Below are 57,671 nucleotides of genomic sequence, written 5' to 3'. Positions count from 1 at the left end.
GCATTCTACAGCATTCCCATTCCAATACAACCCCCTTTTTCACTTTTTTTATTTTTCTTCTATCAAGCGATGGTTATTTAATCAAAAATTACTTTTTTTTATCATATTTGCCTAATTAGAAAGCATTGCGAGCATCAAAAATACTGTTATCATTGATTTACTATTTTTCTTCATTTGCTTTTTGTATAAAAAGTACTGGGATTACTTATGCAAGATAAAAAAATTATTTGGTTGGCACTATGCTCAATTGGCTTATTCTCCAGCCTCAGCCATGCAGCGGATAGCAATACAAATGCAACCAATGAAGACCTTTCTATAAAGACAGATGAAACATTTTCAAATTCTAGTTCTATTAAAGATCTAAAAAACATTAAAGTTAAAAATTTTAAAGTGAATGCAAACGCAGCACAGCCAGATGATATTAAAGATCCTTTACAACCATTAAACCGAAAAATATTTGCATTTAACGATGCATTAGATAGAACAATTGTTCGACCTGTCGCAGTTCAGTATCAAACTAAAATTCCAGTTGATGTTCGTGAGTCTCATCACCAGTTTCGCACAAACCTAGGGGAGCCATGGAACGCGGTAAACCAAACTATTCAAGGACGCCCTTTACGTGCACTTAAAACATTAGGTCGTTTTACATTTAACACCCTAACTACATTAGGTCTTGCTGATCCTGCTCGTAGAGTTGGTTTAGATAGTGAAAAAGAAACCTTTGGTACAACGCTTGGTTATTATGGTGTGCCATCTGGTCCTTATTTAGTCTTACCTGTTTTTGGACCAAGTACTGTGCGTGATGGTTTTGGTTTAGCTGTTGATACTTTTGGCCGCCCACAAAACTATTTAAATCACAACAGCATATATTGGACTGATCAAGCTCTTCGCGGTATCAGTGCTCGAGCACAACTACTTGACCTTGAAGGTATTTTACAAGGTGATAAATACGCAGCAATACGTGATATCTATTTACAGCGTCAAAACTTTATTATTGCTGAGAAGAAAGGTTTAGATGCAGATGGTATCAACTTTATTGATGACGTTTCTGATGATGATCAAGATGATTCATTAAACAGTCAATAACGGATTTAACAATGATGGAGAGTATTAACTTTTTCTAGTATTTCTCCATCTTATTGTTATAGTACTTTTATATTCTTTTACTGGCTCATACACACTTTAATATGTATTTCATTCAACCCACACGTGACATCCCTCAATTAGATTATGTACTTGAGACGCTTCCTAGTGTGCAAATGATTCGTATAGAAGATATCTCTTTGTATGATCCAACTATTATTGCAATTGCTGATATTCAAGATTATTTAACCCATCAATGGTCTTTACCTACAATTGTTCTAGCATTTGATTCTGAAGGAATTGCTTTAGCACAAGCTTGGGAAATGGGTGCTTTAGCAGGTTGGCTATGGAATAATTTACCTAGCAATCCTCAAAATGCACTTTCAAAAATTGATGCGCAATATAAACGAAATCAAGATAGTCGCGACCTACCTTCCGCTGCAGAATTACAAAAACGCTTACTTCCCAACCCTATCGAACTCACAAATTATAAAGTTGAAACCTTATTTCAACCTTCAGCTTATTTATCTGGTGATTGGTTCGATTATTGGAAAATTAGTGATAAAGAATTAATGTTCTATTTAGCTGATGTTTCAGGACATGGTGTCACAAGTAGCCTACTCACTTCATGGATGGCAGCTTTTCATGGTCGCTCAAAATCGCCTAGAGAGTTAATCAAAAAATTAAACGGTATGCTTGTTCAAGAGAACATTGAAAAGCATATTACGATGATCAGCGGTATTTTAAATCTAGAAACACATCAACTTCGTTGGTCTAGTGCAGGTCACTATCCTCCCGCCATTATTTTTGAACCCAATCAAACACCAATTGTTTTAAATACAAGTAGCTTTCCATTGGGACTTACTGAAGACCTTGAAGTTGAAGAATTTGAATGCACGCTAAATAAACAAGCACGCTTTATTATTTGTTCTGATGGCGCACTTGAACCTTTCGATGGTGGTTTAAGCGAACAATTTGAACAATTAGTCTTCCATTTAAAAAATCAGTCATTTCAAGCACCTGAACATGTGGCAGATGATATTGCCATCCTCAGTTTAAAGCGAATAAATTAACTTTATTTTCAATAACTTAAAAACATAGCATAGCAGATAAGACCGTTTAATACTTGAGTCTATAGATTGGCTATGGGATAATTTTCTATCCTTCTCTGCAAATGGCATTTATATGTCAACAGGTCATGTTGAATACGCAAGCTTGGATGGAACGCATATATTTAAGCTTATTGGCGAAGTGCGTGCCCAATCTTGCATCAGTTTAGACAAACTTCTTAGTAAAATTGAACAGCAACAAAATGTAGTCGGCGCTATCGTAGATATGACGCAAACAACATTTATTGATAGTACAGTTTTAGGAATTTTAGCGAAATTAGGCTTAAAGCTTAAACAAGCTCATAATATTCAAGCTGTAATGCTCTCTACAAATCCAGATATTACAACCTTAGCCAACAGTATGGGCTTGGGTCAGGTTTTTGTGATTTTAAATTACTGTGGTGATCCTTCTGTATGCACTCTTGCATTAATGGAAGAACATATTACGCATAGCGCAATGCTCACTACAGTTTTAGATGCTCACAAAACATTAATGAAGTTAAATCAAAGTAACGAAAATATGTTCGAACCTTTGGTTAAACAGCTTCAAAAAGAACAAGACAATCTAGAGCAAACGTCTAACCAAAACGTTTAATCTAATTTTTGGTATCTCCCCCATGACTTTACTTTCTGTTGCACAAATGAACTCCCAAAATGACATTGAAGCAAACTTCACTGTTATTGAATCATTAATTCAACAAAGTAAAGCAGATGGTGCTGAACTCATTGTATTTCCTGAAAACTTCATTTGTTTTGCTGCAGGTAAACAACGTGATACGGCTGAACAATTCTTAAGTATTCAAGCACGTCTTGAGAACTTAGCGCATCAATATCAAATTTGGATTATTGCAGGCACTCTCCCATGCCCATTTCGTCCAAATGGTAGCGTTATTTCAGATGGTCGTGTAAGAACGTCGAGCTTATGTATAAGCCCTGAAAGAACTGAAGCTCGCTATGACAAAATTCATTTATTTGATGTACAAGTAAGTGATGCCGTTGGTGGATATCAAGAATCTAAAAACTTTGAACCAGGAACAGAAGTTGTTGTTGCAAAAACACCGTTTGGCAACATCGGCTTAATGGTTTGCTATGACTTACGCTTTCCTGAGCTAGCGCTCATGCTTCGGAACCAAGGTGCAAATATTTTAACTGCACCAGCTGCTTTTACCTACACAACAGGTGAAATGCACTGGCAACTGTTATTACAAGCACGTGCAATGGATAGTCAATGTCAAGTTTTAGGTGCAGCTCAACAGGGTTGGCACGGCGAGAAACGTCAAACTTGGGGGCATACAGCTGCAACCAATTCTCGCGGGAAAATTCTAGCGAGTGTTGAAAATGAAGGAGCTCAGCTTATTACCGTTCCCTTCGACTTAGCTGAACAACAAGTGATTCGTGACTCTATGCCACTCATGAATCATCGCGTTTTAATTAATTACTAATATATCGTCTTTCAGAACAATATCATTTTAAATACAAGCAAGCTTATATTATAATAATGATTCTTATTTACATCCATCTCCTATTATTATGCTAAAAAACGCCATCGTTAGTACATTCCTTATTTGTATGTCATCAACAGTATTTGCAGAACTCACTATTTCAAAAAATGTTCGCCCACAAATACAGTCTTTAGTGAATCCAAATATTCCACGTTTAGAAATACCACCTACACCAAATAACATGAGTCTTCCTTCATTCGGACAAGGGGTTATTGGTTGGGGCACAGGACCTGATGGTGCTGAAAAGAGATTAAACAACATCACCAAAGAAGACGTTCAAAAACTTAAAAGCCAAGATGTTTCATTAGAAATGATACAAACATGGCAGAAATTTTATGAAAATGAAACTCGTCGTAACGCAGGCAACCCGACAGCACCATTTCGTGCACAATTAATGAGTAAAATTATCGAACTTTGGTAAAGTAAAGCTAGTGCGTTCAAAATCAGTAGCACGTGCTACTGATTTTTTATTTGCGTGCTTTAAATAAGCACTCTTTTCAAATTGTGTTATAAATTTATATTTACTAATTTGTAACTATTTAAACATCTTATGCTTGTTTCCATAATAATATTGAAATAATTAAATTTACATATACGTTAAGATATATAGTAACAATACGTCTGTTTAGTACCTAGGAAGAAGAAGGATATTGAATTGTCAGAAAATAATACTTTTTTAAAATCTAATCCTCATGACATTCAGTGGTGGGGAGAAAAAGAATTCGAACTCAATATTCCTCAAGCATGGCAATTTGGCTCTCTACTTTTTCGTATTACTCGTGGCATGCAGGAGTGGCGCTTGGAATACCATCGCCCTCAAGTTCAATATGACTATGAGCAAGTGTGGCATAAAATTGAAGATCCAAATTTTGGATTTCCTCAACCGCTTGAAATTGAACGCTACATGTTTAGGAAAACTGAAAGTAAATTACAATTACTACCACGCCTTGCAAATCGATCAGTCGTAATTAAACCTATTGACCCGATTTACATTCCTGCTGGTCAACGTGGAACCTTATATATTAGTACACCTTTATGGCTATCAGGCTTTATTGAAGGTCACAAAGAGCCAATATTCGACTTACCTATTATTTTACCTAAAGATACTTGGTTTGGCCCTAACCCTCGTACTGGGGAAATTTGTTATGCCACAGCCGTCGATGGTAGAACAGAGTTAAAACAACTTACACGTCGTGCATTTCGTGCCGTTACACCTATTGAATTTCATAATACAAGTAATCAGCAACTTCGTTTTGATCGAATGAGCGTCCCTGTTCCTGCTTTACCTTTATTTTATAGTGAAACAACAGATCGCTTATGGACTTCTCAAATTAAAGTCATTCATGAAGGTTTAGATAGACCTCCTCGAATTCGCTTAGAAAATAGAACACCACCACTTGCTGGCGAAGTTACCTATCTTCATCCACCACGTGAGCCTGCTGGTATGTTATTTAATATGTTTGAATCATTTTTCTAAGGGGGTAACATGGCAGATAATCAAATTACAAAAGATGTTACCCAAACGATCACAGGTATATTTACCAATATTAATACAGATCGTTTAACTGAAATTTTAGTCGCAATTATTTTATGTTTTATTGGCTTTTTAATTGCACGTTTTATTTCAAACACCTTTATTCGTACTATCGGATCTCGTTTTAACGCACATCAACGTCTTATTTGGCGTCGAGGGATTTTCTACTTCATTTTCTTGTTATTCTTTATGACAAGTCTAAAAGAAGCAGGATTTAAACTTAGTGTATTCTTGGGTGCAGCAGGTATTTTAACGGTTGCACTGGGTTTTGCGTCACAAACATCTGCATCTAACTTAATTAGTGGTATTTTCTTGATTGGCGAAGGCTCCTTTGAAATTGGAGATACCATTCAAATTACACTTATCCGTGGACATACCATTGAAGGTGAAGTAATTTCGATTGATTTGCTATCAGTAAAACTTCTTACACAAGATAATATTTATGTCCGTTTGCCAAACGAGCAACTTATTCGAGCCCCTGTACAAAACTTATCTAAGTTTCCCATACGGCGAATCCCGATTACGCTTGCTATTAATTTCCACGAAGACATCATTAAAGTACGTGAAGTTTTATTGGATGTTGCAAATAAATATCACTTGGTACTTACCGATCCAAAGCCTGCGGTTACCGTAACGGCTTTCCGTGAATCATCAATTGAGTTACTTTTTGCCGTTTGGTGCCAGCAAGAAAACTTCTTAAAAGTTCGAGATGAAATGCAAGAACGTATTCGAAATGGTTTCCTTTCAAATCAAATCGAAATACCTGTTCCTAAAATGGGCTTTGTTGACCACCCTCTTCGCCCATTAACACAAGAAGATATCGATCAATATGCAAATGAGAAAGAAGTTAAACGAGAACCTGACTTAAAATAATTCTTTCAAAAATAAAATCCCTCCAATGTGAGGGATTTTTTATCTATTTATATTAATTCCACAAACTCACATATTTTATCTTGTATAGATCTTCGATAATCTAGCGTTAAAATCATGTTTCTGCGATAACTTCAAAAATCACGTACAATAACACCGTTATTTGGATAAGGACTTTATCAATGCCACCATTTGTCTTGGTCGATGGCTCATACTTTTTATTTCGTGCATTTCACGCTGTGCCCCCATTAACCACGTCAACAGGATTGCAAACAAATGCCGTCCGTGGTGCAATTGCTGCTATTCAAAAGTTAATGCGTCGAATTCAGCCTACACATATGGCTGTTATTTTCGATACTCCCGAACCAACTTTCAGACATGAACTTTCACCTATTTATAAGGGTGATCGTCCGAGTATGCCTGATGAGCTTTCACAACAAATTCCATATCTACATGCGCTTATTCGTGCTTTAGGTATTCCGCTACATACCCTTCCTGGTGCTGAAGCTGATGATGTCATTGGTACTTTAGCAAAACGTGCCGAAGCTTTAGGTCATCAAGTTCTTATCTCTACAGGAGATAAAGACATGGCGCAGCTTGTGACTGATAAAGTGACCCTAGAAGACAGTTTTAAAGAACGTCCACTTGATGTAAATGGTGTATTTGAAAAATTTGGCGTTTGGCCAAATCAAATTATCGACTACTTGACTCTTATGGGTGATGCTTCTGACGGCATTATGGGTGTTCCTGGTGTTGGTGCGAAAACTGCTGCCAAACTACTTACGGAATACGGTTCTATCGGCGGTATTTTAGAAAATGTCGATAAAGTTAAAGGCAAAGTTGGTCAAAACATTAAAGACAGCGTAGAAGGCATTGCCTTAGACCATCAACTTGCAAGTATTGTGATCGATCTAGATTTAAACTTTGGTTATGATGACTTAAAACTACAAGATCCAAATGTCGATGCACTTCGTAACTTATATACTGAGCTAGAATTCCGTACTCAATTACAGTCATTGGATCATCCAAACAACCCAAATAATGCAACCTACAAGCAAGCAACTAAAGCGATTGTAAAAGATACAACTGTAGCAGCATCAACAGAAAATGAAGATCATGCATCCGTAACAAGTGTAGATGATCAACTCGGTGAAGCAACTTATCATACCGTTTTAACTCAAGTAGATTGGGACAAATTATTCCAACGCTTAAACACAGAAAAGCGTTTTGCTTTTGATACAGAAACAACAAGTTTAGATTATCGTGTTGCACAAATTGTTGGTTTTTCTGTTGCCTTCGATGCTAATGATGCATATTACGTTCCGCTCGCACACGATTATGAAGGTGCTCCTGAACAATTAAATCGTGAAACAGTTTTAGCTCAAATTAAACCAATCTTAGAAAACCCTGAAATTCAAAAAATTGGACATCATTTAAAATATGATGCACACGTTTTAGAAAATCACGGCATTGCGTTACAAGGTTGGTATTTCGATACCATGCTTGCATCTTATGTATTAAATTCTGTTGCAACACGCCACGGTATGGATGATGTTTCACGTTTATATTTGAGTCACTTAACCACAACTTATGAGCAAGTTGCAGGTAAAGGCGTTAAACAAAAAACCTTTAATCAAATTGAAATTGAAACAGCAGCACATTATGCCGCTGAAGATGCACATGTGACTTATCGTCTTTATGAAGTTTTAGATGAAAAATTACGTAAGCATCCAGAGCTTTTAAACCTTCTTCATAATATTGAAATGCCTGTTGCTCGTGTTTTAACAATGATGGAAGAAAACGGTATTGAGCTAGATTTAAACTTCTTAGATGAGTTAGGCGTAGATTTTGCTAATACCATTCAAAATTTAGAAAATCAAATTATTGAAATTGCAGGCGAAAGCTTCAATGTCAGCTCACCAAAGCAAGTTGGTGAGGTTTTGTTTGATAAGTTAGGTCTGAAAGGCGGAAAGAAAACGTCTACAGGTCAATACAGTACAAGTGAAAGTGTTTTAGAAAAAATTGATCACCCGATTACAGATTTAATTTTGGAATATCGTGGTTTATCGAAGCTCAAAAGCACTTATACAGATGGCTTATTAAAACAAGCCAATGATGAATCACATCGTGTACATACAAGCTATCATCAAGCTTTAACGGCAACAGGTCGTTTATCATCTACTGACCCAAATTTACAAAATATTCCTGTTCGTGAAAAAATTGGACGTCAAATTCGTAAAGCATTTATTGCACCTCAAGGTCGTATTTTACTTGCTGCCGATTACTCACAAATTGAATTGCGCTTAATGGCTCATTTTTCACAAGATGCAGCCTTAGTCGATGCATTTAATAATGGTCAAGATGTTCACCGTCGCACAGCTTCAGAGGTTTTAGGCATTGCTCTTGAAGATGTGACCAATGATCAACGTCGCCAAGCCAAAGCTGTAAACTTCGGTCTACTTTACGGCATGTCTGAATTTGGTCTTATTCGTCAACTTGGTTTTACTCGCCAAGAGTCGCAAGATTATATTAAGCAATACTTCCATCGCTACCCTGGCATTTACGAGTATATGCAACGCACTCGCCAAGTTGCTTTAGAACAAGGCTTTGTTGAAACAATCTTAGGTCGTCGTTTATATACACCAGATATCGATGCCCGAAATATGATGGTACGTAAAGCCGCTGAACGTGCAGCGATTAATGCGCCACTTCAAGGTTCAGCAGCAGATATCATTAAAATGGCAATGATTGAGGTTGAAAAAATGCTTCCAAAAGATCAAGCCAAAATGCTTTTACAAGTACACGATGAATTGGTATTTGAAGTTGATGAAAACATTGCAGATGAGCTTGCACCAAAACTTGCTGAAGTCATGCAATCTGTTTTACAAATTTCAGTACCACTTATTGTAGAAGTAGGTAAAGGTAAAAACTGGGACGAGGCGCATTAAGGTAAAGCTTCTTTCTCCTTGTAGGAGGAAGGTTGGGAATACCTCTCCCTACCCCTCCCCTAAAAAGAGAGGGAATTTCGCTTTAACATAAAAAAGGACGCATTAGCGTCCTTTTTTATTACTGAAATTTTATAGCCCAATCAATAATGCTTTTGCGACTTCATTCATAATAATTTCTGCAACAAACAATGCTAAGAAAGCAACAATTGGAGAAAGATCAATCATTCCCATATTCGGTAAAATACGACGAAATGGCGCAAGCAAAGGCTCAGCTAACTCTTGAATGACTTCAATATAAGGTGAGCGCGATTGTGTAAACATCACAACCCAACTCAAAATAATAGTGGCAAAAATTAAGTAACGACAAAAGCGAATTAAATCTTGAATCATCGTCACAAAAGTTAAAATAACCAAGTGAATAGGACTATTTGGCATTGCACCTGCTAAGTACATCATGCCAAAAATTTTCAACAAATACAGGACAACAACTAAAGCTAATGCTGCTAAATTTACTCGTCCATTTGCAACAGTTGGAAAAATTCGGCTAAAAACATCCACGATTTTGGTTGCTTTTACCGTAGAAAGTACAACTGGGTTATAAGGGCTTACTGCTGCCAATTGCATTAAAAAGCGGAAGAATACGAGCAAAATCGCTACGTTAATGATGATGCCAAAAATTAGCGCAGAATTTGCACCCATATCGAAACTTTCCTAATTAATTCAAATTTATTTAACGCTATCACTCAAGTCTTGTGCAAGCACCTGACTACGCTTTTGCGCAGCAGCTAATGCAGCTTGAATGGTTTGTGAAACTTGACCATGATCAAAAACTTCAATCGCAGCTTGTGTTGTACCATTGGGTGACGTTACATTCTTACGCAATTCTGCTGGTGTATTTGAACTGGTAATTGCCATTTGTGCAGCACCCAAGGCTGTTTGCAAAGTCAATTCTGTTGCAACTTTTTCATCTAAACCTAGGTTTTTACCTGCACGAATCATACTCTCCATTAAATAGAAGAAATATGCAGGACCAGAACCAGAAACTGCGGTTACAGCATCAATCTGAGCTTCTGTATTTACCCAAATAGCCAACCCTGTTGCTGCTAAAACTTGACTTGCCAAATTACGGTCTTTTTCAGAGACAGCTTCTGTTGCATATAAACCATGCGCACCTGTTTGAACAAGTGCAGGTGTATTTGGCATAACACGGACAACTTGGTCAGTTCCAAGCAACTCTGAAATTGTTGAAATTTCAGCACCCGCAACAATTGAAATCACCAATTTATTCGTAAATAGCCCATTTAACGGCTTTAAAACTTGTGCCAAAACTTGTGGTTTTACTGCAAAAACAACTACATCTGCTGTTTGAATTGCTGCCACATTATCTTCAGTAACTTGCACATCCTTTTCTTGCAACAACTGACGTACTTGTTCTACTGGATCTGAAACTGTAATACGTGTTGCAGGTAAACCACGTGCAATCAAGCCACCTATTAAGGCTTGAGCCATGTTACCGCCACCAATAAAACTAATATTACAATCTAAAACTGCCGTCATTTTTTCACGCTCATCTATGAGTTTGATCTTTGTTCATTAACTTTGGTTGCCAACCACCTGTTTCACAATACACAGATTGTGCCAACCAAAAACCTTTCGGTGTAAACGCACCTAGCATAACATTATCTATGCTTAATATTTGTATTGTATGACGTTGCCATGGAAAAATTTGTGCTTCTTGTATGGCTTTTTTTAACGGCCAAGCCCCTATTCGACCATACAAATGAATTTTTTCACCACCTTCTCTAATCGTTAAACACAATGGTTTTTCAAGCAACTCAAAAGACAAGCCTATATCTTGAGTGGAAATTTGAAATTGCCCCGAAGGTAAATAAATACATTCATTTAACTTAAACTGCTGAGCTATGGGTGTTAAATCAATTGATTTTTCCGCCAGAAATACATCTTTTGAAATTCGATATAACACTTGCTGATAGCGAGCATAATAAAATCCACTCCAATGTACAGCAGCTTGTGAATCTAATTTTGAATCAATTACTTCATTTTGAATACGCTCAACCATATCAAATGATGGTCGATACTGATTCTGACCTTTCATCCAATAAGATAAAAGCTGACGTTTTCTTGCACAAGTAAGTTTATTGAATTCATTTAAATTTAATTTTATATCATCACCACAACACTCTAAATCTTGTAATAGCACCTCATGCAAAATTTCTTCAGCATCTTGCATTAAATAACTGGTTCGGACTAAAGCTTGCTGCATTTTTGGAAAGCGTGACTGCAAAATAGGCCACAACTCTTCACGACACCATGCTCGATCATAATGCGTATCGCTATTTGTCGGATCTTGAATATTTTGCACATTCAATTGATCCGCCCATTGGCAAATTTGATCATGTGACGTATTAAGTAATGGTCGCCAAATAGTTAAACTTTCACGGCAATCTATTTCACGCATAGCAGATAAACCATGAATACCTGCACCCGAAAGTAAGCGAAGCATTAAGGTTTCAGCTTGATCTTGTTGGTGATGTGCGAGGACTAAAATTTCATTAGACTGGATATGTTGTTCGTATGCTTGATATCGAGCTGATCTTGCTTGGCTTTCTAAATTGCCATCAGCAACATTTACAGCCTGCACAATACATGGAACATTCAGTTGTTGGCATTGCGCCAAAACAAACTCGCCCCATTGTTCGCTTGAAGACTGCAATTGATGATCAACATAAATTGCACGAACTTTTCCTGGGTATAACAGTGACATCAGATGCAGAAGCAACATGGAATCCATGCCACCACTACACCCTATTAAAAACGAAGAATTTTCTGGAAAATTCTGAAGTTGTTTTAAGCAGTTAGACCTAAATTGTCGCTGCCAAACTTCATTAAACGCTGGTAACGCGCTTCGCATCGTTCATTCGCATCCATTGGTTGCAATTCTTCAAGCGCTTGTTTTAACACAGTCTTCAAGTTTTGCATAACTTGTTCTGGATGTAAGTGAGCACCCTCACCTTCATCTACAACATATTCCACAATGCCCATTTTTTTCAATTTTTCGGCTGTAAGCGCCAATGCATCACTTGCTTGTTCAGCCTTTTCAGCTGTTTTCCACAAAATTGAAGCACAGCCTTCAGGTGAAATCACTGAATAAATACTGTGAGAAAGCATAATCACACGGTCTGCAACACCAATACCTAAAGCACCACCAGAACCACCTTCACCAAGTACAGTAGCAATTACAGGTACTTTTAAGTTAGACAATTGTGCAAGACTTGTTGCAATAGCTTCAGCTTGACCACGCTCTTCAGCACCAACACCTGGGTATGCGCCCATTGTGTCAATAAAAGTCAATACAGGAAGATTAAAACGCTCAGCCATATCTAAAAGACGCTGAGATTTACGATAACCTTCTGGGTTACTCATACCAAAATTGTGCTGTAATTTTTCACGTGTGCTACGACCGCGATGTTGACCAACAATCATCACTGGTTGACCATCAAAACGAGCTAAACCACCTACCATTGCACCATCATCACCAAACAAGCGATCACCATGCAAAGCATCAAATTCTGTAAAAATTTCACCAACGTAATCTAGGAACTGCGGACGTTCAGGATGACGTGCAATTTGAACTGTTGCCCATGCTTTAGATTGGGCTGTTTTATTTTTCATAGGTCGACCTTATCCTTAAATTAACCGTACGTTAATGAATGAATTGTTCCGCCTGAATATTCAATTCAATGTCACAATGCTTAAATTGCACTTGCTCATCATGCAAGTCTGCAACAAGTAAAGGCCATTGTTTTGCATCGCCAGAAACACTTAGTTGCCATTGTTGCTCATTATGTACCACCAATTCAATGGCAGGAAGCATCTCATCGCTACGACTGTGATTTAATAAAACAGATAATCGAAGCAATAGACATAAGTGCAGTAATTTGCTACCACCTACTTTCATAATGTCAAATTTAGCATCACTTCGTAACTTTCTACGGTGATGAGCAACTAAATGAGAAAGATGATTTTGGTCAATTTGTGAGAAACCAGCAATATCAGAATGTTGCAATAAGTATGCACCATGACGATGATAACCAGCGTGACTAATCGCTAAGCCAATTTCATGTAAATAAGCAGCACGACGCAGTAAATCACTATCATCACTAGTTAAATGTAGTTTTTCAGCAACACAATCAAACAAATTCTGCGCTGTTTTAACGACACGTTCTGCTTGTTTAGGATCTGAGTTGTAACGCCCCATAAGTGCTTGAACACTTCGATCACGAATATCTTCATGTTGGAAACGACCTAAAAGGTCATACATTACACCTTCACGTAATGCCCCATCAGAATATAAAAGTGAATCTATCTCTAAAACATCAAAAACGGCATATAAAATGGCAATGCCTGCTGGCAAAACTGCTCGACGATCTTCTTTAAGACCATCAAACTCCATATCTGAAATATGTTTATATTTAAATAACTTATCTTTTAGCTTATCTAGACCTTCACGAGTGAGACTTTCTTTTTCATCACTCCAGCCCATATTTACAATAATTTGACGACACGCCTTAATTGTTCCACTCGAACCAACAACGGTATCCCAACCTTCTTTTTTATATGTATTAGCAATACCTGATAATTCTTTTCGTGCTGCAACAAATGCTTTATCAAACGCTTTCGCTGTAATTTCTCCATCTTGGAAAAACTTTTTAGTGAAAGCGACACAGCCCATTTGCAATGATTCTGTATGAATTGGCTCAAACTCTTCACCAATAATCAATTCTGTTGAACCACCACCAATATCAACAACTAAACGACGCCCACTATTTTCCATTGTGTGAGATACACCTAAATAAATAAGACGAGCTTCTTCACGACCAGCAATAATTTCAATTGGTTTTGGTAAAATTTCAGCCGCTTTTTGAATAAATTCATGTCCATTTTTCGCTTGGCGTAAAGCATTTGTGGCTACAATACGCAAACGGTTTGGCTGAACTGATCCTAAACGCCCTACAAAACGAGCCAAGCAAGCTAAACCTCGTTGTTGAGCTGCTTCTGTTAAGTTCTTATTTTCATCTAAGCCTGCTGCCAATTGCACTTTTTCTGACATTGACGCAACTTTTTTTACTTCTCCGTGATCTACACGAGCAATAGCTAAATGAAAGCTATTTGATCCCATATCAATAGCAGCAAGTAACTCTTCATCAATTAAAAAATCAGACATTCTATAAATAAACCTATTCAGAACTGTGACTAGAGTAATTCACCTACATGCAATTTAAAAGCCATTTATAATGTGTTTTTTGGGCATCCATCACTTTTTCTTATTTATGACAATAGTGTTACACGATTATCATCATCGTGAGCATCAATTAGACAAAAAATACAGAAAGGTTGAAAATTTAACTATACCCCTACATTGTTAAAGATGGCTATGTAATACTAAGAACATTAATACCATCTTTAAAAAGATTATATCGGAGCAAAACCCATGTCTGGCAACATCGTAAACACAACAGATGCTAACTTCTCTGCAGACGTATTAGAATCTGACACACCTGTACTTGTTGACTTTTGGGCGGGCTGGTGCGCGCCATGTAAAGCAATTGCACCTGTACTAGAAGTATTAGCTACAGAATACGAAGGTAAAGTTAAAATTGTTAAAGTTGATGTAACTTCATGCGAACAAACAGCTGTGAACTACAACATCCGCAACATTCCTGCTTTGTTAATGTTCAAAAATGGTGAGGTTGTAGCACAACAAGTTGGCGCTGCTCCAAAATCTAAATTAACTGCTTTCATTGATGAAAATATCTAAGAATTTAGACAGAATCATCAAGATTAAAAAATACGCTATGAAATATAGCGTATTTTTTTCGGCTAGAAATTGACAAATCCCTTATTCTCTCTTATATTGCATATTCAAGAAATATTGGGTTTCTAGTCCCTTAGTTCTTACAAGACACAACACATAAGATGCCGCTCGGCAACAGAAATTGTTTTTCACACTTCTTTTTTAATAAAATTTCAGTTCTCTGAATTGTTATTGTGCGAATCAATTACTTTCGTTTTTTGCATGTCTGCGGCCTATTTGTGCTTTCTATCCAACCGTACCTTAGAATTTCACTTTCTATCTGACCACATATGAATTTAACAGAACTCAAGAAAAAACCGATTGGCGAACTCATCAAAATTGCAGAGTTTATGGGTCTCGAAGGAATGGCTCGTAACCGTAAGCAAGACATTATTTTTGCCATCTTAAAGCGTCATGCTATGAATGGTGAAGAGATCTTTGGTGATGGCGTTCTCGAAATTCTAGCAGATGGCTTTGGTTTCTTACGCACAGCAGCAGGTTCGTATTTAGCTGGTCCTGATGATATCTATATCAGCCCATCTCAAATTCGTCGTTTTAACCTTCGCACTGGCGATACCATTAACGGTACTATTCGTCCTCCTAAAGAAGGTGAACGTTATTTTGCTTTATTAAAAGTAAATCAAATTAACTACGACACACCAGAAAATGCGCGTAACAAAATCTTATTTGAAAACTTAACACCTTTATTCCCAACTGAACAATTGGTAATGGAACTAGGTAACGGTACAACTGAAGATTTAACAGCACGTGTTGTCGATTTAGTTGCCCCTATTGGTAAAGGTCAGCGTTCTATTATTGTTGCTCCGCCAAAAGCGGGTAAAACAATGTTGCTTCAAAACATTGCGCAATCAATCGTACGTAATAACCCAGAAGTTTTCTTAATCGTTCTTCTTATTGATGAGCGTCCTGAAGAAGTAACTGAAATGGAACGTACAGTTCGTGGTGAAGTGATTGCATCTACATTTGATGAATCACCTGCTCGTCACGTACAAGTTGCTGAAATGGTTATTGAGAAAGCAAAACGTCTTGTTGAGCATAAGAAAGACGTTGTTATCTTACTTGACTCTATTACGCGTTTAGCGCGTGCTTATAACACTGTAATCCCTTCTTCAGGCAAGGTATTAACAGGCGGTGTTGATGCACACGCATTAGAACGTCCAAAACGCTTCTTCGGTGCTGCACGTAATATTGAAGAAGGTGGTTCTCTTACAATCATCTCTACTGCCTTAATTGAAACAGGTAGTAAAATGGATGAAGTTATTTACGAAGAGTTCAAAGGTACTGGTAACCAAGAGATTACACTTGATCGTCGTATTGCAGAAAAACGTGTATTCCCTGCAATGAATATCAAAAAATCTGGTACTCGTCGTGAAGAGCGTTTAATGAGTGAAGATAATCTACGTAAAGTCTGGATTTTACGTAAGTTACTTCATACTCAAGATGAATTAGCCGCAATGGAATTCCTACTTGATCGCATGAAAGAAACGAAAACTAATGATGATTTCTTTGATCAAATGAAACGTAAAGCTTCAAACTAATATTCACTTATATTTCAATAAAAGGGCTATCTAAACGATAGCCCTTTTTATTTGGTTGACATCAATTACATAAATAAACATTTGCTCTTTTTTTATGTAACTTTATTTTTAAGTTTATGATTATTATAATTTATTTAACAAAAACCATAGTAAATTTAAGGGTTTATATTGCACTTATCCTATTTATATTTAATTTTTTATAGTTATTTCCTGTTAATAAACCTAAAAATTAGTCATTTTTTAAACATTTTTCTTTAATCTTTAGTAGCAATTCCCCATGCTCAGTGATAGGATAGCCGCAGACCAGTTAGACTGCTCATGCATTGTTACTGCCTAACAAATTTAGGATAATAAAAGCAAACTACAGGCTAACGTAGGTTATTTTTAATCTAATTCTTTTAGAGAGTGATGCCATGTTATTCAAAAAAATCGCTATTGCTGCTGCAGTTGCTACTACTTTAGCTTTCGTTGGTTGTGCTAAAAAAACTGAAGAAGCTCCTGCTGCTGCATCTGAAGCTGTTGCTTCTGAAGTTGTTGCTGCATCTGACGCTGCTGTTCAAGCTGAAGCTGCTGCTTCTGAAGCTACTGTTGCTGCATCTGAAGCTATCGATGCTGCTTCTGAAGTTGCTGCTTCTGAAGCTAAATAATCTAACGATTATTTACTCAAAAAAAGAGAACCTTTCGGTTCTCTTTTTTTATGCCTAAAATTTATAAAAAATCTATTCACTATGCTTTAAGTCACATATATAACAAAGCCCTTAATAACAATACCGATATTTCATTCAATTAAAGGCATAAAAAAGCAGATCAATCGATCTGCTCATTTCCAACGCGTTGACGGAATTTTTGTCCCGCACGGAAGGTTACAACACGGCGAGCGGAAATCGGAATTTCCTCACCTGTTTTAGGGTTTCGACCTGGACGTTGACGTTTGTCACGTAGTTCGAAATTCCCAAAACCTGAAAGTTTAACTTGTTCCCCAGAGATTAGCGCTTGGCTAATCTCATCGAAGAATAACTCGACCATTTGTTTTGCTTCACGTCGATTTAAACTCGTGAGCTCACTTAAATGATCAGCCATTTCTGCTTTTGTTAGTGCTGTCATGAGGCCCTCAATGTAGCTTGGTAAGTTTGTTCTAAAACTTGAAGTATGCTATCCATACCAGATTTAATTTCAGCATCTTCAAGTGTACGTGATGGATGTTGCCATAACAAAGCAAATGCGAGTGAACGCTTGCCTTCTTCAACACCTTGACCAGTATACACATCGAATAACCAAGTAGAGTCTAATAACTCTCCGCCTGTTTTTTCGATAAGTTGCTGAATTTCGCTAACATCAATCTTATCATTAATTAAAAGCGCAATATCACGTCTAACCGATGGAAATCGTGATAATTCTGTAAAATTAGATACATAAGTTTGCAAAACAGCCTGCTGATCAAGTTCAGCAACCCAAGTTGTGCTCAAATCTAGTGCATCTTCTAAAGATGGGTGTAAACGACCTAAATAACCAATCGATTTTCCATCTACTAAAATTTCAGCAGATTGGCCAGGATGTAACCACGATTTTTCTGAACGTACATATTCAACATTTAAGCGTGCCGCTGCTAAGACTTCCTCTACCTCACCTTTGAAGTCAAAGAAATCCATTGCTTGTACTTTACCATGCCAAGATTCAACACTCTTTGAACCTACAGCAATTAACGCTAAAGTTGGAATCTGCTTAAGATCATGAATACTTGCTGCATCTTGATAATCAAAGCGTAAACCTAATTCAAAGAAGCGAACACGACTTTGCTGGCGATTAATATTGTATTGCACACATGGAATCAAACTTGATAACAATGTAGAACGCATTACTGCTAAGTCGCTTGAAATTGGGTTTGCCAATGCCAATGGATTCACAGCAGGGTTTAATTGCTTTTCAAGTTTCAAATCTGCAAAACTAAAACTAATTGCTTCTTGATAACCTAGCGCAACAACTGTTTGACGCAATTGTGCAAGTTCAAATTGATCTTTGTATTTTGCAAGTTTTACATCAATAACAGGTAGACTGATTTGAATGTTGTCATAACCATGAATACGTGCAACTTCTTCAATCAAGTCTTGGTAAATAACCATATCGAAACGATGTGATGGTGGCACTACAGTCCACTCACCTTCAGCGTTAACAGTAACAGTGCAACCTAAACTAGTTAAAGCATCTGTAATAAAATCAGATTCAACTTTATAACCAAGTAATTGATCAACTTGAGCTTGCTTCAATTCAATCGCATCGCGTTTTGGCAATAATTCTGTTTTTTCTGCAACAGTAATAGGACCGAATTCACCACCAGCAAGTTCGCTAATTAATTGTGATGCACGATGCATTGCAATCATCGGCAATTCAAAATCTACACCACGTTCATAACGCTGAGATGCATCGGTATGAAGACCAAAACTACGCGCACGACCTGCAATATGAAGTTGATCAAAGAATGCAGATTCTAAGAAAATTTCAGTTGTTGCATCTGACACAGCAGATGACAAACCACCCATGATCCCTGCAATTGCAAGTGCTTTATTAGCATCTGCAATGACCATTACATTTTCAGAAAGCTCAACGTCTTGCTCATTAAGCAAAGTTAACTTTTCAGCTGCCGTTGCTTGACGAACATGTACCGCACCTTCAACTTTACCGCCATCAAAAGCATGTAAAGGTTGACCCAACTCCATTAATACATAGTTAGTAATATCAACAAGAATACTATGTTGACGGATCCCTGAACGAGCAAGTGCACGTTCCATCCATTCAGGAGTTGGAGCTTTGGTATTTACGTTTTTAATCACACGACCTAAATAACGTGGACAACCATCAGTTTCAACAACAACTTTCTTTTCGTCAGTAATTGTTGCAGCAACTTCTTTAATTTCAGGTGCCGTTACAGGAAGTTGGTTAATCACACCAATTTCACGTGCAATACCACGGATACTAAAACAATCACCGCGGTTAGGTGTGATACTAATATCAATCACATTATCATCAAGGTTTAAATATTCACGAACATTTACACCTACAGGTGCATCAGCAGGAAGTTCTAAAAGACCATCAATTTTGTCTTCTAAATCAATTTCAGATGCACCACAAAGCATACCTTGCGATTCAACACCACGAAGTTTGCCTTTTTTAATTTTGAAATCGCCTGGTAAAACAGCACCAACAGTTGCAACAGGAGCTTTCATACCTACACGTACGTTTGGCGCACCACATACAATTTGGAGTGGCTCACCTGAACCAATATTTACTGTTGTTACACGTAAACGATCAGCATCAGGGTGTTGTACTACTGTTAAAACTTCACCAACTACAACACCTGTAAATGGTTTTGCTGCTGGAGATAAATCATCCACCTCTAAACCAAGCATAGTCAGTTGGTCTGATAGTGTATCGCTATCAATTGCAGGGTTTACCCATGTGCGCAACCAATTTTCGCTAATTTTCATTTATAAAAACCTATATATCTAAATTCTTAATCCCTCCCTACTCCCTCTCAATTAAGAGGGAGAACTTCTCTACTTTTAATTTATTTCGAGAAGTTCCTCTCCTTTTATAAAAGAAAGGTTAGGAGAGAATTTACAAAAAATCTGTTTAAGCAAATTGGCGTAAGAAACGCACATCATTTTGGTAGAACATACGTAAATCGTTAATGCCATAACGAAGCATTGCAAAACGCTCTACACCAAGACCAAATGCAAAGCCTTTATATTTATCTGGATCAATACCTGCAGAACGTAAAACATTCGGATGCACCATACCGCAACCCAATACTTCCAGCCATTTACCGCGCTCATCCATAATATCTACTTCTGCACTTGGTTCAGTGAACGGGAAATATGATGGACGGAAGCGTACTTTAAGGTCTTTTTCAAAAAATTCGTTCAGCAAGTTCACCAACAAACCTTTTAACTCAGCAAAGCTTGTGTTCTCTGCTACGTATAAACCTTCAATTTGATGAAACATTGGCGAATGTGTTTGGTCTGAGTCGCAACGATATACACGACCTGGACACACAATACGAATTGGCGGTTGCTGAGTTTCCATCGTACGGATTTGCACACCCGATGTATGCGTACGTAAAAGATGGTTTACATCGAAATAGAAAGTATCATGCATTGCACGTGCAGGGTGATGACCCGGAATATTCAATGCTTCAAAGTTGTGATAATCATCCTCAACTTCAGGACCAGTCGCAACAGTAAAACCTGCTTTAGTAAAGAACTGACAAATACGTTCTTGTACTTGCGTAACAGGATGAATACTACCAACAGTTTGACCGCGACCCGGCAATGTAATATCTACAGTTTCGCTTGCAAGCTTTTGTTCTAGTACTGCTTTTTGCAATTCTGCTTGACGCTCCGTTAACGCACCCGTAATTGCTTCACGCACAGCATGAATTTGGGCACCAAAAACTTTACGTTCTTCAGGATCCATTTTACCAAGCGACTTCGATTGTTCAGCAAGCTGGCTTTTTTTCCCTGTAAATTGCACTCGTACTTGATCGAGTGTAGCAAGGTCCTCTGCTGCTGCAATCGCAGCAAGCGCTTCAGTGGTCAGGGCTTCCAGTGACATAGTAACTCTCAAAGCAACAATTTAAAAAATATAATAAAACCACATATTCTAACAGTTTTTAGTCGCTTTTATGAAGTTATGCTGTAAGTAAAATTTGATTAGCATATAGATTTATAAAAAGTATAAGATATTCATAATAACGACGAGATCATTCACGATGGCACTAGATCAAATTTGGAAACAACAATTAACCTTAGTTACTTATGGAAATGAGTTTTTAAATCAAGATTTAAACTTCAATCGTTGGATTAACCACGCTATATTCGATCAACATAGTTTTTTATTCCGTGACTTAATGTCACAACATTTACTTGCACAGCATTTTCATATTTGGCTTGAAGGTCTAAAAAAACAAGGTGTTCAGCGCTTAAGCCTACACAATTCAAACTTACTAAGTGATGAAAAAAATCCAAATACCAATATAGAACTTCTAGCCTTTCCTCATTTCATTGTGAGCCATGTGGCAAACAAAAAAACTGCATGGATTTTTGGTAAAGAATTACCTGAGTGGTATTTATCTGAAGATGAATACCAAGCCCCTCAAAAACAATCAAGCCATTTTCGTCAGGAAGTACTATGGCGCTATGAGCTCAACTCAAAACTTGCAAAGCAACTTGATGTAGATTTCAAACAACCCAATTGGGATGATATTCAAGCTTATATGGCAAATGAATTATTTAATCATCCATATACTCTTGGTTTTCAACGTCCACGCAATGCCAATATGCCTTATACAGGACTTATATTCCCAAATAGTGCTGTAGAGGAAATTCAACTTCCTACTGAAAATCACTTATCTTTACTACCAACCGACTATCAAGCTGATTACGCTCACAACACTCTTCACACCATTGAAGCACTTTCAACTTTTATTCAGCAAAAAATACAACATCCATACCAAGATGATGGCAGCGTTATTAGCCCCGATGAACAGCTAAACATACGTAATTTTTCACAGCATATTGACGATTTACATGCAAAATTCATTACGAAAGTTGCCAACCACTATAAAACAGCACAACTTACACCAGTTTTAATCAAAGAGAGTCCATTAGAAGAACCCACTCCATCTAATATTTTAAACCTCAAAAAAGAAAATAAACCCAACCCAAAAACAACCGCCGAAAAATCAGGTGTTTTCACACTTATTTGTATTACCGTTATTATTTGCTTAATTGGTTATTATTTTGGTTTGTAAATATTTTTCAGAATGTTCTTTTAACGCTTTAAGATGCATTTCGAGATTCAAATTAAATTGCAAAGTCACAACTTAATCTGCAATGAAAATTTTAATATTTCAATTGCAATGACAATATTCATCTAGAGCCCTATCTACAATAAATTCTAGGCAATAAAAAAGACCGCTAAAAGCGGTCTTTTTTAAATCATCTAAGATGATTAAGCAGCTAATGCGCTTTTCGCTTTTTCAGCGATAGCAGCAAATGCAACTGAATCATGCATAGCAATGTCAGCAAGTACGCGACGGTCGATGATAACTTGAGCTTTTTTCAAGCCAGAAATCATACGGCTGTACGACAAACCATTTTGACGAGCACCAGCATTGATACGCGCAATCCATAAAGCACGGAATTGACGTTTCTTTTGACGGCGGTCACGGTAAGCGTATTGACCTGCTTTGATTACCGCTTGGAACGCTACACGATAAACACGTGAACGCGCGCCATAGTAACCTTTAGCACGAGCAAGAATTTTTTTGTGACGACGATGCGCCTGAACACCACGTTTTACACGAGCCATTTATAATCTCCTTAGATGTATGGGCACATACGACGAACTGAAGCAACGTCACTTACGTGAACCATTACACAGCCGCGCAATTGACGGATACGTTTAGCAGATTTTTTGGTCAAAATGTGGCGTTTGAACGCTTGTTTACGCTTGAAACCGTTTGCAGTCGCTTTGAAACGTTTAGCTGCACCACGGCGAGTTTTTAACTTAGCCATAACAACCTCTTTAAACACCTGTTCGGAACGTTCTGCACCATTGCAACAACGACCTGCAGGTAAGGGAGCGCATATTCTAATGCATCCCTGCTCAAAACAAAAGCAATTCTTTTATTTCCGTCAAATAACAGCATATTTATTTTTATCAAGAATTAACTTAGTGCATATAAATCTATCTTTCATCTAAACAAATTAGCGCATAGTTATAGCAATAGTATTTAGTAGATGCTAACAGTAGTCGTTGCTATAAATCACCTAAAAGACAAAGATCTATTTTCTATTAATATAAATAAGGGCAATGAAACTTAAGAAATACGACTTAAATTCATTTAATACTTGCGAGTATTTTTAATTCAGGAAATACTTGCAAAGTTTAATTTATATTTTCGACATATAACTCGATTAAGACCCTCAAATTATGAAAAATGTCCTGTGCGCTACTTTATTGCTTGTATTACCTTTTTCTACAGCATATAGCAAAGAAAATGATGCAACTAAAAAACTAAATGTTCAAAAAAGTGCAGCATTACCAGCGCACTTAACCACTCGTATTCAATGGGAGAAATTTCCTCAACCACAATATAAAAATGAAGATTTAAAAGAAAAAAATCGTGCTGCTATTTTACGCGTTTATGCCGATGAAACAGGTTCGGTAACAAATGCAACAATTCAAGAAAGCACAGGTTTAAAAAATTTAGATGATATTTTAGTTCAAGCTGTTCGTTCATCTAAAGTAAAACCACATATTGAAGAAGACAATGCTGTTGCCACCATTGGGTTTCAAACATTCAATTTAAGATTTATTGAAGAAGATGAAGTTCAATGCTCATACGCATTCAACTCTAAAAACTGGCTTGCACAAAAATCGGGAGATAAAACATCTTTCCACTATCGCACTCAGCCACAAATTTCACTTAATACAGCAGACTTAAAAGGTCATAACCGTAGCGTAACCTTTAGCTTTAAAGTCAATAAACATGGTGATGTGAAAAAAGTAAAAATTAAAAAAGGTTCGGGTGTTTACGACTTAGACCAAAAAGTAATTCAAGCAATTTCTACAGCTCAAGTTGATGTACCACGTAAATTTTGGATTTATAAAAAATCACACTTAAAAGATGAAATTCAGTTTAAACAAGATGGTTGTGTTTAAAGTATTAAAAATGGGTGGCTAAAAAATTAGTCACCCATCACTACCATTAAAATAAACCTTTATAAATCCAATAAATACATAAATATCGACCAACTTTAGCAATTGTGACCACCACTAAAAATCGAACAAAATTTTCTTTTAAAAGCCCTGCTATTAAGGTAATTGGATCGCCAATAATAGGCACCCAACTCAGCAATAAAGACCAAAAACCATATTTTTGATAAATCTTTTGTGCATGAAGCATTTTAGCCTCAGAAACAGGAAACCACTTTTTATTTTTATATTGTTCTATCTTTAAACCTAAATACCAATTCACACACGAGCCTAAAACATTCCCTAAACTCGCAACAGTAATCAATAAAACAACAGACTTACTTCCTTCTGCAAACAATGCCAAAAGTACGGCTTCAGACTGCAAAGGTAATAATGTTGCAGCCCCAAAAGCAGATATAAAAAGTAAAAAATAAGCCCACATTTGGCTTTATTTCAAACCAAGCATTTTCTTAGTTTTCATATACTCTACATTCGACCAAACAATCATTACTACAAGAACAGTGATTCGAGCCCAAAAATACAAATTAGCGACAGGATCAATTGTTGTTTTCATTAAAGCTTGATCTTTTGTATTGAGTTCAACCAAGATATTTTGAACATGAATAGCCTCTACCACAAACAAAGCTAAGCACCCAACAATACCAATAATAATGCTCCAATATATCCTTGGGTTACTTTCTAAAATTCGAGTAAAATTTAAAACAAAGTCTTTCATGCAATACATCCAATAAAAAACCACCGCATTGGGTGGTCTTATATCTTATCATAAATCAAAATTTAAACTTGTATCGCTAGTGCTTTCTGTACAGCAGGACGAGCTTCAATTCGTTCCATATATGCTTTTACATTTGGATAATCATCCAAATTAATTTGTTGCCACTCACAACGACGAATCCAAGGAAAAATAGCAATATCAGCAATTGAATATTCCCCTGCTACAAATTGCTGTCCTAAAAGTTGCTTTTCTAAAACTGAATATAAGCGCTTGGTCTCTTTCATAAAACGCTCAATCGCATAAGGAACGTCTTCTGCAGCAAACTTATTAAAGTGATGATTCTGCCCCAACATTGGACCAAATCCACCTATTTGCCACATCAACCATTGTTCTACCTCAACACGAGATTGCTCATCTTGAGGATAAAATAACCCCGTTTTACGTCCTAAGTACTGTAAAATTGCACCCGATTCAAACACGGAAATAGCTTGATGATTTGGACCATCCTGATCAACAATTGCTGGAATTTTATTATTTGGAGAAATTCTCAAGAAATCAGGTTGAAATTGATCATCCTCTAGAATATTGATTGGGGTAATATCATAATCCAAACCCATTTCTTCCAAAGCAATCGCTATTTTCAGACCATTAGGCGTTCCCCAATAATATAGATCTATCATTTTTATCCCTTCTATTCTTTCTATTTCTGTAATATTAAGATCGTTATAGCACAATTTCTAAACTTTATTTGTTACTAAAATTTTATATTTCACACAAAGATTAGAAATAAATTTTTATTCTATTTAATCTAAAAATATCTTAGAAGAATCATATATTTTTACTGATAAGTAATTTTTGATTTATAGGCATATATAAATTTTAAAACCTAAAAATTTAATATTTTATTCAAAAAAAAAGCACTGCAAGTGCAGTGCTTTTTTTTGAGATGCTTACTTTTTCTTTTTAGGACCAAGAAGCATACCCATTTGACGACCTTCCATTTTCGGTGTTTGTTCTACTACACCTACTTCAACAACATCTGCTTCAATTTTTTGCAATTGAGCAAGACCAAGCTGTTGGTGAGCCATCTCACGACCACGGAAACGTAACGTGATTTTTACCTTGTTACCTTCTTCAAGGAACTTGATAATTGAACGTAATTTTACGTTGTAATCACCAACATCAGTACCAGGGCGTAGCTTGATTTCCTTCACCTGTACTTGATGTTGTTTTTTCTTCGCTTCTTTCTGCTTTTGCTTAAGATCAAACAAATGCTTGTTAAAGTCCATGATTTTGCATACAGGTGGCTCTGCATTCGCCACAATCTCAACTAGGTCAAGATCAACTGCTTCTGCAGCACGAACTGCTTCTGCAAGGCTTACAATACCTTTTTGCTCACCATTTTCGTCTACAAGACGGACTTCTTTTGCACGAATTTCATCATTCAAAGCAGGACGGTTTGATTTTCCGCCCTGTTGATTACGGTCAGGCTGTTTAATCGCTGTTACTCCACAATGTACCGGCCGCGTTCGGCTACGGCTGCTTTTACTAAGTCAACGAAAGCATCGATAGACATAGTACCCAAATTTGTTCCTGAGCGAGTACGGACATTTACAGTACCTTCCTCTACTTCACGGTCACCTAAAACCAATAAGTAAGGAATACGCTCTAATGTACGTTCACGAATCTTAAAGCCGATCTTCTCATTTCTCAAGTCTGAAATAGCTCGAATACCATTTTCTTTAAGTTTTGCGACGACTGACTCACTCGCTGCTGCTTGTGAATCTGTAATGTTCATTACGCATGCTTGAACTGGCGACAACCATGGTGGCATAAAACCAGCATAGTGTTCAATAAGTATACCAATAAATCGTTCAAAACTACCAAGAATTGCACGATGTAACATTACAGGTTGATCACGATCGTTATCTTCTGTAACAAAAGAGGCATCTAGACGCTCAGGCAAGTTAAAGTCACATTGAATTGTACCGCACTGCCATACACGACCTAAACAGTCTTTCAATGAAAATTCAATTTTCGGACCATAGAATGCACCTTCACCTGGTTGAAGTTCCCATTCAAGACCTGCGGCATCTAAAGCATCTGCTAAAGATTTTTCAGCTACATCCCAAAGTGCTTCATCACCCACACGTTTTTCAGGACGTGTAGACAGTTTCATTTGAACTTCTTCGAAACCAAAGTCTTTATATACATCTAAAGTTAATTTTATAAAGTCTGCAACTTCTTGACCAATTTGTTCTTTAGTACAGAAGATATGTGCATCATCTTGTGTAAAACCACGAACACGCATAATACCGTGTAATGAACCAGATGGCTCGTTACGGTGACATGAACCAAATTCAGCTAAACGAATTGGAAGATCACGGTAAGATTTCAAACCTTGGTTAAACACTTGTACATGGCATGGGCAGTTCATTGGTTTTACAGCATAGTTACGGCTTTCTGAATGAGTCGTAAACATGTTGTCTGCATAGTTTGCAGCATGACCTGATTTTTCCCAAAGTGAAAAGTCCACGATTTGCGGAGTTTTAATCTCTAGGTAGCCATTCGCTTGTTGAACTTTACGCATGTATTGTTCAAGAACTTGATAAATTGTCCAACCATTCGGATGCCAGAACACCATACCAGGTGCTTCTTCTTGCATGTGGAATAAGTCTAAAGCTTTACCAATTTTACGGTGATCACGTTTTTCCGCTTCTTCAATACGCTTGATATATGCAGCAAGTTGTTTCTTATCTGCCCAAGCTGTACCGTAAATACGTTGTAGCTGTTCATTTTTCGCATCACCACGCCAGTAAGCGCCCGACATTTTTGTCAGTTTAAATGCTTTTAAGAATTTTGTGTTTGGTACGTGCGGACCACGGCACATATCCAAATAATCTTGATGGTAGTACAAGCCCATTTCTGTTTCTTCAGGCATATCATCAATTAAACGTAATTTATAATCTTCACCACGCTTCGTAAACTCTGCAATCACTTCATCACGTGGTGTCATTTTTTTGATGACATCATAATCTTGATCGATGAGCTTTTTCATGCGCTCTTCGATTGCTGCCATATCTTCTGGTGTAAATGGTTTTTCGCTAAAAATATCGTAATAGAAACCATCTTCAATGACAGGACCAATTACCATTTTTGCTTCTGGGAATAACTGCTTAACCGCATGACCCACAAGGTGTGCACAAGAGTGACGAATGATGTGAACACCATCTTCATCTTTAGGCGTAATAATTTGTAAGGTTGCATCTTCTGTAATTAAGTCAGATGCATCAACCAAACGGTCGTTTACACGACCCGCAACTGTATTTTTTGCAAGACCAGGACCGATGCTTTGAGCAACTTCCATCACAGATACGGCATGATCAAATTCTTTTTGATCGCCATTTGGCAAAGTGATAATTGGCATAAAAAATCCTTAAGGAGTGATGCCCCGTACAATAGAGCATGTCACCGCGAGATTATGATCGAGGGAAACCCTCAAAAGATAAAAACGGTGGATAAATAAAAATCAGCTAGAATTTTACACGTCTTAGCCATTTTAATAAACCGTTAATGCCTTTTAAAGCATACGAATTCCTCTTTGAGGACTTAATGATTGCTGTATTTATTGAAGTTTCACCTTAAAACTTTATTCACTAAAAGATTTCCATGACTGTGCTTGGCAGTGATATTTATTCCAAAGGACTAAAAATTCATCACTCATTAGCCATTCATATTCTACACAGCGCGCAGCATATATTTCATCTGTCCAATTTGGATCTTTTTGTGCTGGATGACACATAATCACACTATCATTCGGTGCATTTTTAATCCAGTTTTCCCAAAGTAGCTTTAATCCGAACAAATCCGTATTAAAACCATAAATTCCAGAAAATGCAGGATTATGAGGCCAATGTTGCTGAATAAGATTTCGTCTTAATGTATAACCACCTAAAAAATAGATAATTTTTGCCTTTAAATCTGTTTGATACGTTTTCGTATTTCGAATAGGAATTTTTTGCTTATAACGCTGTTCTATGCAAGCAAGTAAAGTTTCTCTTACTTGAGGAAATTGATGCACATGTTGATGACCATCAATAAAGTCGGGTCGTTGTCCTATTTTTTGCTCAAAGCTATCTAATTGTTGATGAATAATACTTTGTAATTCATTGATCTTAAACTTTCTAAAATAAGCCTTTAACAAGACATCTTTTAAAGTACCAACACCAGCAAGCCCTGTTAAGTCAAAATGCAAACCGATGTCTATACAATGACTTTGCAATGCATTAACTTCATCTTGATGAATTTTACCTAAACTCATAAAACTTGTTGCTTGGATTCTTTTCTTTTCTGCAAGATCAATAACTGCTTGATTTACCGCATGTGAAAAACCCAAGTCATCCACATTGATAATAAGATTTTTCATGAATGACTTTTTCCCTTAAATGCCCAAAATTTAGCAAGAAGAAACGTACAAACAGTAACTAAGAACGTCGCAATAATCCAAATTAAAATGTAGTAAGGTGCACCAAAAATATAAATTCCTGTAGCAAATATAGTTTGATTTAATGCAAAACCAAAAACCGAGCTAACAAACCATTTCGCACACTTAGATTTCCACTCATTTTTTTGCCCATTTGAGTTAAAGGTAAAATTAAAATGACCTGTAAAACCAAAAACAAATGCGATAAGAAAAGCAAAACAATTTGCCAAATTAGGATGAATAGCAAGAACTTGAACAAAAAATATGAGCGATAAAAAATGTACTAAAGCCGTCAAGCTACCCACAATCAAAAAGAATAACCCTTGCTTTTGAAGACTTACTGATTCTGTTTTTTGCTGTTCCATTTTTTATCCACAATATATAACGGTCTTTGTTTTACTTCATCATAAATACGACCGATATATTCACCAATCACACCTAAACAAATCAGTTGTAACCCTGCCGAGAACATTATACCTACAGCAAGCGTTGGCCATCCTTTTAAATCACGACCAAAAAACAACGTATCACCAATAATGAACAGACCATATAAAATTGCAATAACCGAAACTAAAAAGCCCATCCGTGAAATCCAACGCAATGGCTTTAATGAAAAGGATGTTACGCCTATTAAGGCAAGTTCGAATAAGCTACTAAAGTTAAATGAACTTTTCCCTTCAATTCGTTCTTGTGCTTGGAAAGGTACATAAAGTGTTTTAAACCCAACCCAAGAGTACAAACCCTTCATAAACCTTTGACGCTCAGGTAAAGCCAATAAAGCCTCGACCACCTTCCGTTTCATAACACGGAAATCCCCTGCATGTGGCTCTAACTTATAACGTTGAGAATCTTGCATAAAACGATAAAAAATATGCTTATACAACTTTAAAGCAATATGTTCATGATCTCGTGTTTCTTGTACAGCAGCCACCATATCGATATTTGAGCTTTGAATTGCTTCTAGCATTTCATCCAGCACAGATAATGGATGTTGACCATCTGAATCCATCATAGCAACAAGTTGACCCTGTGCTTCTTTTAGCCCTGCACTTAATGCAGCTTCTTTTCCAAAATTTCGAGAAAACTGTATCAACTGAAGATCTACATTCAGCGGCGTAACATCAAGTTTCCTTTGATAGACCTCATGTAAATTATCACGACCACCATCATCCACAAGGATAACTTCATACTGTCCTGATCTTTGAACAAGCATGTTAAAAAGATCATCCAAAAGAATATCTACATTTTTTGCATCATTGTATGCAGGTAAAATGATCGAAAGTTCAATTGACCGATCCTCTAAAACCTCATGATTTGTTATCAGCATAATATCTATCTATTTTGAACACATGATTTAGGTATAAAAGCCTGCCATTCAACAACTAGCGGCTTTTTATTCGGTACTTTATTCCAGTTAATTTGCCATTCCCCACGATAAAGTACAAGCTGACTATTTTTTTCCAAATCATCAACATAAGGAAGGATTGGTTTTTTGTCTTGCTCCCAAAGCATAAAGCTACCTTTTTGCTCCAAACGTGACAAATTCATCCATGGTGAATATGCGGCTGATGTATCCATCATTACCGAAGGCATTTTATCCATGTCTGTTGCAGCAAGAATTGCAAGCCAATTATCGCCACCAATATTATCTAGCTCACAACGGCTTATTTGCTTCCACTCTTGTTGTGTTCTAAGACTCAACTCTTGTTGAGGCCAATCCATTCGAGATGGTTTTTTGCGAATTTCACCACCAAACTGAACATAACACGCCATTAAAGTTGTAATGATAATAAGCCAGATTATTAAGCCTTTTGCTAAGCCCGATTTGTGCTTTTGAAAAGTCTGATCTGGAATCATTGAAACTAAAATTAAACCTACTAGGCTCCACATGGGCGATGCCCACATATCACGGATATTTGCACCTGTAACCAAACCAAGTAAAAATAAAAATAAACCAGGAAAAAGCCCCATAAAAAATAAGAAACTTCGATGACTCGTTGGAATATTTTTAATTTTTAATACTAAACTTTTATTACAAAGCAAAATGATTAATAGCGGTAAAAAATTAACAATTTGAGAAGCTAAATATTTAAATGCGGCTAAATGATTTGCACCACCACCATCTTCATGCGAACGAGACTGAATATAAGTAAAAGTTAACCAATCATGTTGATATAACCACCAAATATGTGGACTAAAAATAATGAGTGCTAAAACCACTGCAACCCAAGGCTTAAGGCTTAACCATAAACGACGATAAGACGTTAACAATGAAAATAAAACTATTGAAAACACTAAAATTGCAACAGAGTATTTGGTTAACATACCAATGCCCGTCACAACCCCGAATAACAACCATGTTGTCCATGTATTTTTATTGAGTGCCAAATAGAATAGATAAATCAATCCAGCCCAAATCGGCATTTGGGCAATATTATGATTGAATTCAATTGATGGCCAAGTGTAATAAAAAATAGCGAGAATAAAAATTCCTGAATAAAAAGCTTTCTCTTCAGAAACGATATTTTTACCCAATAAAAATACAAATAATGCTGTGAGCGCTATACAAATTTGACTTAAAAGATAGGGTCCAAATGAACCAAAAACACTATAAAAACCGTATAACACCCATGAAGAAAATGGAGGATGCTTATAATAACCAAGCTGTAACTCTTTCCCCCAATAAACACCTTCAGGAACATCCAAAGGAAAACTCGATGAAAGTATCGGTGGCGTTACAGTCCAAAATATAAAATAACCCAATAAAATCAAGATGAACTTTTTTTCAAAACTCATTGCTTTTAACATATAGTATTGCTGCTAATTTTTACCACACATTATACAAACTCACTCACATATAAAACAGCAAAACGCTAAATAATTTTTTACACCCTCTTAAAAATTTTACTAATCACTCAAATTATTAAGTTTTTTACTAAATACTCGACCAAAGCATGAATGCAAATTGATTAAAAAATGCATATCTTCAAGAAAAGGAAAAACATATAAATTACATGAAGGAATAATAATGATTAGCGCATACGATCAACTACCTCGAACACCTGCAAACTTTGTAGCACTCTCACCTTTACGCTATTTAGAACGTGCTGCCTATATTTACCCTCACCAAGATGCCATCATTCATGGTGACAGACATATCTCATGGCGTGAAACATATACGCGTTGTCGTCAGTTTGCACACCAATTGCAAAAATTAGGTGTTGGAAAAAATGATACTGTTTCTGTATTACTTCCCAATATTCCAGCCATGATAGAAGCACATTTTGCTGTTCCTATGGCTGGTGCTGTTTTAAATACACTGAACACACGTTTAGATGCAAAAACCTTAGCCTTTATGCTTGAGCATGCAGAATCTAAAGTATTGTTAGTTGACCCCGAATTTGTGAATATTGCCAAAGAAGCTCTAGCACTTATATCACAAGAAATTTATATTATTGATGTTGCCGATGTTGAGTTTGAGGGAAACAGCCAAAGAATTGGACAAGTTGAATATGAAAGTTGGCTTGCAGAAGGCGATGCCAATTTTGAGTGGCATTTACCACAAGATGAATGGGATGCCATCAGCCTAAATTACACCTCAGGCACAACAGGTAATCCTAAAGGTGTGGTTTATCACCATCGTGGTGCTTATATTAATGCGGCCAGTAATATTATTGCCTGTGGTATGACACCGCGTGCAACTTACCTTTGGACACTCCCTTTATTTCATTGTAATGGTTGGTGTTTTGCTTGGACTATTGCAGCCAATGGTGGAACAAATATTTGTCTACGTAAAATAGACCCTGAACTCATCTACAAGTTAATTCACTCACATAAAGTTGACTATTTCTGTGGGGCACCAATTGTCTTATCTATGCTGATTAATGCGCCAGAAGAACATAAAATTAAAGTAGAGCACCGAGTAGAAGTTATGGTTGCTGGAGCAGCACCTCCTGCGGCAATTATTGAAGGTATGCGAAATATTGGCATAAATGTTACTCACGTTTATGGCTTAACTGAAACCTATGGTCCATCTGCACTTTGTGCATCACAAGCAGGTTGGTCTGATCTTTCTATTCAAGAACAAGCTCAATTACACTCGCGTCAAGGTGTTCCTTATCCATTACAAGATGGTATGAAAGTACTTGATCCTGAAACAATGCAACCTGTACCAAACGATGGACAAACCATGGGCGAAATTATGTTCCGTGGCAATATTGTCATGAAAGGCTATTTAAAAAATGCCGAAGCAACAGCAGAAGCCTTTGCTGGTGGATGGTTCCATACAGGTGATTTAGCTGTTTGCCAGCCCGATGGCTATGCCAAAATTACAGATCGCTCTAAAGATGTGATTATTTCAGGTGGTGAAAATATTTCATCTTTAGAGGTCGAAGAAGTATTGTATCAACATCCTGCTATTTTAACGGCAGCAGTTGTAGCAAAACCCGACCCTGTTTGGCAGGAAGTTCCATGTGCTTTTATCGAATTAAAAGTTGGAAAAACAGCAACACCAGAAGAAATCATTGCCTATTGTAAAGAACATCTTGCCCGTTTTAAGGTGCCAAAAGATGTCGTAATTACTGAAATTCCAAAAACATCGACAGGTAAACTACAAAAATTTGTATTACGCGAATGGGCAAAAGAGCGTTCAGTTGGCGAATTTAGTTAATTTTTAAGTTCCATCAGTAATGAGCAAAAAAAAGAGCGACTCGATAAGGTCGCTCTTTTTTACACAATAATTCACTAAAACTTAGTTATCTGAAATTAATGCCACTTGTTGAATATAGTTAAACAATTTCAACTTAGACGCTGCAATTTCCTCTTCAGACACTTTTTTTGTCATATCACGATGAATACGCAAAAGATGCTGACGAATTGGATGATGCTCTGCTGCATTATGCGCTTTCATGAATTCTTTAATTACAGGTTCACCCTGAGCAATCATACGATCTACCCAGCGGTTTAATTGTGCAGTTTTCTTAGCACCTTGTTTCGGTGTTAAGTAAGAAAGAATCATCGTTTCATCTTCATTACGCAATAATTTACCAATGCGTTGAAATTGACGACGACGTGCTTCATGTGATGTGATTGACTGAACATCTAATAATGCATCAACTAAGCGTTCTTCCACTGGAAGATTCTTAATTTGTTTAGTGCTCAATTCTGCCAATTGCTCACCTAAAGCAGCCATACGCTGAACTGCTTTCTTTTGTTCGGTTTTACTTGCACGCCCTTCTAAAGATTCATAATCATCTTCAGTAAAACGTTGCGGTCGACGTGCCACGATTAATCTGCCTCGTAAAATTTTGCTGCAAATAGTGCTTGAATATCAGATAAAGCTTTTTCTTCATCTGCACCTTCAATCACCAAGCGTAGAGTTGTGCCCTTACCAGCACCAAGCATAAGTAAGGACATAATATTTTTTGCGTCTACTAGTTTATCACCTTTCCCTATTTGGATAGATGAACGAAATTTTGTAGTAACTTCGATGAGTTTTCCAGACGCACGCGCATGTAACCCTAGTTTATTAATTACGTCAACAGTTGTGTCAATCATGACCAGTGCTTCATTTCTCTATGTAAAACCTGAATAGCCCATTTTGCCTCAAGGGCTTTTTTGAGTCTATCCACAATATAAACTGAACGATGCTGCCCACCCGTACAACCTATTGAAATCGTTATATAATGACGATGACCTTCAGCAAATGCAGGCAACCATTTTTCTAAAAAATTATAAACATCTTGAAACATTTCAGTCGTTTGACTGTTCGATTCTAAGAATTTTTGTACTGGTTCATCTAAACCAGAAAATTGACGCAACCCCAAATCCCAATGTGGATTTGGTAAATGACGTACATCAAAAACATAATCGGCATCTAAAGGAATGCCATGTTTATAACCAAAAGATTGTAAAATTACAATTAAGTTATCAGTTTGTCCCAATCTAGACAACAGCATATGTTTTAAATCGTGTACGCTTTTGTCAGTTGTGTCAATTTTAATAGTTGCTTGGAACTGAATTGGAATAAGTAATGTTTTTTCTTCTTCAATACATTGCGTTAAACTTTTAAAACGATTCGCCAGTGGATGTGGCCGACGTGATGCACTAAATCTAGTAATAAGTTCTTGATCTTGTGTAGATAAAAATATAATTTCAACTGAACCATGTTTTTTTAATTGTTCAAATACAAAATCGAATTCTTGTAAATCTGCACGTGTGCTTCGAACATCCACTCCTAAAGCAAGCTGTTCTAAATTATTTTCTTTATCGAGTTTACCAACAATTTCTGGAAGTAATGCCAGAGGTAAATTATCGATACAGTAATAACCCAAATCTTCAAGCACCTGCAAAGCAGATGATTTTCCCGATCCCGATTGTCCAGTAACGATCAATATACGCTTCATGGCATTATCCTCTTCACAAGTTTAAGCGCGATGCTTTACCTGCCAATTATCAATTAAACGAGTTGAACCAATTTTAGCTGCAACAAAAAGCACAACATCTTGACTAAAATCTTCAATTTTTTGAAGTTCAGTTGTACGTGCTTCTACATAATCCACAACAAAACCAACTTCTGTCAATGCTGTTTTAATTTGATCTAAAACATCATTTAAACTTTGACCTTGCTGTAAATTATGCTCTGCTTTTACTAAACTTTGATGAATTACTGGTGCAATTGCACGGTGTTCTTCAGATAAATAACCATTACGCGAACTTAGTGCCAAACCATCTTCAGCTCGAGCAATAGGCACACCTACAACACGAATTGGCATATTCAAATCACGTACAAACTGACGAATAACCGCAAGCTGTTGGTAATCTTTTTCACCAAAGAATGCAATTTCAGGGCGTACAATATTGAATAATTTAGTTACAACTACAGCCACGCCATCAAAATGACCTGGACGTTGTAAACCACACAAATCTGCCGTGATACCACTAACAGAAATATTCGTTAAACGTGGTTGATTACCATACATTTGCTCAACAGTTGGTGCAAAAATATAATCACAACCCACCTCTTCCAAAAGCTTACTATCTTGTTCTAATGTACGTGGATAGCTGTCGTAATCTTCATTTGGACCAAACTGAATTGGATTGACAAAAATACTCACAACCACAATATCACAATGCTTACGCGCTTCACGAACAAGATTTAAGTGACCTTGGTGTAAATTCCCCATTGTAGGAACTAAACCAATCACCTTCTGATTCGTTCGAGCTGTTTTAAGCGATTCAGATAAACCTTGGATGGTAGATTCAATTTTCATATTTTACAGCTCTACTTGGAAAGTTTGCTCAGGTGCTGGAAATGAGCCATCTTGAACAGCGGCATGATATGCTTTGAATGCATCCAAAATTGCAGTTTCACCTGATTGTTCTTTCATAAAATTACGAACAAATTTAGCAACGCGACCAAATGTTAGACCTAACATGTCTTGTACAACTAAAACTTGTCCATCGGTTTCATGACCTGCTCCAATACCAATAACAGGCGTTTCTGGGAACAGTTCAGTAATTTCTTTACCTAATTGCGCAGGAACACATTCAAGCAACAATAAGGCAGCACCAGCTTCTACAACCGCACGACAATCGGCAATGAGTTTATCTGCTGCTTCTCGTGTACGTGCTTGAAGCTTATAACCACCAAACACATGCACAGATTGTGGTGTTAAGCCCAAATGTACGCATACAGGAATACCATTTCGCGTAAGCACTTCAACCGTTTCGCTTAGCCACTCACCACCTTCAACCTTAACCATTTGAGCGCCAGCTTGCATCACTGTTTTAGCATTAACCAAAGCATCATTTAAAGTCGCATACGACATAAAAGGCAAATCAGTCATAATGAATGAGTGATTATTCCCACGGCGCACAGCAGCAGTGTGATATGCCATATCTTCAACAGTAACAGGCAAAGTTGAATCACGGCCTTGAACCGTCATCCCAAGAGAATCACCAATTAAAATACTATCAATTTCAGCAATTTCCATGGCTTTTGCCATGCTTGCATCGTAGCAAGTTAAACAAGAAAATTTACGGCCTTCGGCTTTAATTTTTTTTAAGTCGCTGAGACTAATCATGAAGGTATTCCTCTAAAAAATGCATAGAACATAGGTTAAATAATCAACTTGCCCAATTTTCATCATCCAAAACCGTAACCGTTGGATGTTCTAAAATAGGTAGTTTTTTTAACACAAGTCCCTTTAGTTGCATTTCTGCATCTAAATCTAACAATGGTATTACTACAAAGTCACGCTCAAGTATGCCAACATGTGGCACAGTCAATCGCTCATTTTGAATATTTTCTTGACCATAAATCAGTAAATCTAAATCGAGTGTACGCTCGCCCCAACGACGTAATCGTACACGCCCCGATTCATTTTCAATACGTTGTAGCCCATCCAATAAAACCAAAGGCTCTAAAGCCGTCTCTAAACGTACAACCGCATTTAAATAATTTGGCTGATCTTGTGGTCCCATTGGTGGGCTTTCATATAACTTGGATGTCGTTACCTGACCTAACGCCGCAAGATTTTGTACGGCTTCTACTAAAATTTGACGAGAATCACCCAAATTACTCCCCAAACCAATATACGTCACAACACTCATTGAGTTGGTCCAAATACAACTTGTGTTAAATCACGCTTCACACGACGGCGCTTTAAGATTGGATGATCCGCACCAATTTCACCTTTAACTGTAGATGCAACAGATGTTCTATTTTCCTGATGCTGTTTCGGCTTACGTGTTCTACGGCTACGTGATTCTGGTTCATCGACTAAAGGTTCTATTTCAACTTGAGCTTGAACACGCGTATCTACAAAATCTTCTTGGATGCTCGCTTTGTTACGACGGCTTTTCACACGTTGACGATTATATTGACCAATAGCACGTTCTTTTTCATCAGACGTCATGTTTTGGTAGCTATCCCACCACATGCCCATACCTTGAGTATTAGCATCACCTGATTTTTCACGTAACAGTAAAAAGTCAAAACCTGCACGAAAACGCGCATGATTCGATAATGCTGCAATTTGCTGTGGTTTTGGACTTAATAACCGTGTTTGCATTTCCCAAACTTCACGAATAAAAGTTTCCGCAAAACGAGGGATAATAGTCCGTGTAGCTTGGCGCTTTAATACATCTAAACCAGCTTGTGCTCGTGCTTCTGCAGGCATTATGCCTTTAGCCAAATATACGTCACTACGTTTTAAAAATAGCTCCCACAACAATACGGCATAAAAAAATGCAGGATTGATGGTTTTACCAATCTGAATACGTTGATCTGTATTTTTAGCGGCTCTTTCCACAAAATTCGTAACTTTGGGATCAATTTCCGCAAATAACTGTTTCCAAATGCCAAAATCAATCAACATTGGCAGCACACGATTTAAGTGCCCCATGGTGAATAGTTTTTGAGATTCATCATACAAACGATGTGGAGAAACATCACGTAACAAGTTTGTTAACTCAGGTGTGAATACTTCTAAAATTTCATCGGCAATGCTGAAATTCAATTTGGCTGCAAAACGCAACGTACGTAACATACGTACTGGATCTTCTTCAAATCGAGTTTTTGGATCACCCAATAAACGCAGTGTTTTATTTTTAATATCATCAACTGCATTACAAAAATCGAGAACAATGCCTTTACGTGGTTGATAGTACATGGCGTTAATTGAAAAATCTCGACGAGCAAAATCCTCTTCGATGGTTCCCCAGTTATTATCACGTAAAATCATACCTGCCGCAGAAGTTACTTCTTTTTTAGGTGGAGCACGGAAAGTCGCAACTTCCACAAGCTCGCGCCCCGAATACACATGGGCAAGCTCAAAGCGTCGACCAATAATACGGCAACGACGACCAAAAACTTCTTTAACTTGTGCTGGTGTAGCGTTGGTAACGGCATCAAAATCTTTTGGATTAAGCCCTAACATTAAGTCACGTACACCACCACCTACGATATAGGCTTCATAACCTGCTTTTGTTAAAGCATCAATAACATCTAAAATGTAAGCAGGTAATTGAGCGGTTGATAAACCACATTTTGACGCGCGCAAAGTTTGCAAAAGACGCTGTCTCCTACGTCTGAACGTAAAATATATAAGATGTCGCTAATGATATCTCTTACACCATCAAAGGGCAATTTGATTATCAATTTCTTGATATACCATTCAGACATTATTTCGTATCTTTTCACTCACCTACAAAGCTAATTTATCTTTGTTTTTATTGAATAATGCAGGACCAATCCCTTTAATTTTCATAAAATCATCTACAGAATTGAATTTTCCATTTGTATTTCGATACTCAATAATTGCCTCTGCTTTCTTTTTACCTACGCCACTTAACTGCATAAGTTCCTCAATATTTGCCGAATTTAATCTAACTTTTGAACGAGTACCCGCCATATTTGATGTTGATGAGTTTGCTTGTGACAAACTAGGTCTAGATAAGTAATGGTCAGAATTCACTTCAGCTCTGTTCTTTAAACGCTGATCTTGTTGCTGTTGTTGTACTTTCCATTGTGCATATTTTTGTTCATAGGCACTTTGTGCAAGTGCCAAATTTGAAACTGAACCGAAAAATAAAGCCATAAATAAAGTTTTAAAAATTTTACTCTTTTTTCTTATTGTCATTTTGAACCTGTTGTTTTAAATAAATTTTCGCTTGCTCCCAAAGCTCATCCATTTCTTCTAAAGACATATTTTCTACGTTCTTATTTTGAGTAACAGCTTGATCTTCAATAAAAGCAAAGCGAGATCTAAATTTATGAATGGTACTCAATAGCGCCATTTCACTCGAAACACCAAGTTTACGTCCAACATTAATCAATGAAAACAAACAATCACCAAATTCATCGAGTATTTCATCGGAATTATTGTTCTGCATGGCTTGTTTAAATTCCTCAAGCTCTTCTTCTAACTTCCCATAGGCATCTTGAACATTTGGGAAATCAAACCCAATTTGAGCAACATTTTTTTGAATTTCATGCGCTTGATGTAATGTTGGACCATGCTTTATATCATCTAACCGATGTTTAGGCTGATCTTGTTTTTCTTCTTGTTTAATCTGCTTCCATAATTCAGCAACATCTTCCGCACTTAGATTTTCAAATTGTTCTTTTTGAAATACATGCGGATGTCTACGAATAAGCTTTTGACTAATGGCTTCTACAACATCATTAAAATCAAACAATCCCTGCTCACTATACATTTGAGACTGAAACACGACTTGAAGTAATAAATCGCCTAACTCTTCTTTTATATGATTCACATCTTTAGAACGTACTGCAGCTTCCACTTCATACGCTTCTTCAATGGCATATTTTGTAAGTGTTTCAGGTGTTTGTGCTTGATCCCAAGGACATTCTGCACGTAACTGCTGCATAATTTTTAATAATTGTTCCATTTCACACTCATCTAACTCATTTGATTTTTTTAAAGTAAATTTAAATTTTCACTCCATCATTTTTCCATAAAAAAGCCTGCTTTCGCAGGCTTTTTTACTATGAAGAATTAAAAAAAATTAACGCTTAAACTTCTTCTCAGCTTTCTTGAACTTCTGAACATAACGACGTTTACGTGCCGCAATTCGCTCATCCATAACAGTCTTACGACCTTCAAATGGGTTTTCTGAAGTTTTGAATTCGATACGAACAGGCGTACCTTCAAGTTTATAAACCTTACGGAATACATTCTCTAAGTAACGACGATAATCTGCAGGTGTTTTATCAACCTTGTTACCGTGTACAACAATTGTAGGTGGATTTTGTCCGCCCATATGCGCATAACGCATTTTAATTCGACGCCCTTGAACCATTGGTGGCGCATGAGCTTCTGTTGCATCACTCAAAATTTGCGTGATTTTTGCAGGAGATACTTTCAAATGTGAAGAATCGAATGCACGGTGAATTGATGGATATAAATCACCAACACCTGTGCCATGCAAAGCAGAAATTAAATGAATTTTTGCCCATGGAATGAAGTCAAAACGACGATCAACATCCAATTTACATTGTTTACGATCATAATCAGACATGTTGTCCCATTTATTAATCGCAATAACCATTGCACGACCAGCTTCTAAAGCATAACCAATCAAATGTAAATCTTGCTCAACAATACCATCACGAGCATCTACAACAACAACAACAACATGTGCATCTTTCATCGCTTGAAGTGTTTTTACAATTGAGAACTTCTCAATCATCTCATCCACTTTACCTTTACGACGTACGCCTGCTGTGTCAATTAATGTGTATTTACGACCATCACGCTCAAAAGGAATATAGATTGAATCACGTGTTGTACCAGGTTGGTCAAATGCAACTACACGTTCTTCACCTAGCAAGCGGTTAACCAATGTAGATTTACCTACGTTAGGACGACCAATAATTGCTAAACGTAAACCTGTATTTTTATCATGTTCTTCTACAGATTCATCTTCAGGAACACTTTCAAGAACTTCTTCAAGCATTTGCTGAACACCACGCCCGTGACTCGCTGCCACTTGCATTGGTTCGCCCATACCCAATTTAAAAAATTCTACGAGTGCTGCTTCGGCATGTACACCGTCTACTTTGTTCGCAACTAAGTAAACTTTTTTACCTAATGTACGCAGTTCTCGTGCAATTTGTTCATCAGATGCAAGTAAGCCTGCGCGTGCATCTACAACAAAAACAATGATATCTGCTTCATTGATTGCAGTTTTAGACTGCTCTGCCATATATGAATCAATACCACCCTCACTCTCGCCAATACCCCCTGTATCAACAACAATGAAAGATTTATTTTGGAATACAGCATCGCCATATTTACGGTCGCGCGTAAGACCAGCAAAGTCAGCAACTAAAGCATCACGGCTTTTTGTAATCTGATTAAATAACGTTGATTTTCCGACGTTCGGACGACCAATGAGCGCAATTACGGGTTTCATAGATTACCTTTATACAAGATCAGCCAACGGATTGGCCTGAACATCAGAAACTTGGAAGAAAAAATAGATGAATAATCTAAATAAAAACACGGGGCATTGAATTTTCAATCACCCCGCGTTAAAAAATACGGATATTCGCTTAGTTTAACATAAGCGAAGAAAAAATTAACGAGTCTGCCAAACAGTCAACGCACCCTTTTGTGTTGATGCATAAAGTTGATTATCGATAACTCGCAATGAACGTACTTCACCGCTTGTTTTTGAGCGACCAATTAACTGTCCAGATTGTGGATCGACAATATGTAAATAACCATCTAAGTCACCCACAATCAATTGCGAACCCAACATTACAGGATTGCTTAATTTACGGTTAAGTAAACTATCATTTTCCCATAATTTATGACCTGTCGTAATTTCGTATGCAGTTAACTTGCCATCTGTAGATGCAACAAATACACCATTACCTACAACTTCAGGACGTTTCGTACTACTTGAATCTTCGCTCCAAACTACTTGTTGTGATGCTAAATCCAATACTGTTACTTGACCTTGATAGCTTGTTGTAACAACAAACTGACCCGCTACAACAGGATCACCATCAATATCATTCAGCTTTTGAATATCTGAACGACCATCACTTACAGCAACACGGCGTTGTAAACGTGGTGTACCTGTTAAAACATCAAGTGCATAGACATAAGCATTTGAAGATGCGATTAAAACTGTACGTGGATCAATTGCAACGGGAGATGCTGTACCACGTAAACTTAACTGTACGCTTGGTAAATCATATGTCCAAAGTTGTTGACCATTTTCTACGTTATGTGCATAAACAGTACCATCATTCGCTACTGTAATCACATGATTAGAAATAACCAAAGATGGCGCTAAAATAGCACTAGAAATATTTACAGCCCACTTTTGCTCACCAGTAGCCTGATCTAAAGCAAAAAGTTCACCTTTTTCATTCCCAACAACAACAATACCTTCCGCAGCTTCAACACCCGCAGTTAAGCCTTGTTTTGTCACCTGCTTTTGCCAAACTTTTTGTTTCCCGTTATAAGCAGTGACACTGCCTTTAGGATCAACGGCAAAAATCACACTATCAGATACATCTAACTGCAAACGTAAAGGATCTTTTACAGAGGTCGCAGAAACATTTTGCGAAAACACTGGAACAAGACTGGTTGTTTGTGTAATTTTTGGTAGCGGATTAGGCTTTACTTTTTCAACTTTAACTTTATTACTAGAACATCCAGCCAATGCAAGTGCTAAAACTGTCAGTACTAAAGGTATTTTATTATTTCTGCTCATTAAGTCTCATCCACTTGAGTGTCTAATATTGGGCGTTCTACATCTGCATCTTCTACTAAAACGCCAACGCTTTCGAGTTTAATTTGTAAAATTTGACGATCTTGTTTCTGTTCTAACAATTCGTTCCATGCACTTTGATATGATTTTTTCGCATTTTCAATATCTTTTTTAGCAACGTACACATCGCCACGAGCTTCATCTACAACAGCCTTGAAGGTTGGCTCAGTCACTAAGTTAAATGTTTTTAAAGCTTCATCATATTTGTTTTGCGCAAGTTGAGCATAACCCAAACGTAATTTTAAAATTGAAACTAAGCCTGCATCTTTAACTTTTGAATTTTCAACTTTTTTTAATGCTTTTTCTGCACCTGCATAGTCAGACTTATCGTATGCAAGTTTAGCCATAAGCAACTGCACTTGAATTGCTTGTGCTGAATCTGGTGCATCTTTCACAATTTTGTCAGCCGTAGCGACTAAATCATTATATGCATTTGGATTAGATTCAGCATTTGCAGCATCATCCATCAATTGCTGAACTTTGGCTGTATTCATCTGATTTTCAGCCAAAGTCTTTTTTTGCCACCATTGCCAACCGAAAAAGGCAATCAACGCAATTAAAACCCCACTAATCATGGCAGAGCCATATTTCTTAGTGAAAGACTTTAAACTATCAAGTTGTTCTGCTTCACTTAATGCGCTCATGTGATTACCTTATCCTCGTATTTTTTTGTTGGCTTATTTTGAAGAAAGTTTTTCAATAATGAAAGGGACAATCTCTGAAATAGCAACAGACGTTTGTTCAGCAGTTGCTAACTCTTTTACATTCACTTCTTGAGCCTCCCATTCACGTTCACCCAAGATTAATGCAAAAATTGCACCCGATTGATCGGCTTTCTTCATTTGGCTCTTCATTGAACCTTGTGAACCCACCTTGAAACGGATAGAACTTGAAGCATCTTCTAGTTGGTTACGAATTTGTTCTGCAAGAACAAGTGCTTTGCCCTGAGATGCAGGATCTGCCAACAAGAATACTTCACAATCACGCACAGGTGTATTGTCTTCTACTTGCTCTAGAAGTAACAACAAGCGTTCCATACCCATTGCAAAACCAACTGCAGGAACAGTTTGATCCGCTTTACCTTTCAATTGACCAACTAAACCATCATAACGACCACCTGCACATACCGTTCCTTGAGAACCTAAGTGCGTTGTAGTCCATTCAAATACAGTTTTGTTGTAGTAGTCTAAGCCACGTACCAATTTTTGATTGATCACAAAGCTTACGCCTGCATCTGTCAAATATTGTTGTAATTGATTGAAATGCGCTAATGTTTCTTCACCCATAAAGTCGTGAAGTTTTGGCGCATTTTCTAAAATTTCTTGAGTTTTTGCATCTTTAGAATCAAGAATACGTAATGGATTAGTCAGCAAACGACGCTGTGAGTCTTCATCTAAATCTGTTTTATGAGATTCCAAGAATGCAACCAATGCAGCACGATATGCCGAGCGTTCGTCAGATTCACCCAAAGTATTCAGCTCAAGTTGAACTTTATCGGCAACGCCCATGCGTTTCCACAAACGCGCAGTCATTAAAATAAGTTCAGCATCTTGATCTGGCGTTGCAACACCAAAAGTTTCTACCCCAAATTGGTGGAACTGACGGTAACGACCTTTTTGTGGCTTTTCATAACGGAACATAGGTCCAACATACCAAATACGCGGTGTAGCACCACGAAGTAAGTTATGTTCAAGCATTGCACGTACACAACCTGCCGTACCTTCAGGACGTAATGTCAAAGATTCAGGCGGATTACCTTTATCAAAAAAGGTATACATTTCTTTTTCTACGATATCTGTCGCATCACCAATTGAACGCTTAAACAAATTTGTTTGCTCAACAATAGGCAAACGGATTTGTTGATAACCGTAAGCATCCATCAATGCTGATAGATGTTGCTCTAGACGTCTCCAAGCAGGTGTTTGCGTTGGGAGAATGTCATTAAAACCTTTAATTGCTACAATTGAACTCATGATCTACTCAGAAAAACTTGTGCGAATAATCTCTTTCGATTTAGCTTCTTCAAGCTCGCTAACACGTTGACGAACCATATCTTCAATTTCGTCAACCAATTGATTGGTATCGATTAAATGGCTTTTTTCACCATTACGATAAACTAATGAACGTGGTGCAGCACCAACTACACCAATATCCGCTTCTTTTGCTTCACCCGGACCATTCACCTTACAGCCAATGACTGAAACATCCATTGGTGTACGTATATCTTCCAAACGCTCTTCAAGCGCTTGCATTACTTTAATAACATTAAACTCTTGGCGTGAACAACTTGGACAAGCAATAAAGTTAATCCCGTTTGAGCGCAGCCCTAATGATTTTAAAATATCAAAGCCAATTTTAATTTCTTCTTCAGGTTCAGCAGCTAAAGAAATACGCATCGTATCGCCAATACCATCCATCAACAAACCACCTAAGGCTATTGCTGATTTCACCGAACCTGTACGATAAATCCCTGCCTCAGTTACACCTAAGTGCATAGGATTATCAATTTGTGCTGACAATAGACGATAAGCATCCATTGTTAAAAATACATTCGATGCTTTTACCGATACTTTAAACTCTTGAAAATCTAAACGGTCTAAAATATCAATATGGCGCATTGCCGACTCAAGTAATGCTTGACCTGTTGGCTCACCATATTTCTTTTGAATATCTTTTTCGAGTGAACCTGCATTTACACCAATTCGCATTGAAATATCGTTATGGCGTGCAGCGGCAACCACTTCACGAATCTTCGCTTCAGATCCAATATTACCTGGGTTAATACGCAAGCAATCTGCACCAAAATCTGCAACAGCAAGTGCAATTTTATAATCGAAGTGAATATCTGCAACCAAAGGTACATTTACACGCTTACGAATTTCACCAAATGCTTCGGCTGCTTCCATAGATGGTACAGAAACACGCATGATGTCTGCACCTACATCTACACAACGTTGAATTTGTGCAACTGTTGCATCTACATCACATGTTTCTGTATTGGTCATACTTTGGATGCTAATTGGCGCATCACCACCAACATAAACAGAACCAACTCGAATTTTGCGAGTGGGACGGCGTTTAATTGGATTTACAATCATTATTTCGCTCTACTCTCAACCCATTAACGCGATAAACGGAATTCAGCTTTTCCGTTCACTGTATATGGCGACAATGAAATATCTTCATTATTCAAACTTAATGATACCGCTGCTGCATCATCCAAACGAATTTGAAATGGTGTTTCGCCCTGAAGTGCAAGTTCAGATGATTGACGACCTGTTGCAAGAACTTTATTTGTAGAGTCAACAATATGTACTGATGTCGGGCGACTAAATTTCAAAACTAATTGATCACCAGACATAACAGCAGAATCATTCATTGTTAATACTTGAACATCAGATTGTTCTACTGTGTTAAGTTCCTGCTGATTTGTCGTGTCCGATTTCGAGAAGTTTTGAACAACTGCAACCAAGCCCCAAATAACAACAATAACCAGCACAAGCAATGCAAGACGTTTTAACCATTTACGATTACGTTCGCTATTTGAGCCAGGCAATTTACCCATAAATTTAATAGGTGAATTATTTAATGCGTGATTTGGAAGTAAGCCCGTATCATTGGTATAAATTTCATCAAAACGTTGAATGACTGCTGTTGCATCAACATTTAAATATTTTGCATAAGTACGGTAATAACCTTTAATAAACGTTGCTTCAGGTAAAGATGTATATTCATCTTTTTCTAAAGCGGTAAGGGTTTTTACTGAGATCTTAAGTTCAGCCGCAACATCTGAAAGCTCTTTTTTTTGATTCAGACGAATTTGACGAAGGTACTCACCCGGACGCTGTACATTTCCTAATGCATTTGGTGTGGCAATTGAACCTGTCGGTTGCTGTGAATTAGGATTTACTTCCATACGACCTCAGTACTGTACTGTAATTGCAAATAGCGTTGGTATTCAGGACTATCCGGATACAAAGCGCGTAATTGATTCACAAGAATCTGCGTTTGCATAGGATTACCATTTGCGCGCGCAAGTCGAATACCCACCCACAATGCACGTGCATTTTGATTATTTTGCCCAACTAAGTTTACAGAATCATCATAAAATTTAGTTGCGGCAGGAATATCTTGCCTTAAATAGTAGATCTCTGCGAGCTCAACCATTGAAACATATGACTTACGATTAATCTTTAAAGCCTGATTAAAGCTTTTTTCAGCATTTTCGATATCATTGAGCTTTAAATAAATACGCCCAGCACTTTCTAATGCAGTATAACGCTGATCGTAACCAAGTGTTGCACCTGCAATATGAAATTGCGTTAAAGCCTCATTATAACGCCCAATTTGGTACAAATAAGTACCATAGTTGTTACGCGCTTGTGCATTTTTAGAATCGGCAGAAATCGCTGTTTTAAAATAGCGGTCTGCCTTTTCTACATTCTGGGGACTGCCTTCACGCTGCAACAACACTCCCATCATCATATTTGCGAGAGGGTCACGCGAATCAAGTTCCATTGCTTGGTCTAATTCACGTTTAGCTGCATCATAATCACTAGTTCGAATATATTCAGCAGCCAACTGTGTTCTTGCTTGTACCGCTTTTTTAGGGTCAACTTTGCGATCAGATACTGTCTGACAACCGACAACCAAAAAAGTCGAACCCATAAGTAAAGATGAGATAAAGATTTTCAGACTCGGTTTACGCAATTGTTTTCCCCTATGTATTTATCCTTGCGAGCGTATAATTTCGTTTTGCGCTGCAACTTTCTTTTTCCACTGCTCTGCACGGCGTGTTCTGTCTGCAACTTGCCCCACCAACTGACCACAAGCAGCATCAATATCATCACCACGCGTCTGACGAATCGTACACACAAATCCTGCATCAGACAAAGCTTTTTGGAAAGAAATAATTTTATTTCTACTTGAGCGATCATAAGGTGCATGTGGAAATGGATTAAATGGAATCAAGTTAATTTTGCTTGGTAAATTTTTCAATAACTTAATCATTTCATGAGCATGAGCCAAACTATCGTTCACGCCATCCAACATAACATATTCGATGGTAACGTGCTTACGAGAACTTTCATTCCCATCTTTAGTAATATAACGCTGACATGCAGCAATCAATTGCTCTAATGGATATTTTTTATTAATTGGTACAAGTTCGTTACGCAATTCGTCATTTGGTGCATGTAATGAAATTGCCAGCGCAACATCAATATCTTTTGCAAGTTGATCAATTTTAGGCACAACACCTGAAGTTGATAAAGTTACACGACGTTTAGACATTCCATACGCAAAGTCATCAAGCATAATACGCATTGAATTAAGTACAGCATCGTAATTAAGAAGCGGCTCACCCATTCCCATCATTACAACATTTGTCACCGAACGCTCACGCTCAAGAACAGGCACATCTTCCATATATGAATAGTTTGCCATCCAAAGCTGACCAATAATTTCAGCTTGGCTTAAGTCGCGTTGAAAACCTTGTTTACCTGTAGAACAAAATGAACAATCTAGTGCACACCCTACTTGAGATGAAATACACAAAGTTTTACGTGCGCCTGTTTTATCTTCCGCTGGAATAAGTACAGTTTCAACCAATGAACCCGCACCATCACCTACACGGAACACCCATTTACGCGTACCATCTTTAGAATAATTTTTATGTACAACTTCTGGTGCTTCAATAAAACAAATTTTTTCTAATTTTTCACGTAACTTCCCAGAAATATTGGTCATTTCTGCAAAATCTGTAACAAAAAATTGATGAATCCACTTCATCACCTGTCCTGCACGGAATTTTTTCTCGCCAATTTCTTCGAAAAATTTTTCCATTTGTGGACGTGACATGCCAAGTAGGTTCACTTTTTCCTGCGCCGGAGCGGATGGAGATTGTTGCTGTGCATCAGAAATTGCTGATGTAGCGACGACTTCAGTACTCATGTGTGTATTACCTAAGCTATATCTAAAGATGAAAGGAGAAGCTCAATAAGTGAGCAAAGCTTTATTCAGAGAATAAAAAAACCAGATAAGTATAATAACACTTATCTGGTTTGAATACTGCGAATTAACGAGTACGTGGAGCAATCTCAGTTTGAGCGAAGAAGTAGTTAACTTCACGATCAGCAGATGCTACAGAGTCAGAACCGTGAGCAGCGTTTTCGTCGATGCTTACAGCGAAATCTGCACGGATAGTACCAGCAGCAGCTTCTTTAGGGTTAGTCGCGCCAAGGATGTCACGGTGAGCAAGAACAGCGTTTTCGCCTTCAAGAACTGAAACAACAACTGGACCAGAAGTCATGAAAGCAACTAAGTCAGCAAAGAAACCACGTTCTTTGTGCTCAGCGTAGAAGCCTTCAGCTTCAGCTTGAGTCAAGTGTTTCATTTTAGTTGCAACAATTTGAAGACCAGCTTTCTCGAAACGAGCAAAGATGTCACCAATGTTGTTTTTAGCAACTGCATCTGGTTTAACGATAGATAATGTACGTTCAATAGCCATGATAGGCTCCTTAAGTCGATGTAGACACGAAATTTTGGCGCATTATACCGAATAATGCGCTTTTTTCCGATTTTGATATGTAAATAATTTGATTTTTACTGTGAAAATCAACTTGCTTCGTCAATCCAAGCCATTTGAATCGCTTCTAACAAACCTTCAGTCGATTTTGTTGGGTCATCGCTAAATTGCGGCAATGCACATACCCAAGCATGTAAATCAGTAAAACGAATCCACTGTGGATCAACATCTGGATGTGCTTCATAAAGCTCAATCGCGATGTCTATAGTATCTGTCCAACGTAAACCCATGGATGTTCCTAAAGCGCAAAATATTTTTTATTTTATCAAAGTTTCTAAACATCAGTACGTGCTTTCATCATTTTTATTCATCTTCATGCACAACAAAATTCACGCACACTTTACATCAATAGAAACGAACTTTGACTCGCTCTGATCAAAGCATCACACCAACTACTGGCGCCACAGCAATAACCGCACTCGCAACACCTACGCCAATGAATGCACCCACAATAACATCTGTAGGATAATGCAACCCTAAAACCATGCGAGATAAAGCAACTAAAACAGTAAATGGCAACATTAAAATTAAGAGGATTGGCTGAATATATCCCAACAAAGTCGTTGCCATAACAGCATGCAAAGTATGACCAGATGGAAAGCTAAAATGATCAAGAGGTCGCTCACCCAAGCGAATGACTTGATGCACTTGATAGGGTCTAGGACGTATTGTTTTATTTTTAAGTCCTTTATAAATTAGCGTTCCAACTGAAGCACCCAATACTAAATAAAGCACTTGTAAACTATATTGAAAACCTTGCAATATCCACATCGAAAAAACCATAACATACCAAAATACACCATCCCCTAACTTACTAATAATTTTAAAAAACAATGCAATATTTTGTGTGTGGGAAAATTGATTTAAATACAAACAGCCTTTTAAATCTAAATCTAACATTCTTATTTTTACATATTTAAAATTCATTTTATTTCTCCTTTAAGCCTTGGCTTAAAAATTAGGACGTCATTTGCGTCTCCTTTACCACAGCATATAAAGCCTGCTCAAACTGCTGAACAGGATGATTCCAACCTATATTTTGAACAACTTTTCTTGCATATACTCCCATCTCCTCTAGCTCTTGGCGTGATGGAAGATTTTGCACATATTTGAATAAATCGACAGATTTCCCTAACGCAGACAACCACCCGCTTGCTCCATGTGAAACATGCAAGTGAGCACAAGCATAATCGTATGCAATTACGGGTAGACCACTTGCAAGTGCCTCAAGCACTACATTGCCAAATGTTTCCACTTGGCTTGGAAAAATAAAGACATCTGCACTTGCATAAGCTTCTGAAAGCTGTCTTCCACTTAAACTTCCTGTGAAAATCACATCATCACAACTACATAGTGATTCAAGCCTTAACCTATCGGGTCCATCTCCCACCACAATCAATTTTGATGGATATTTTTCTGATTTTTTCATATTTTGAAATGCATGAATTGCGACTTCTGTTTCTTTTTCGGGAGATAAGCGCCCCACAGAAAGTAGAACTCTTGTTTTATCATCTGCACCCCATTTTTTACGAAGCTGCGCAGATCGAAACTCTGGTGAAAAGCGAATTGTGTCCACTCCCCGCCCTACAACAACCAACGGACATTTCACACCAAATTCTTTTAGTGCTTTTTCTGTGTCTACACTAGGTACGCAAGTCACATTGGTATTGTTATGAAACCAGCGTAAATAGTGTTGAATCGGCTTGAGTAAGAATGCTAAATCGAAGAATCGACTGAAGTCTTGAAAGGAGGAATGAAAGCCACTTGATATTGGAAGTTTCTTGGCTTTTGCTACGCGTAATGCAGTAAAACCCAAAGGACCCTCTGTCACAATATGAACCACATTTGGCGCAAAGCTATCTATTGCTTTCGATACTTTGTTGAGTTGTGGCCAACCAAATTGTAGATGTGGGTATTTAGGAATACTTTGTGCTTTTACCACGCATTCTTTATTTGGCTGAAAGTCTTCACATGATTTTTTTTGTTCAGGTCTTATGAGTAGTATTTTGTGACCTTGTTTTTGTAAGCCCTTACAGAGTTGCAAAAGTGATAGTGCTACACCGTTTATTTCTGGTGGCCAAGTTTCTGTGACAATTGCGATTCTTAAGCGTGGACGAACTAAGTCTTCTAAAAATGGATGCGTAATAGAAATGCGTTCTTTCTTTTTAAAGTAAAAATGATTTTTTTCGAAAATTATGGGTTGTTTTAATAAGGCTGTGTCTATTGTTGTCATTGCCTCACCTATCTATGCTTTATTTAGTTTTAGTTAGCATAGATAGAATGCATGACAGTTTGATGATTCCTTAAATCTCAATCCAAGTGAAGTTATCCTATTTTTCACTTAAATCAATTTTTTCACGTTTTAGTGCCCAGTGCTCATAGTCTTTCTCCACTCTATAGATTGGCAAATTCATACTATGGCATAGCCCATATAATTTATTAAGTTTATCGATTACCTTAGGATTCCACTCCCCTGTTTTCTTCTGCTGTAAACGTCTTAATTTTTTATAAGCACCTAAACCAAAAGTTACGTCAACAAATGAATTTGAATTAATTTGTAATGTATATAAGGGTTTAAATTCTGAAGGTATTTTGCACCAATTCTGCCCATCAATTTCATATTGTCTTTCAAGCGGAAGATGATAAGTAGATATATACGGATAGATTTTTTTAACAACTCTTACCTCTTCCTCATATTTCCAAAAATCCATTTTATGCAATAGAGCTTGTTTTAAAATCCTGTTATCACTATTCCAAGTTAATTTTTCAACATTACTCAAAAACTCAGCTGTACATTTATTTAAGTTCTTAGGCTCTTCTGATAAATATTCAACGGAGCCATTTCCCGCAGTAATAATGAATTTATTACTATCATTAAAACCCGCTTTGCTTACATCAATACCAATAACTACTCCATTATGACTATCTGCATAGTGCGCCCACATTAATGAGTTTAATGGCTGTTTAGTAAAACAAGTAATCAGGTATTTTCTTGAAAATTTTTCTTGAATTACATTATTAGAATTCCGTTTCGAAATTACATGATCGAATAAACCTAATGTTGTACATTCAAATGGATCATTAAAATCCTCCAAATGAGAGAAAGCAATTGTTCCATTTTCTAATGTTAAAAGCGCATCACTAAAACTCATATATTTATACAAAATCATTATTCTTACCCAATAAAAAAACCCCGCTTACACAGGGCTTTTTATAGCATAAAAATCTGCTAAATAAAGAACTTAGTTCTTTGCTTTATCAACGATTTTGTTTACTTGAATCCAAAGTATGAACGAGTATAAAACACTGTTTTGTACGAAGTGCAAGGAAATAAAGCACTGCTTTATTTCTCTTAAGGCACGTATCTTTGCTACTACGTTAATTAAGATATAAAAAAGCCCCTGTTAAAAACAAGGGCTTTTTGACTTAGAAACTAGAACTTAGTTCTTTTCTTTGTCTACGATTTTGTTTGCTTGAATCCAAGGCATCATCGCACGTAACTTGTTACCAGTTACTTCGATACCATGAGCAGCATTTTGACGACGACGAGCAGTCATAGAAGGATAGTTTAAAGCACCTTCGCTAATGAACATTTTCGCGTATTCGCCAGATTGAATACGTTTAAGTGCATTACGCATAGCTTCACGAGATTGTTCGTTAATTACTTCAGTACCCGTTACATATTCGCCATATTCAGCATTGTTAGATACTGAATAGTTCATGTCCGCGATACCACCTTCGAACATTAAGTCAACGATCAATTTAAGTTCGTGTAGACATTCGAAGTAAGCCATTTCTGGAGCATAACCAGCTTCAACTAAAGTTTCGAAGCCCATTTTAACTAATTCTACAGCACCACCACAAAGAACTGCTTGCTCACCAAAAAGGTCAGTTTCAGTTTCTTCACGGAAAGAAGTTTCGATGATACCAGTACGACCACCACCAACGCCTGAAGCATAAGAAAGTGCTACGTTACGTGCATTACCAGAAGCATCTTGGTGAATAGCGATTAAGTCAGGAACACCTGAACCACGTTGGTATTCAGAACGTACTGTGTGACCAGGAGCTTTTGGAGCAACCATGATTACGTCTAAGTCAGCGCGTGGAACAACTTGGTTGTAAAGAATAGAGAAACCATGAGCAAATGCTAAAGTAGCGCCTTGCTTGATGTTTGGCTCAATTTCGTCACGGTAAAGTTGAGATTGGAATTCATCCGGAGTTAAGATCATAACTACGTCAGCTTGCGCTACAGCAGCAGCAACTTCAGCAACTTTAAGACCAGAATTTTCAGCTTTTTTCCAAGAAGTAGAGTTAGCACGTAAGCCTACAGTTACGTCTACGCCAGAATCTTTAAGGTTAAGCGCGTGAGCGTGACCTTGTGAACCGTAACCAATAATTGCTACTTTTTTGCCTTGGATGATAGATAAGTCTGTGTCTTTATCATAAAAAATTTGCATTGCTGTCTCCGCTTAAATGCTTTTTGCTTCCTTTAACAGAACCTTGAGATATTTGTATTCACTTGGTTCAGTTCTCTCCCTTTCAGGAGAGAGAATTTGTTAATTAAAAATTAAATACTTAAAACTTTTTCGCCACGTGCGATACCCGATACACCTGAGCGCACAACTTCCAAAATGGTGTTTTCTGCTAACGCATCAATAAAACCATCTACTTTTTCAGTTGTACCCGCAATTTGAATGGTGTACGTGGTTGGTGTTACATCTACTACTTGTGCACGGAAAATATCTGCTGTGCGTTTAATTTCATCACGTGCAGCACCCAAAGCTTTTACTTTAATGAGCATAAGTTCACGCTCAATGTGTGCACCTTCAGATAAATCTACAACCTTTACAACTTCAACAAGTTTGTTCAATTGCTTAGTGATTTGTTCGATCTTATGATCATCACCATAGGTTGTGAGTGTTAAACGCGAAAGTGTTGGGTCTTCTGTTGGTGCTACGTTTAAAGTCTCAATGTTATAACCACGTTGAGAAAACAAACCAACCAAACGAGAAAGCGCACCAGATTCGTTTTCAACGAGTACAGAAATTATATGTCTCATTTCGTACGCTCCCCTTTAGCTAACCACATATCTTCCAAAGATTGACCCGCAATTAACATTGGATATACATGTTCAGTACGGTTAACCATTACATTAATGAACACACATTTGTCGTTAATTGCCATCGCTTCAGCAAGCTTAGATTCAAGTTCATCTGCATGATCAATTTGAATACCCACATGACCATAAGCTTCCATAAGCTTTGAAAAGTCAGGTAACGATTCAACATAAGAACTTGAATGACGACCTTCGTAGTTCATGTCTTGCCATTGTTTAACCATACCCAATGCACGGTTATTCAAGCATAAGATTTTTACATTTAAGCCATATTGCTTACATGTAGAAAGTTCTTGGATACACATCTGAATAGACGCTTCACCCGTAATACAAACCACTTGTTGATCTGGGAATGCAAGTTTTGCAGCCATTGCATACGGCAAACCAACACCCATTGTGCCTAAGCCACCAGAGTTGATCCATTGACGTGGACGTTTGTAACGGTAGTAAAGCGCGCCAAACATTTGGTGTTGACCAACATCAGAAGTAATAATGGCTTCACCATTTGTTACTTTATCGAGTGCAGCTACAACTTGCTGTGGACGCATTTCACCATTCGGAAGATCTGTATATCTTAAGCCGTGGACTTTGCGCCATTCATTAATTTGTGACCACCAAGCTGCAATTGCCTCAGGGTTTGGTTTTGAAACATTCAATTGTTTCAACTGAGCCAACATTTCAGTAAGAACTGGCTCTACCGCGCCTACAATAGGAATGTGCGCCATAATGGTTTTTGAAATCGCAGCTGGGTCGATATCAATGTGAATAATTTTGGCATTAGGACAGAACTTAGCAGGATTGTTTGTTACGCGGTCATCGAAACGCGCGCCAATTGCTAAAATTACGTCTGCATTATGCATGGTCATATTGGCTTCATAAGTACCATGCATACCCAACATACCCACAAACTGAGGGTCATCACCAGGGAATGCACCCAAGCCCATTAAGGTATTTGTTACTGGAAAACCAAGTACATGAGCAAGTTCTGTCAATTGTTCAGAAGCATTGCCTTGTACAACACCACCACCTGAATAAATTACAGGTCGTTTAGCATGTAAAAGCTCATCAATTGCCTTACGGATTTGACCTGAGTGACCACGATGTGGTGGTTGATACGAACGCATCTTCACTTTTTCAGGGTATTCGTAAGCAAATTTTTCAGCAGGATTTGTCACATCTTTTGGAATATCAACAACTACAGGACCTGGACGACCTGAAGATGCGATATAAAATGCTTTTTTAATAATTGCAGGAATTTCACTTGCGTGACGCACTTGGAAACTATGTTTTACGATTGGGCGTGAAATACCCACCATATCTGTTTCTTGGAATGCATCTTCACCAATAAGATGTGATGCAACTTGACCAGACAAAATCACCATTGGGATTGAGTCCATGTAAGCTGTTGCAATTGGGGTTACTGTATTTGTTGCGCCTGGGCCTGAAGTCACAAGAACCACACCAGTTTTACCCGTAACACGCGAGTATGCATCTGCCATATGACCAGCAGCTTGCTCGTGGCGTACTAAGTAATGATTGATTTTTTCTTGTTGAAAGAACGCGTCATAAATATGTAAAACCGCGCCGCCTGGGTACCCAAATACATGCTCAACGCCTTCGTCCGCCAAAGCGCGAACGAGCATTTCACCACCAGATAAAAGTTCCAACGTAATTCACCCTAATCTTTTTTCATTGCAGAATGGGAGGCATTTGCAATGTTTAATTCATTAATTGTCTGCACTGTTATAGCACACATATTTCATAGTTTTCATGGCAATAGGAAAAATTTCTGATCTGATTATTGTTTGTGCAATACGAGATCTAAAACATGTTGGGATAAACACATTTTTTTCATTTTGTTCAGCTTCTCGGCTAGAGAAGTTGTCCATTGCATGAAATGACACTTATTCGAAGGGTGATCGATTTAAGGCATGTAAAACTAGACTGCATTTTTGTTGTTTAAACTAGTCTTGTCAAGTTTAAAAATTAGCTTTTTCTGCAATATAGATAAAGAATTCTATCTTTCGACTTTATAATTTTAATTACACTACAAAAAACACCATCAAAATAAATATAAAATACTGATATTTAAAAATTTAAATATTTTCACTTATAATTTTTTCATATTTAAAATATAAAAATAAAGAATGAATTAATTTATTTAAAAGAAAGTTTTTTATGCGATTTGTGTAAATACAAAGC

Annotated in this window: 58 protein-coding genes; 14 read left to right on the top strand and 44 right to left on the bottom strand. The window is 37.3% G+C overall.

The genetic code is table 11. The annotated features are described in order from the left end of the window. The first annotated feature begins 207 nt into the window (after positions 1 to 207). The 8 genes from AC5YDH_RS10215 to polA all read left to right on the top strand — a co-directional run bounded on the left by AC5YDH_RS10215 (position 208) and on the right by polA (position 9,046). The gene (locus tag AC5YDH_RS10215; protein WP_496119172.1) at positions 208 to 1,086 is read left to right on the top strand and encodes an MlaA family lipoprotein; all 879 of its coding nucleotides are present in this window, start codon (positions 208 to 210) and stop codon (positions 1,084 to 1,086) included. Between the two features lie 101 nt (positions 1,087 to 1,187). Beyond that, positions 1,188 to 2,156 (top strand): RsbU family protein phosphatase GigA, encoded by a 969-nt coding sequence (gene gigA, locus AC5YDH_RS10210; protein ID WP_496119171.1) that lies wholly within the window; start codon positions 1,188 to 1,190, stop codon positions 2,154 to 2,156. A 112-nt stretch (positions 2,157 to 2,268) separates the two neighbouring features. Continuing rightward, positions 2,269 to 2,787 carry an anti-anti-sigma factor GigB gene (gene gigB, locus AC5YDH_RS10205; RefSeq protein ID WP_496119169.1) on the top strand — a complete coding sequence of 173 codons (519 nt, stop codon included), beginning with the start codon at positions 2,269 to 2,271 and terminating at the stop codon, positions 2,785 to 2,787. Between the two features lie 22 nt (positions 2,788 to 2,809). Further along, positions 2,810 to 3,634, top strand: a complete 825-nt coding sequence (locus AC5YDH_RS10200; RefSeq protein ID WP_496119167.1) for a carbon-nitrogen hydrolase family protein — start codon at positions 2,810 to 2,812, stop codon at positions 3,632 to 3,634. Positions 3,635 to 3,722: 88 nt separating this feature from the next. Continuing rightward, positions 3,723 to 4,115: a DUF4951 domain-containing protein gene (locus tag AC5YDH_RS10195; protein WP_496119165.1), complete on the top strand. Its 393-nt coding sequence runs from the start codon at positions 3,723 to 3,725 to the stop codon at positions 4,113 to 4,115. Between the two features lie 234 nt (positions 4,116 to 4,349). After that, complete coding sequence (locus AC5YDH_RS10190) at positions 4,350 to 5,171, top strand: DUF432 domain-containing protein (RefSeq protein ID WP_496119163.1); 822 nt, start codon at positions 4,350 to 4,352, stop codon at positions 5,169 to 5,171. 9 nt (positions 5,172 to 5,180) lie between these two features. Continuing rightward, positions 5,181 to 6,101: a mechanosensitive ion channel family protein gene (locus AC5YDH_RS10185; protein WP_496119161.1), complete on the top strand. Its 921-nt coding sequence runs from the start codon at positions 5,181 to 5,183 to the stop codon at positions 6,099 to 6,101. A 179-nt stretch (positions 6,102 to 6,280) separates the two neighbouring features. After that, positions 6,281 to 9,046, top strand: coding sequence for a DNA polymerase I (gene polA, locus AC5YDH_RS10180; protein WP_496119159.1), 2,766 nt, complete (start codon positions 6,281 to 6,283; stop codon positions 9,044 to 9,046). Positions 9,047 to 9,175: 129 nt separating this feature from the next. On the opposite strand, the gene AC5YDH_RS10175 is transcribed toward polA, so the two are convergent. From AC5YDH_RS10175 to ppx, 5 genes are read right to left on the bottom strand one after another with little or no spacing between them, the layout of a single operon-like run. After that, positions 9,176 to 9,745: a YggT family protein gene (locus AC5YDH_RS10175; protein ID WP_496119157.1), complete on the bottom strand. Its 570-nt coding sequence runs from the start codon at positions 9,743 to 9,745 to the stop codon at positions 9,176 to 9,178. A 27-nt stretch (positions 9,746 to 9,772) separates the two neighbouring features. After that, positions 9,773 to 10,603 carry a pyrroline-5-carboxylate reductase gene (gene proC / locus AC5YDH_RS10170; RefSeq protein WP_496119156.1) on the bottom strand — a complete coding sequence of 277 codons (831 nt, stop codon included), beginning with the start codon at positions 10,601 to 10,603 and terminating at the stop codon, positions 9,773 to 9,775. Between the two features lie 10 nt (positions 10,604 to 10,613). Beyond that, positions 10,614 to 11,978: a tRNA lysidine(34) synthetase TilS gene (gene tilS, locus AC5YDH_RS10165; RefSeq protein WP_496119155.1), complete on the bottom strand. Its 1,365-nt coding sequence runs from the start codon at positions 11,976 to 11,978 to the stop codon at positions 10,614 to 10,616. Continuing rightward, positions 11,915 to 12,739: an acetyl-CoA carboxylase carboxyltransferase subunit alpha gene (locus AC5YDH_RS10160; RefSeq protein ID WP_496119154.1), complete on the bottom strand. Its 825-nt coding sequence runs from the start codon at positions 12,737 to 12,739 to the stop codon at positions 11,915 to 11,917. Before AC5YDH_RS10160 ends, tilS begins: the two co-directional genes overlap by 64 nt. A gap of 31 nt (positions 12,740 to 12,770) precedes the next feature. Next, the gene (gene ppx / locus AC5YDH_RS10155; protein ID WP_496119153.1) at positions 12,771 to 14,291 is read right to left on the bottom strand and encodes an exopolyphosphatase; all 1,521 of its coding nucleotides are present in this window, start codon (positions 14,289 to 14,291) and stop codon (positions 12,771 to 12,773) included. Between the two features lie 267 nt (positions 14,292 to 14,558). On the opposite strand from ppx, the gene trxA reads away from it, so the two are divergent. From trxA to AC5YDH_RS10140, 3 genes are all read left to right on the top strand, one after another. After that, complete coding sequence (gene trxA, locus AC5YDH_RS10150; RefSeq protein WP_496119152.1) at positions 14,559 to 14,885, top strand: thioredoxin; 327 nt, start codon at positions 14,559 to 14,561, stop codon at positions 14,883 to 14,885. Between the two features lie 326 nt (positions 14,886 to 15,211). After that, positions 15,212 to 16,480, top strand: coding sequence for a transcription termination factor Rho (rho, locus tag AC5YDH_RS10145; RefSeq protein ID WP_496119151.1), 1,269 nt, complete (start codon positions 15,212 to 15,214; stop codon positions 16,478 to 16,480). 413 nt (positions 16,481 to 16,893) lie between these two features. Next, positions 16,894 to 17,127, top strand: coding sequence for a hypothetical protein (locus AC5YDH_RS10140; RefSeq protein ID WP_496119149.1), 234 nt, complete (start codon positions 16,894 to 16,896; stop codon positions 17,125 to 17,127). 160 nt (positions 17,128 to 17,287) lie between these two features. On the opposite strand, the gene AC5YDH_RS10135 is transcribed toward AC5YDH_RS10140, so the two are convergent. The 3 genes from AC5YDH_RS10135 to pheS all read right to left on the bottom strand — a co-directional run bounded on the left by AC5YDH_RS10135 (position 17,288) and on the right by pheS (position 21,088). Next, positions 17,288 to 17,584: an integration host factor subunit alpha gene (locus AC5YDH_RS10135; protein ID WP_004649746.1), complete on the bottom strand. Its 297-nt coding sequence runs from the start codon at positions 17,582 to 17,584 to the stop codon at positions 17,288 to 17,290. Further along, on the bottom strand, positions 17,581 to 19,962 hold the full coding sequence (pheT, locus tag AC5YDH_RS10130) for a phenylalanine--tRNA ligase subunit beta (protein ID WP_496119148.1): 2,382 nt from the start codon (positions 19,960 to 19,962) through the stop codon (positions 17,581 to 17,583). The genes AC5YDH_RS10135 and pheT overlap by 4 nt, the downstream gene beginning before the upstream one ends. 145 nt (positions 19,963 to 20,107) lie before the next feature. Then, on the bottom strand, positions 20,108 to 21,088 hold the full coding sequence (gene pheS / locus AC5YDH_RS10125) for a phenylalanine--tRNA ligase subunit alpha (protein ID WP_496119146.1): 981 nt from the start codon (positions 21,086 to 21,088) through the stop codon (positions 20,108 to 20,110). Positions 21,089 to 21,245: 157 nt separating this feature from the next. On the opposite strand from pheS, the gene AC5YDH_RS10120 reads away from it, so the two are divergent. After that, entirely contained in the window at positions 21,246 to 22,286 is a 1,041-nt protein-coding gene (locus AC5YDH_RS10120; protein WP_496119144.1) for a hypothetical protein, read from the top strand. Positions 22,287 to 22,486: 200 nt separating this feature from the next. On the opposite strand, the gene rplT is transcribed toward AC5YDH_RS10120, so the two are convergent. After that, a complete protein-coding gene (gene rplT / locus AC5YDH_RS10115; RefSeq protein WP_496119140.1) occupies positions 22,487 to 22,846 on the bottom strand; it encodes a 50S ribosomal protein L20 in 360 nt (119 codons plus the stop codon). Positions 22,847 to 22,857: 11 nt separating this feature from the next. Next, the gene (gene rpmI / locus AC5YDH_RS10110; protein WP_001096359.1) at positions 22,858 to 23,052 is read right to left on the bottom strand and encodes a 50S ribosomal protein L35; all 195 of its coding nucleotides are present in this window, start codon (positions 23,050 to 23,052) and stop codon (positions 22,858 to 22,860) included. 418 nt (positions 23,053 to 23,470) lie between these two features. Between rpmI and AC5YDH_RS10105 the strand changes: the two genes are divergently transcribed. Further along, the gene (locus AC5YDH_RS10105) at positions 23,471 to 24,202 is read left to right on the top strand and encodes an energy transducer TonB (protein ID WP_496119120.1); all 732 of its coding nucleotides are present in this window, start codon (positions 23,471 to 23,473) and stop codon (positions 24,200 to 24,202) included. Between the two features lie 46 nt (positions 24,203 to 24,248). On the opposite strand, the gene AC5YDH_RS10100 is transcribed toward AC5YDH_RS10105, so the two are convergent. The 9 genes from AC5YDH_RS10100 to AC5YDH_RS10060 form a co-directional block, all read right to left on the bottom strand. Then, positions 24,249 to 24,677: a YqaA family protein gene (locus tag AC5YDH_RS10100; RefSeq protein ID WP_496119118.1), complete on the bottom strand. Its 429-nt coding sequence runs from the start codon at positions 24,675 to 24,677 to the stop codon at positions 24,249 to 24,251. Positions 24,678 to 24,683: 6 nt separating this feature from the next. Next, positions 24,684 to 24,971 carry a hypothetical protein gene (locus tag AC5YDH_RS10095; protein ID WP_496119116.1) on the bottom strand — a complete coding sequence of 96 codons (288 nt, stop codon included), beginning with the start codon at positions 24,969 to 24,971 and terminating at the stop codon, positions 24,684 to 24,686. A 62-nt stretch (positions 24,972 to 25,033) separates the two neighbouring features. Next, complete coding sequence (locus AC5YDH_RS10090; RefSeq protein WP_496119114.1) at positions 25,034 to 25,651, bottom strand: glutathione S-transferase family protein; 618 nt, start codon at positions 25,649 to 25,651, stop codon at positions 25,034 to 25,036. A gap of 270 nt (positions 25,652 to 25,921) precedes the next feature. Beyond that, entirely contained in the window at positions 25,922 to 26,470 is a 549-nt protein-coding gene (gene infC, locus AC5YDH_RS10085) for a translation initiation factor IF-3 (protein ID WP_496119174.1), read from the bottom strand. 5 nt (positions 26,471 to 26,475) lie between these two features. Then, complete coding sequence (gene thrS / locus AC5YDH_RS10080; protein WP_496119112.1) at positions 26,476 to 28,398, bottom strand: threonine--tRNA ligase; 1,923 nt, start codon at positions 28,396 to 28,398, stop codon at positions 26,476 to 26,478. A 222-nt stretch (positions 28,399 to 28,620) separates the two neighbouring features. Then, the gene (locus AC5YDH_RS10075) at positions 28,621 to 29,397 is read right to left on the bottom strand and encodes a ChbG/HpnK family deacetylase (protein ID WP_496119110.1); all 777 of its coding nucleotides are present in this window, start codon (positions 29,395 to 29,397) and stop codon (positions 28,621 to 28,623) included. Further along, on the bottom strand, positions 29,394 to 29,819 hold the full coding sequence (locus AC5YDH_RS10070) for a GtrA family protein (RefSeq protein ID WP_496119108.1): 426 nt from the start codon (positions 29,817 to 29,819) through the stop codon (positions 29,394 to 29,396). The genes AC5YDH_RS10075 and AC5YDH_RS10070 overlap by 4 nt, the downstream gene beginning before the upstream one ends. After that, a complete protein-coding gene (locus AC5YDH_RS10065; protein ID WP_496119106.1) occupies positions 29,792 to 30,781 on the bottom strand; it encodes a glycosyltransferase family 2 protein in 990 nt (329 codons plus the stop codon). Before AC5YDH_RS10065 ends, AC5YDH_RS10070 begins: the two co-directional genes overlap by 28 nt. A gap of 5 nt (positions 30,782 to 30,786) precedes the next feature. Continuing rightward, positions 30,787 to 32,250 (bottom strand): glycosyltransferase family 39 protein, encoded by a 1,464-nt coding sequence (locus AC5YDH_RS10060; protein ID WP_496119105.1) that lies wholly within the window; start codon positions 32,248 to 32,250, stop codon positions 30,787 to 30,789. 232 nt (positions 32,251 to 32,482) lie between these two features. Between AC5YDH_RS10060 and AC5YDH_RS10055 the strand changes: the two genes are divergently transcribed. Then, positions 32,483 to 34,123 carry an acyl-CoA synthetase gene (locus tag AC5YDH_RS10055; RefSeq protein ID WP_496119103.1) on the top strand — a complete coding sequence of 547 codons (1,641 nt, stop codon included), beginning with the start codon at positions 32,483 to 32,485 and terminating at the stop codon, positions 34,121 to 34,123. Between the two features lie 81 nt (positions 34,124 to 34,204). Here the strand turns inward: AC5YDH_RS10055 and yjgA are convergent, their stop codons facing one another. The 25 genes from yjgA to AC5YDH_RS09930 all read right to left on the bottom strand — a co-directional run bounded on the left by yjgA (position 34,205) and on the right by AC5YDH_RS09930 (position 57,136). Continuing rightward, positions 34,205 to 34,738, bottom strand: a complete 534-nt coding sequence (yjgA, locus tag AC5YDH_RS10050) for a ribosome biogenesis factor YjgA (protein ID WP_496119101.1) — start codon at positions 34,736 to 34,738, stop codon at positions 34,205 to 34,207. Positions 34,739 to 34,740: 2 nt separating this feature from the next. Beyond that, positions 34,741 to 35,010, bottom strand: a complete 270-nt coding sequence (locus AC5YDH_RS10045) for an HPr family phosphocarrier protein (protein WP_496119099.1) — start codon at positions 35,008 to 35,010, stop codon at positions 34,741 to 34,743. Then, entirely contained in the window at positions 35,007 to 35,858 is an 852-nt protein-coding gene (gene rapZ / locus AC5YDH_RS10040) for an RNase adapter RapZ (protein ID WP_496119097.1), read from the bottom strand. The genes AC5YDH_RS10045 and rapZ overlap by 4 nt, the downstream gene beginning before the upstream one ends. Positions 35,859 to 35,879: 21 nt before the next feature. Beyond that, the gene (gene panC / locus AC5YDH_RS10035; protein ID WP_496119095.1) at positions 35,880 to 36,725 is read right to left on the bottom strand and encodes a pantoate--beta-alanine ligase; all 846 of its coding nucleotides are present in this window, start codon (positions 36,723 to 36,725) and stop codon (positions 35,880 to 35,882) included. A 3-nt stretch (positions 36,726 to 36,728) separates the two neighbouring features. Next, positions 36,729 to 37,538: a 3-methyl-2-oxobutanoate hydroxymethyltransferase gene (panB, locus tag AC5YDH_RS10030; protein WP_496119093.1), complete on the bottom strand. Its 810-nt coding sequence runs from the start codon at positions 37,536 to 37,538 to the stop codon at positions 36,729 to 36,731. Between the two features lie 43 nt (positions 37,539 to 37,581). Beyond that, positions 37,582 to 38,067 carry a 2-amino-4-hydroxy-6-hydroxymethyldihydropteridine diphosphokinase gene (gene folK, locus AC5YDH_RS10025; protein WP_496119092.1) on the bottom strand — a complete coding sequence of 162 codons (486 nt, stop codon included), beginning with the start codon at positions 38,065 to 38,067 and terminating at the stop codon, positions 37,582 to 37,584. Then, the gene (pcnB, locus tag AC5YDH_RS10020; RefSeq protein WP_496119090.1) at positions 38,064 to 39,527 is read right to left on the bottom strand and encodes a polynucleotide adenylyltransferase PcnB; all 1,464 of its coding nucleotides are present in this window, start codon (positions 39,525 to 39,527) and stop codon (positions 38,064 to 38,066) included. Before pcnB ends, folK begins: the two co-directional genes overlap by 4 nt. A 135-nt stretch (positions 39,528 to 39,662) precedes the next feature. After that, on the bottom strand, positions 39,663 to 40,055 hold the full coding sequence (locus tag AC5YDH_RS10015; protein ID WP_496119088.1) for a ComEA family DNA-binding protein: 393 nt from the start codon (positions 40,053 to 40,055) through the stop codon (positions 39,663 to 39,665). 19 nt (positions 40,056 to 40,074) lie between these two features. Next, positions 40,075 to 40,869: a nucleoside triphosphate pyrophosphohydrolase gene (mazG, locus tag AC5YDH_RS10010; RefSeq protein ID WP_496119086.1), complete on the bottom strand. Its 795-nt coding sequence runs from the start codon at positions 40,867 to 40,869 to the stop codon at positions 40,075 to 40,077. 117 nt (positions 40,870 to 40,986) lie between these two features. After that, a complete protein-coding gene (der, locus tag AC5YDH_RS10005; RefSeq protein ID WP_496119084.1) occupies positions 40,987 to 42,396 on the bottom strand; it encodes a ribosome biogenesis GTPase Der in 1,410 nt (469 codons plus the stop codon). 165 nt (positions 42,397 to 42,561) lie between these two features. Next, a complete protein-coding gene (gene bamB / locus AC5YDH_RS10000) occupies positions 42,562 to 43,710 on the bottom strand; it encodes an outer membrane protein assembly factor BamB (RefSeq protein WP_496119082.1) in 1,149 nt (382 codons plus the stop codon). Next, positions 43,710 to 44,411, bottom strand: coding sequence for a YfgM family protein (locus AC5YDH_RS09995; protein WP_496119080.1), 702 nt, complete (start codon positions 44,409 to 44,411; stop codon positions 43,710 to 43,712). The genes bamB and AC5YDH_RS09995 overlap by 1 nt, the downstream gene beginning before the upstream one ends. A gap of 33 nt (positions 44,412 to 44,444) precedes the next feature. Further along, a complete protein-coding gene (hisS, locus tag AC5YDH_RS09990) occupies positions 44,445 to 45,740 on the bottom strand; it encodes a histidine--tRNA ligase (protein WP_496119078.1) in 1,296 nt (431 codons plus the stop codon). 3 nt (positions 45,741 to 45,743) lie between these two features. Then, positions 45,744 to 46,865 carry a flavodoxin-dependent (E)-4-hydroxy-3-methylbut-2-enyl-diphosphate synthase gene (ispG, locus tag AC5YDH_RS09985; RefSeq protein WP_496119076.1) on the bottom strand — a complete coding sequence of 374 codons (1,122 nt, stop codon included), beginning with the start codon at positions 46,863 to 46,865 and terminating at the stop codon, positions 45,744 to 45,746. 23 nt (positions 46,866 to 46,888) lie between these two features. Further along, complete coding sequence (locus AC5YDH_RS09980) at positions 46,889 to 47,683, bottom strand: helix-turn-helix domain-containing protein (RefSeq protein ID WP_496119074.1); 795 nt, start codon at positions 47,681 to 47,683, stop codon at positions 46,889 to 46,891. Then, on the bottom strand, positions 47,674 to 48,477 hold the full coding sequence (gene pilW, locus AC5YDH_RS09975; RefSeq protein ID WP_496119072.1) for a type IV pilus biogenesis/stability protein PilW: 804 nt from the start codon (positions 48,475 to 48,477) through the stop codon (positions 47,674 to 47,676). Before pilW ends, AC5YDH_RS09980 begins: the two co-directional genes overlap by 10 nt. An 18-nt stretch (positions 48,478 to 48,495) precedes the next feature. Further along, positions 48,496 to 49,719, bottom strand: a complete 1,224-nt coding sequence (gene rlmN / locus AC5YDH_RS09970; RefSeq protein WP_496119070.1) for a dual-specificity RNA methyltransferase RlmN — start codon at positions 49,717 to 49,719, stop codon at positions 48,496 to 48,498. Between the two features lie 124 nt (positions 49,720 to 49,843). Further along, on the bottom strand, positions 49,844 to 50,275 hold the full coding sequence (gene ndk, locus AC5YDH_RS09965) for a nucleoside-diphosphate kinase (RefSeq protein ID WP_496119068.1): 432 nt from the start codon (positions 50,273 to 50,275) through the stop codon (positions 49,844 to 49,846). A 107-nt stretch (positions 50,276 to 50,382) separates the two neighbouring features. Further along, positions 50,383 to 50,583, bottom strand: a complete 201-nt coding sequence (gene iscX / locus AC5YDH_RS09960; protein WP_154772101.1) for a Fe-S cluster assembly protein IscX — start codon at positions 50,581 to 50,583, stop codon at positions 50,383 to 50,385. 145 nt (positions 50,584 to 50,728) lie between these two features. Next, positions 50,729 to 51,280, bottom strand: a complete 552-nt coding sequence (locus AC5YDH_RS09955; RefSeq protein WP_496119065.1) for a phosphatase PAP2 family protein — start codon at positions 51,278 to 51,280, stop codon at positions 50,729 to 50,731. A 31-nt stretch (positions 51,281 to 51,311) separates the two neighbouring features. Further along, positions 51,312 to 52,586 carry a glycosyltransferase family 4 protein gene (locus AC5YDH_RS09950; protein ID WP_496119063.1) on the bottom strand — a complete coding sequence of 425 codons (1,275 nt, stop codon included), beginning with the start codon at positions 52,584 to 52,586 and terminating at the stop codon, positions 51,312 to 51,314. Between the two features lie 97 nt (positions 52,587 to 52,683). After that, positions 52,684 to 53,505 (bottom strand): DUF2971 domain-containing protein, encoded by an 822-nt coding sequence (locus tag AC5YDH_RS09945; RefSeq protein ID WP_496119061.1) that lies wholly within the window; start codon positions 53,503 to 53,505, stop codon positions 52,684 to 52,686. Positions 53,506 to 53,793: 288 nt separating this feature from the next. Next, positions 53,794 to 54,810, bottom strand: a complete 1,017-nt coding sequence (gene ilvC, locus AC5YDH_RS09940) for a ketol-acid reductoisomerase (protein ID WP_086212845.1) — start codon at positions 54,808 to 54,810, stop codon at positions 53,794 to 53,796. 110 nt (positions 54,811 to 54,920) lie between these two features. After that, positions 54,921 to 55,412, bottom strand: a complete 492-nt coding sequence (gene ilvN / locus AC5YDH_RS09935; RefSeq protein ID WP_496119059.1) for an acetolactate synthase small subunit — start codon at positions 55,410 to 55,412, stop codon at positions 54,921 to 54,923. Then, positions 55,409 to 57,136, bottom strand: a complete 1,728-nt coding sequence (locus tag AC5YDH_RS09930; protein WP_496119057.1) for an acetolactate synthase 3 large subunit — start codon at positions 57,134 to 57,136, stop codon at positions 55,409 to 55,411. The genes ilvN and AC5YDH_RS09930 overlap by 4 nt, the downstream gene beginning before the upstream one ends. Positions 57,137 to 57,671: the final 535 nt, after the last annotated feature.

It is taken from the genome of Acinetobacter sp. FY683 (assembly GCF_059515885.1).
The sequence above is the reverse complement of the archived record's forward strand: the minus strand, read 5'-3'. Positions and strand labels throughout refer to the sequence as shown.

Coding starts and splice junctions, on each gene's coding strand:
- panC (WP_496119095.1), bottom strand. CDS start 36,725: ATGAAAATTGAATCTACCATCCAAGGTTTATCTGAATCGCTTAAAACA.
- rpmI (WP_001096359.1), bottom strand. CDS start 23,052: ATGGCTAAGTTAAAAACTCGCCGTGGTGCAGCTAAACGTTTCAAAGCG.
- trxA (WP_496119152.1), top strand. CDS start 14,559: ATGTCTGGCAACATCGTAAACACAACAGATGCTAACTTCTCTGCAGAC.
- AC5YDH_RS10120 (WP_496119144.1), top strand. CDS start 21,246: ATGGCACTAGATCAAATTTGGAAACAACAATTAACCTTAGTTACTTAT.
- AC5YDH_RS10060 (WP_496119105.1), bottom strand. CDS start 32,250: ATGAGTTTTGAAAAAAAGTTCATCTTGATTTTATTGGGTTATTTTATA.
- ilvC (WP_086212845.1), bottom strand. CDS start 54,810: ATGCAAATTTTTTATGATAAAGACACAGACTTATCTATCATCCAAGGC.
- ilvN (WP_496119059.1), bottom strand. CDS start 55,412: ATGAGACATATAATTTCTGTACTCGTTGAAAACGAATCTGGTGCGCTT.
- AC5YDH_RS10195 (WP_496119165.1), top strand. CDS start 3,723: ATGCTAAAAAACGCCATCGTTAGTACATTCCTTATTTGTATGTCATCA.
- hisS (WP_496119078.1), bottom strand. CDS start 45,740: ATGAGTTCAATTGTAGCAATTAAAGGTTTTAATGACATTCTCCCAACG.
- AC5YDH_RS10065 (WP_496119106.1), bottom strand. CDS start 30,781: ATGCTGATAACAAATCATGAGGTTTTAGAGGATCGGTCAATTGAACTT.
- AC5YDH_RS09945 (WP_496119061.1), bottom strand. CDS start 53,505: ATGAGTTTTAGTGATGCGCTTTTAACATTAGAAAATGGAACAATTGCT.
- pheS (WP_496119146.1), bottom strand. CDS start 21,088: ATGTCACTGGAAGCCCTGACCACTGAAGCGCTTGCTGCGATTGCAGCA.
- ppx (WP_496119153.1), bottom strand. CDS start 14,291: ATGTCTGATTTTTTAATTGATGAAGAGTTACTTGCTGCTATTGATATG.
- AC5YDH_RS10095 (WP_496119116.1), bottom strand. CDS start 24,971: ATGAAAGACTTTGTTTTAAATTTTACTCGAATTTTAGAAAGTAACCCA.
- panB (WP_496119093.1), bottom strand. CDS start 37,538: ATGATTAGTCTCAGCGACTTAAAAAAAATTAAAGCCGAAGGCCGTAAA.
- AC5YDH_RS10160 (WP_496119154.1), bottom strand. CDS start 12,739: ATGAAAAATAAAACAGCCCAATCTAAAGCATGGGCAACAGTTCAAATT.
- AC5YDH_RS09950 (WP_496119063.1), bottom strand. CDS start 52,586: ATGACAACAATAGACACAGCCTTATTAAAACAACCCATAATTTTCGAA.
- tilS (WP_496119155.1), bottom strand. CDS start 11,978: ATGCGAAGCGCGTTACCAGCGTTTAATGAAGTTTGGCAGCGACAATTT.
- AC5YDH_RS09995 (WP_496119080.1), bottom strand. CDS start 44,411: ATGAGCGCATTAAGTGAAGCAGAACAACTTGATAGTTTAAAGTCTTTC.
- rplT (WP_496119140.1), bottom strand. CDS start 22,846: ATGGCTCGTGTAAAACGTGGTGTTCAGGCGCATCGTCGTCACAAAAAA.
- rlmN (WP_496119070.1), bottom strand. CDS start 49,719: ATGAGTACTGAAGTCGTCGCTACATCAGCAATTTCTGATGCACAGCAA.
- AC5YDH_RS09980 (WP_496119074.1), bottom strand. CDS start 47,683: ATGGAAGTAAATCCTAATTCACAGCAACCGACAGGTTCAATTGCCACA.
- ndk (WP_496119068.1), bottom strand. CDS start 50,275: ATGGCTATTGAACGTACATTATCTATCGTTAAACCAGATGCAGTTGCT.
- AC5YDH_RS10140 (WP_496119149.1), top strand. CDS start 16,894: ATGTTATTCAAAAAAATCGCTATTGCTGCTGCAGTTGCTACTACTTTA.
- AC5YDH_RS10075 (WP_496119110.1), bottom strand. CDS start 29,397: ATGAAAAATCTTATTATCAATGTGGATGACTTGGGTTTTTCACATGCG.
- AC5YDH_RS10135 (WP_004649746.1), bottom strand. CDS start 17,584: ATGACAGCACTAACAAAAGCAGAAATGGCTGATCATTTAAGTGAGCTC.
- thrS (WP_496119112.1), bottom strand. CDS start 28,398: ATGCCAATTATCACTTTGCCAAATGGCGATCAAAAAGAATTTGATCAT.
- rho (WP_496119151.1), top strand. CDS start 15,212: ATGAATTTAACAGAACTCAAGAAAAAACCGATTGGCGAACTCATCAAA.
- AC5YDH_RS09955 (WP_496119065.1), bottom strand. CDS start 51,280: ATGAATTTTAAATATGTAAAAATAAGAATGTTAGATTTAGATTTAAAA.
- gigA (WP_496119171.1), top strand. CDS start 1,188: ATGTATTTCATTCAACCCACACGTGACATCCCTCAATTAGATTATGTA.
- bamB (WP_496119082.1), bottom strand. CDS start 43,710: ATGAGCAGAAATAATAAAATACCTTTAGTACTGACAGTTTTAGCACTT.
- AC5YDH_RS10200 (WP_496119167.1), top strand. CDS start 2,810: ATGACTTTACTTTCTGTTGCACAAATGAACTCCCAAAATGACATTGAA.
- AC5YDH_RS10175 (WP_496119157.1), bottom strand. CDS start 9,745: ATGGGTGCAAATTCTGCGCTAATTTTTGGCATCATCATTAACGTAGCG.
- AC5YDH_RS10055 (WP_496119103.1), top strand. CDS start 32,483: ATGATTAGCGCATACGATCAACTACCTCGAACACCTGCAAACTTTGTA.
- AC5YDH_RS10215 (WP_496119172.1), top strand. CDS start 208: ATGCAAGATAAAAAAATTATTTGGTTGGCACTATGCTCAATTGGCTTA.
- der (WP_496119084.1), bottom strand. CDS start 42,396: ATGAAACCCGTAATTGCGCTCATTGGTCGTCCGAACGTCGGAAAATCA.
- rapZ (WP_496119097.1), bottom strand. CDS start 35,858: ATGAAGCGTATATTGATCGTTACTGGACAATCGGGATCGGGAAAATCA.
- polA (WP_496119159.1), top strand. CDS start 6,281: ATGCCACCATTTGTCTTGGTCGATGGCTCATACTTTTTATTTCGTGCA.
- proC (WP_496119156.1), bottom strand. CDS start 10,603: ATGACGGCAGTTTTAGATTGTAATATTAGTTTTATTGGTGGCGGTAAC.
- folK (WP_496119092.1), bottom strand. CDS start 38,067: ATGAGTGTTGTGACGTATATTGGTTTGGGGAGTAATTTGGGTGATTCT.
- AC5YDH_RS10045 (WP_496119099.1), bottom strand. CDS start 35,010: ATGATTGACACAACTGTTGACGTAATTAATAAACTAGGGTTACATGCG.
- gigB (WP_496119169.1), top strand. CDS start 2,269: ATGTCAACAGGTCATGTTGAATACGCAAGCTTGGATGGAACGCATATA.
- AC5YDH_RS10070 (WP_496119108.1), bottom strand. CDS start 29,819: ATGGAACAGCAAAAAACAGAATCAGTAAGTCTTCAAAAGCAAGGGTTA.
- iscX (WP_154772101.1), bottom strand. CDS start 50,583: ATGGGTTTACGTTGGACAGATACTATAGACATCGCGATTGAGCTTTAT.
- pheT (WP_496119148.1), bottom strand. CDS start 19,962: ATGAAAATTAGCGAAAATTGGTTGCGCACATGGGTAAACCCTGCAATT.
- AC5YDH_RS10105 (WP_496119120.1), top strand. CDS start 23,471: ATGAAAAATGTCCTGTGCGCTACTTTATTGCTTGTATTACCTTTTTCT.
- ispG (WP_496119076.1), bottom strand. CDS start 46,865: ATGATTGTAAATCCAATTAAACGCCGTCCCACTCGCAAAATTCGAGTT.
- AC5YDH_RS10100 (WP_496119118.1), bottom strand. CDS start 24,677: ATGTGGGCTTATTTTTTACTTTTTATATCTGCTTTTGGGGCTGCAACA.
- mazG (WP_496119086.1), bottom strand. CDS start 40,869: ATGGAACAATTATTAAAAATTATGCAGCAGTTACGTGCAGAATGTCCT.
- AC5YDH_RS10185 (WP_496119161.1), top strand. CDS start 5,181: ATGGCAGATAATCAAATTACAAAAGATGTTACCCAAACGATCACAGGT.
- AC5YDH_RS10015 (WP_496119088.1), bottom strand. CDS start 40,055: ATGGCTTTATTTTTCGGTTCAGTTTCAAATTTGGCACTTGCACAAAGT.
- AC5YDH_RS10090 (WP_496119114.1), bottom strand. CDS start 25,651: ATGATAGATCTATATTATTGGGGAACGCCTAATGGTCTGAAAATAGCG.